This window comes from Streptomyces sp. NRRL S-37 (genome assembly GCF_000721605.1).
GTDB lineage: Bacteria > Actinomycetota > Actinomycetes > Streptomycetales > Streptomycetaceae > Streptomyces.
On record NZ_JOIZ01000039.1, the window covers coordinates 1 to 49,518 of the forward strand.

Consider the following 49,518-nt stretch of genomic DNA (forward strand, 5'->3'; position numbering starts at 1 on the left):
CGCGTTTCCCTTTCCGGCGGTTCCGACTCTATCAGATCCTTTCGGGCCTGATTCCCGGTCAGAGCGGGTTGTCTTCCCGGCCGTTGGGCCGTTCCGACGTCTCAAACCTTAGCGGACTCTCTCCGTGTTCCTCAAATCGAGGGTTGGAATTGAATTCGGGCACGCCGAAATCGTTCCCACTGGGAGGTCGTACTGGGGTTTTGAGTGCCGCTGATGCGGCGGAAGGTGCTGTCGAAGAACCGTTACGGCCCCGTGGCAACCCGAAGAACCTTACGGATCGGGGAGGTGGCTGTCAACAACCCCCGCCCAAGATTTTTCAGTCCAGGTCGCTGAGGCGTCCGCCGGCGTCCGGCTGGGCGTGTTCCACCCGGCGCAGGAGGCGGGTGAGGACCTCGCCCAGCGTCGCCCTCTCGTCCTGGTCGAGGTCCTGGAGGAGGTCCTCCTCGAAGACGGTGGCCAGGCGCATCGCCTCGAGCCACTTCTCGCGGCCGGCGGAGGTCAGCTCCACGATCACGCGGACCCGGTTGGTCTCGTCCCGCTCCCGGTCGACCAGCCCCTCGGTGACCATGCGGTCGATCCGGTGGGTCATGGCGGCCGGGGTCAGACCGAGGCGCTTGGCGAGGTCGCCGGGGCCCATGCGGTACGGGGCGCCGGAGAGGACGAGGGCCTTGAGGACCTCCCAGTCGGCGTTGGTGATGCCGAGCTCGGCGGTCTGGCGGCCGTAGGCGACGTTCATACGGCGGTTCAGGCGGGACAGCGCGTTGACGATCTTCTCGACCTGGGGGTCGAGGTCCTGGAACTCGCGCTGGTAAGCGGCGATCTGCTCTTCGAGTGTCGGCTCGCCGAGGCCGGAGGTATCGCCCATGTCCGCAGTATGGCACGCCCCTGCTTTGCCTTGAAGTCCTTCACTGTGTAGCCTTTAGCATCGAACTTTAGCTTCTAAGTCTTCACTCCTAACTACTTGCTTGAGAGAGGTGAACGTGACCAGGGCGAGGGGCGCGGCGATGCGCCGGATCCACGTGGGCAACGCACTCAGCGCGTTCGGGTTGGGCTTCACGGTCCCGTATCTGTACGTCTACGTGGCGCAGGTGCGCGGGCTGGGAGCCATGACGGCGGGTCTCGTGCTCGCCGTCTTCGCCGTGGCCGCGCTGATCGTGCTGCCGTTCGCCGGACGGGCGATCGTCCGGCGCGGCCCGCTGCCGGTGCTGCTCGTCGCCCTGGTCACGGCCGCGGTCGGGGCGCTGAGCCTGGGCCTGTCGAGTGGTGCGGCGACCGTGCTGCTGTCGGCGGCGGCGCTGGGTGCCGGGCAGGCGGTGATGCAGCCGGCGCTCGCGACGATGATCGTGGACTGCTCGACCACGGAGAACCGGTCGCGGGCGTTCGCCACGCAGTTCTTCCTGCAGAACCTCGGGCTCGGCGTCGGCGGTCTCATCGGTGGTCACCTCGTGGATCCCACGGAAGCGGGTTCCTTCGTCCTCCTTTTCGCGATCGAGGCGGCGATGTTCCTGCTGCTGGTCGTGGTGATGGCGACGGCGCGGATGCCGCACGCGCCGCGCGTCGGGGGCGCTCCGGCGCAGTCGGCCAAGGGCAGCTGGAAGCAGCTGCTGGGCAACCGGGCCATGGTGCAGCTGTGTGTGCTGGGCTTCGTGCTGTTCTTCGCCTGCTACGGACAGTTCGAGTCGGGGCTGAGCGCGTACGGCGTCGAGGCCGCCGGGATCTCCACCTCCGCGCTGGGGACGGCGCTGGCCGCGAACACCCTGATGATCGTGGTCGCGCAGTTCGCGGTGCTGCGGTTCGTCGAGCGGCGCAAGCGCTCGCGTGTGATCGCGTCCGTGGGGCTGATCTGGGCCGTGGCGTGGGCCGTGGCCGGATACGCGGGGCTGGGGAACGGGAGCCAGGCGATGGCGACCACCGCGTTCATCTCGACGTACGCGCTGTTCGGGCTCGGTGAGGCGATGCTGTCACCGACGCTGGCGCCGCTGGTCGCGGATCTCGCGCCGACCGGGATGGCGGGGCAGTACAACTCCGCGTTCGCCCTGGTGAAGCAGCTCGCGCTGGCCGTGGGACCGGCCGTGGGCGGGCCGCTGGGCGCCTCGCTGCACGCGCCGTACGTGGTGATCTTCCTGTTGTTCTCGCTGGGCATCACGGTGCTGGCGGTGCGGCTCGGGCGGCACCTCACGGATGTGCAGGACCAGCCGTCGGTGGCGCGGAGCCGTGTGGTGGCGCAGGGCGGCGCGGCAGCGGGACAGGCTCCGGCGCACGCCTGATCCACGCGCCCCGGCCTCACCTCCGTACGCCCGGCTCTTCTACGAGCCGGGCGTCTTCGGTTTCGGATTCGGTTTCGGCAGGAGGAACTCGCACCAGACCGCCTTGCCGCCGCCCGGAGTGCGCCTGCTGCCCCAGCCGGAGGCGATCGTCGCGACGATGGCGATGCCCCGGCCGGACTCGTCGCCGGGTTCCGCGCGGCGGCGCCTCGGCAGGTGGTCGTCGCCGTCGGTGACCTCGATGGTCAGGCGGCGGTCGGTGCGGCGCAGCCGCAGCCGCATGGGCGGGGTGCCGTGCTGGAGGGAGTTGGCGACCAGTTCACTGGCGGCCAGGACACCCAGGTCGTGCAGCTCGACGGGGAAGCGCCAACTGGTCAGCACGCCGGAGGCGAAGGCACGCGCGCGGGGGGCCGCCTCGACCCCGCCGAGCAGTTCCAGCGCGGCGTTGCGGAAGAGCTCGCTCTCCGCGCCCTTGCGGGCGGGGTGCTGGAGGACCAGGACGGCGACGTCGTCGTCGTGCTCGGGGGTGACGCCGGCCGAGCGGACCAGGCGGTCGCAGACGACCTGGGGACTGCCGGTGGCTCCGGCGAGGGCACGCTCCAGGGCGGCGATGCCCTCGTCCAGGTCCTCGTTCCTCCGCTCGACCAGGCCGTCCGTGTAGAGGACGGCGGTGGAGCCGGGGGTGAGGGGGACGGAGCCGGACGCGTGCATCCAGCCGCCGGTGCCGAGCGGGGGGCCGGTCGGTTCGTCGGCGCGCCGGACGGTGCCGTTCTCGTCGCGGACCAGGATGGGCAGGTGGCCGGCGGAGGCGTACACCAGGCTGCCCTCGTTGGGGTCGTGGACGGCGTAGACGCAGGTGGCGATCTGGTTGGCGTCGATCTCCATGGCGAGGCCGTCGAGGAGCTGGAGCACCTCGTGCGGCGGGAGGTCGAGCCGCGCGTAGGCCCGTACGGCCGTACGGAGCTGGCCCATGACCGCCGCCGCGCGCACCCCTCGTCCCATGACGTCGCCGATGACGAGGGCGGTGCGGCCGCCGCCCAGGGTGATCACGTCGTACCAGTCGCCGCCGACGGCGGCCTCGGTGCCGCCGGGGTGGTAGGTGGCGGCGACGCGCAGGTCGTCGGGTTCCTCCAGTTCCTGGGGGAGGAGGGAGCGCTGGAGGGTGACGGCGGTCTCGCGCTGGCGGCGTTCGCTGGCGCGCAGGCGTTCGGCGGCCTCGGCGTGGTCGGTGACGTCGGTGGCGAAGACCAGCACGCCACGGCCCTCGACCTCGGTGACCGGGGTGCAGGTGAAGGTGTAGGAGCGGCCGTCGGGGGCCTTGCGGGACTTCACCGTGCGGGGCTTTCCGCTGCGCAGGACCTGGTCGAGGAGGGGCAGCAGGCCGAGTGCCTCCAGCTCGGGGAGGGCTCCGCGCGCGGGGGCGCCGATCGGGCGGGCGCCGAAGGCCGCCGTATAGGCGTCGTTGACGTAGGCGATGCGGTGGTCGGGGCCGTGGACCAGGGCGACGAGGGAGGGGACGTGGTCCAGGACCTCGCGTACCTTGAGCTCGTCGACGGCGGGCACGGGCCGTACGTCGTCGGTGAGCTGTTCGGCGCGGGCTCCGGGCACGGAGCCCTCTCCCCGCCGGTCCGGGGAGACCGCCTGCTCGTTCCGCGCTGCGGCGCGGCGCTGCGTTCCGGGGAGCCGGGCGCTCCAGCGCGTGAAGTTCACGAATCCTTGCCTCGTTTAGTTGTCGGCGGCCGGAAACCGGGACCGGCCGGGGGCCCGGGGGCCGCACCGGGGTGGGCGGGGGCCCGCCCGCGGTGGTGGACCAGTCTGGCAGGGTGCCGACCGGGCCGGCATCCGTCAGACGCCGGTCCGGCCGCTGGAGTTCCTGGGTCCGGTCAGGACGACCCCTTCGGGTTGTGCGGGGGGTCCTGAGAAGGTTTTCCACCGGCCGCCAGTTCGAACTCCGCCCGGGGGTGTTCGAGTGAACCGAGTGAGACGACCTCTCGTTTGAAGAGCCCGGCGAGCGTCCACTCGGCGGCGACCCGCGCCTTGCGGTTGAAGGTCGGGACCCGGCTGAGGTGGTAGGTCCGGTGCATGAACCAGGCGGGGTAGCCCTTGAGCTTGCGCCCGTACACCTGGGCGACGCCCTTGTGCAGTCCGAGGGAGGCGACGGAGCCGGCGTACTTGTGGGCGTACGTCTCCAGTGGTTCGCCCCGCAGGGAGTGGACGACGTTGTCCCCGAGGACCCGCGCCTGGCGGAGTGCGTGCTGCGCGTTGGGGGCGCACTCCCGCCCCGGCTCCCGCGCGGTGATGTCGGGGACGGCGGCGGCGTCCCCGGCGGCCCACGCGTGCGCGGTGCCGTCCACGGCCAGCTCCGCGGTGCACTTCAGCCGGCCTCGCCCGTTCAGCGGCAGATCGGTGGCGGCGAGGACGGGGTGCGGTTTGACGCCGGCGGTCCACACGACCGTACGCGTGGGGAAGCGTGACCCGTCGCTGAGCACGGCGACGCGGTCGGCGCAGGACTCCAGCCGCGTCCCGAGACGTACGTCGATGTTGCGCCGGCGCAGTTCGGTGACGGTGTACCGGCCCATCTCCTCCCCGACCTCGGGCAGGATCCGCCCGGACGCCTCGACGAGGATCCACTTCATGTCCTCGGGGCGGATGTTGTGGTAGTACCGCGCGGCGTAGCGGGCCATGTCCTCCAGCTCGCCGAGCGCCTCGACGCCCGCGTAGCCGCCCCCGACGAAGACGAAGGTCAGGGCGGCGTCCCGGAGGGCGGGGTCGCGGGTGGAGGAGGCGATGTCCATCTGTTCGAGGACGTGGTTGCGCAGGCCGATGGCCTCCTCCACGGTCTTGAAGCCGATGGCGTGGTCGGCGAGACCGGGGATGGGCAGGGTGCGCGACACGGAGCCGGGTGCGAGGACCAGTTCGTCGTACGCGATCCGCTGCCCTCCGGTGCCTTCCTCGCCGGTGGCGAGCGTGCTGACGGTGGCGGTGCGCTCGGCGTGGTCGATGCGGGTGGCCTCACCGATGACGACGTGGCACCGGTCGAGGACACGACGCAGCGGTACGACGACGTGGCGAGGGGAAATGGCACCGGCGGCCGCTTCGGGGAGGAAGGGCTGGTACGTCATGTACGGGTCCGGGGAGACGACCGTGATCCCGGCCGCGCCCCGCCCGAGTTCCCGTTTCAGCCTCCGCTGGAGGCGCAGGGCCGTGTACATCCCGACGTAGCCGCCGCCGACAACGAGAATGCGCGCACGTTCCTTCACCATCCCATGACGCACCCGGCGCTTGCGTTTGTCCACAGCCCCGACGAATTGTGTGACCGGAGGACCCGTGCGCACCGGGTTGGCCGATTCACCGACCCTGCCGGAATTCGCCCAGCTCAGCAGCGGTGAGCCGACCCTCGTCCAGGGGTACATTCAGGACGTATGCGCCCCGTACTCCGATCGGGGGGCGCTCCGTGCGGAACCTGCCTCTTCTGAATTGACTCCCTCTCAACTATGTTCGTCTGTCGACGGGGTGTAGGGGGATGTGCTCACCGGGCTCGCGACGGGCGGGGCCGACAAGCCGGGCCTGTTCCGCACGCCCCGGACATCAATGGCGGGGAGAAGTCTCCGGGGGGAGACGTCATTACCGGGGGAATACATATGCATGTTCAGGACTCTCATTGGTCTTCCGCTCTCGCGGCCGGCGCGACGATGAGCGCGCCCAAGGGCGGCGGGCGCCCGGACGGGACGCGTACGACACCGCTGCGCGTGGACGCCCAGCGCAACCTGGAGCACGTGCTGCGTGCCGCGCGGGAGGTCTTCGGCGAGCTGGGTTACGGCGCGCCGATGGAGGACGTGGCACGCCGGGCACGGGTCGGCGTGGGCACGGTGTACCGGCGCTTCCCGAGCAAGGACGTCCTGGTGCGGCGGATCGCCGAGGAGGAGACCTCCCGGCTGACCGACCAGGCGCGGGCGGCGCTCGGCCAGGAGGACGAGCCGTGGTCGGCGCTGTCGCGTTTCCTGCGCACGTCGGTCGCGTCCGGCGCGGGGCGGCTGCTGCCGCCGCAGGTGCTGCGGGTGGGTGTGGCGGAGGAGCACGGTCTGCCGGACCAGGCGCGGTTGCCGCAGCAGCGGACGCAGGCGGTGGGTGAGCTGCGGCTGGTGCCGGAGGCGCCGGTGGCGCCGGTGGCCGTGGGGGCGGAGGACGACGCGGGGGCAGCGCAGCTGCTGGACGTCGTGGGGCAGTTGGTGGACCGGGCGCGGGCCTCGGGGGAGCTCCGGCCGGATGTGTCGGTGTCCGACGTCCTGCTGGTGATCGCGACGGCGGCGCCGTCCCTGCCGGATGCGGCGCAGCAGGCTGCGGCGTCGGCGCGGTTGCTGGACATTCTGCTGGAGGGGTTGCGTTCACGCCCGGCGTAGGGGGTGCGCGGTGGGGCTGCGGCCCCGGCGCTTCGCGGGTGCCCCTGCGTTGGTGTGGGCCGGGGTCACGCCGCCCGGCGCCTCGCGGTGCCCTGCGTTGGTGTGGGCCGGGGGGTGTTTGCGCAGCCCGGCGCTTGCGGGGTGCCGTCGCGCCCACCCGTGCCGCCCTGGGGGTACCTCCCAGGCCCTTAAGGCACTGGGGGAGGCACGACTGCCCGCGGATTGCGCGGCACGACTGCCCGCGGATTGCGCGGCACGGCTGCCCGCGGATTGCGGGGCATGCGGCTGCCCGCGGATTGCGGGGCGGGGGCGGTAGCGATGCAGGCGCGTGCGGCGGGGAGGGGACGGGGCGGGGGCGGCCGCCCGCAGTGGCTGGCGCGTCCGCGCCTTGCGCCCCTTCCGGCGAGGGCAGTCGCGCCGGTCCGAGGACGGACACCCCCGACGCGGCCCCGGCCCACCCACCGGCCGTAGGCGCGCCCCAGCCCCCACCGAAGCCGCACAGGCGCCGCAGGCATCCCACCCACCGGACCGCAAGCCACACCACAGGCACAAGCCCCTCACCCCACCGAGGCGGACAGCCACACCACAGGCACGAGCCCCTCACCCCACCAGGGCGGACAGCCACACCACAGGCACGAGCCCCTCACCCCACCAGGGCGGACAGCCAGGGTCAGCGGGTGCCGGCGCCGAGGGCGCCGCGTTGGGGGGCGATGCCGCCCGGGACCGCACGCTGGCGGGCCGGGGTGCCGGTCCAGCAGGTCCCCCTGCGGGCCAGCAGACGGCGCAGCCACACCTCCAGAGCGACCAGATCCGCCAGACCGTCCAACGGCAGCGGCTCGCCCTCCGCCGCGCCCCGCAGGGCCTTGCGCACCACCCGCGCCTCGACCAGCCCCGCCTCCGCCAGCAGCGGCGTGTCGAACAGCGCCACCAGCGAGTCCTCCGCCACCCGCAGCCCCGTACGCGCCGCGGCCGCCGGGCCGGCCGCCCCCGGCGCCCCCCAGCCCGGCGGCAACTCCCGTACCCCCGCCCCCTCCAGCACCGACCGCAGGATCGACGCCCGCGCCCCCGGCCGCACCCGCAGCGCCTCCGGCAGCGCCCGGCACGCCCGCACGACCTGGTTGTCGAGGAACGGCGCGTGCAGCCGCTGGGAGCGGATCTCGGCCGCCTGTTCCAGCACCCGCAGATCCGCCGCATGCCGGGCCAGTGCCGCCCGCGCCCGGAAATCGCCGGGCCGCTGCCCCGGCCCCACCTCGGACCGCCACGTCGACGCCTGCAGCCGAACCGATACTTCAGCCAGCGCCTCACCCGTCAGCCAGCGCGCCGCCGGCCCGGGTCTCCCCCAGGTCAGCGCGGCCAGCGAGGCATCCGCCGCACCCCCGGGCCCGTCGCCGTCCAGCCTCCGCTGCAACAGCCGCTCCGCGAGCGACTCCAGCCCCGCCCGGTACGGCGTGCGCGCCAGCCGCCGGGCGGCGGCGTACACGCGCGCGGGCACCATCACGGACCCGTCGGCCTTGGCCAGCGCGGCCACCGGCCGCACCAGATGCCGCCGCTTGCGGTCCATCAGCAGATCGGCGAGCCGCGCCGGATGCGCGTCCAGCACCTGCTTCGCCCCGTACCCGGTGAAGTGGTCCGCGCTCCCCGCGGCCAGCCGCGCCCGGTGCCGCGCGGCCGACACCAGCGAGGGTCCGGGCTCGTCCGTCAGCGGCCCGTCCAGATCGACGTACGGAAGCGTCGACTCCGCGCCGGTCACCACCACGTGGTGCAGCCGCGGATTGGCGGCCAGCGCCCCCGCCCGCGCCAGCTCGTCGTCGTCCCGCGCCCCGCCGGACCCACCGGCGAGGTCGTTGAAGGTGACGGCCAGCAGCCGCTCCCCCGCCCCCGTCCCGTGCCCCAGCACGGTCCCCGGCATCCCGGGCAGCCCCGCGGCCAGCAGCGCCAGCGCCCCGGACGCCGGTCCGCCGGACAGATCCGCCCCGATCCCCGGTACGGGCGTGCCGCGGGCCGCCCGCCGCTCGGCGGGCCCCATCCCGGGGACGGGCCCGGGGTCGATACCGGCGCCGGGAACGTGCCGGGGCGCGGCCAGCCGTGTCCGTACGGCCTCGACCAGCGCGTCCCGCACGGCGTCCACCGCGTGGTCGGGGTCGGCGGGCGGCGCGGCGACGGCGAGCGAGGCGACGGGTTCGTACCCGGCGATCTCGCGCGCCCCGGCGCGCAGGATCAGCGCATGCCCCGGCGGAACGCGTTTCACGCCGTCGTACGGGGTGGAGTCGTGGAGCGCGGCCGGCACGTCGGGGGCGGCGAGCAGCGCGGCGAGGTGTCCGAAGTCGAGGTTGGCCTCGATGAGGTCGGCGAGCGGCAGCGCGGCGGTCGCGTACGCGGTGCCGCCCGCCCAGGGGGTGTGGAAGACCGGCCGGGCGCCGGCGAGATCGCCGCAGACGGTGACCCGGCGCCCCACCTGCACGACCGCCGTGTAGCTCCCCGGCCAGGCGGTCAGGTGCCGCAGCGCCCCGCCCCGCGCGGCGAACAGCGCGACGCGCAGTTGTTCGTCGGAGGCCCCGCACGTGCCGAGGACGGCGATCCGGGTCTGCTCGTCGGCCGTGACCACCCGCACCTCGTCGGGGCGCCAGTCGCCGACCGCCCAGAGCGGGTCGGGGTCGCCCCACAGCGGCTGGGATCCCACGGGGCGCACGGTCTCGCCGTCCACCCCGGTGGCGCCGGCGGAGCCGGCGGGGCCGAACCCCGTGGCGCCCGCGGCGGTGCTGCTCCATCCCACCAACCACCGCATCGCCGCCTCCACATGCTGTGGACAACCAGTGCACCGTACGAACCGGTTCCCCATGCTGCCATGAAGGAGGCGCTCAGGAGGGGTGCCGGAGCCGTACGCGCTCCGTCGAATGCGCCCCGGCGGAGACACGCGCCCCGCCCCGGACGGGCGCACGCCACGGAGGGGTCACCGTACCGGCGCCGCGCGGCCGGTCCCCTCATCACGACGTGAATGCGCCCCCACAGCGCGCCCCTTGAACCCTCAACGCGCCGTCAACTACCAGCATAGAAGCGGTGATACACCCGAAAGAGTGGGGGTGATTTTCAGCCAAATCGGAGTGCCGAGGTCATTCTCGAACACGCTCCGTACAGGCTCTGCGCACCGCTGGGCGGTCGCGCAGTCCGGGAGACGGGACACGCCTCCCGGACCGTTCCGCCACCCGCGGGGATGAAGGCGGCGGTGTCCCCCAGCCCACTGGATCCAGTACAGCGGGCCGACCCACGCACCGACCATGGAACCGCTCCCGCGGTGGCCGGAGAAGAGCGCACGCACGGGCGCACGGCCACACACCGGGAGCACGTCGCAACTGCGCGTATCGGACCCGTACTTCAGTACGGACCACAATCCCGCCATCCGGAAGAATGCCCCTTAACGCTTGGGATGCGGCGAACTACGCTGGGTTTACGAATGCCGCATGGTTATGCCAGCGCGGCAGCCGTCTGTGTCGAGGGGTGGCGCATGTCCAGGGAGCAACGCGGGCCGAACGAAAAACTCGGCGCCGTTCTCGCCCTCGCGGGAATCTCCAACGCGGGCCTCGCGCGGCGCGTCAACGACCTCGGCGCCCAGCGAGGACTGACGCTTCGCTACGACAAGACGTCGGTGGCGCGCTGGGTGTCGAAGGGCATGGTGCCGCAGGGCGCCGCTCCGCACCTGATCGCCGCCGCCATCGGCCAGAAGCTGGGCCGTCCGGTGCCGCTCCACGAGATCGGCCTGGCGGACGCGGACCCCGCACCCGAGGTGGGCCTCGCCTTCCCCCGTGACGTCGGACAGGCGGTGCGCTCCGCCACGGAGCTGTACCGGCTGGACCTGGCGGGCCGCAGAGCCGGCTCCGGCGGCATCTGGCAGTCGCTCGCCGGATCGTTCGCGGTGAGCGCGTACGCGACGCCCGCGTCGCGCTGGCTGATAACCCCGGCCGACAGCTCGGTGGCGCGTGAGGCGAACCCGGCCGACGGCTCCGGGGCACCGGCCAGAGTCGGCCACAGCGATGTGCGCAAACTGCGGGAGGCCGCCGAGGACGCCCGCCGCTGGGACTCCAAGTACGGCGGAGGGGACTGGCGTTCGTCGATGGTCCCCGAATGCCTGCGGGTCGAGGCGGCCCCGCTGCTGCTCGGCTCCTACTCCGACGACGTCGGCCGCTCCCTCTTCGGCGCGGCGGCCGAACTGACCCGCCTGGCCGGCTGGATGGCCTTCGACACCGGCCAGCAGGAGGCCGCCCAGCGCTACTACATCCAGGCCCTGCGCCTGGCCCGCGCGGCGGCCGACGTCCCGCTGGGCGGTTACGTGCTCGCCTCGATGTCGCTGCAGGCGACCTACCGGGGCTTCGGCGACGAGGGCGTGGACCTCGCCCAGGCCGCCCTGGAGCGCAACCGGGGACTGGCCACCGCCCGCACCCTGAGCTTCTTCCGCCTCGTCGAGGCACGCGCGCACGCACGCGCGGGAGACGCCCAGGCGGCCGGTGCCGCCCTGAAGGCGGCGGAGAGCTGGCTGGAGCGCTCCCGTCCAGGCGACAGCGACCCGACCTGGCTCGGCTTCTACTCCTACGACCGTTTCGCCGCCGACGCCGCGGAGTGCTACCGCGACCTGAAGGCGCCCCGTGAGGTCCGCCGCTTCACCGAGCAGGCGCTCTCCAGTCCCACGGAGGAGTTCGTGCGCTCGCACGGACTGCGGCTGGTCGTCTCGGCGGTCGCCGAACTGGAGTCGGGCAACCTGGACGCGGCCTGTGCACAGGGGGTGCGCGCGGTGGAGGTCGCGGGCCGTATCTCCTCCGTCCGCACCACCGAGTACGTCAGGGACCTCCTGCACCGTCTGGAGCCCTACGGCGACGAACCCCGCGTGGCCGAACTGCGGGAGCGCGCCCGCCCACTGCTGATGACGACCGCCTGACCCGATCCGCGCCGAGAAACCGCCTTTCGGGTTTGAACGCGCTGTCAGTGGCGCAGTGCACTATCGGACGCGGGAGGTGGTGCGGGTGGTGACGGGGCGGTCCTACGACTGCGACGTACTGGTGATCGGCGGCGGGATCGTCGGCCTGTCGACGGCGTACGCGCTCACGCGCGCCGCGCCGGGCACGCGGGTCACGGTGCTGGAGAAGGAGCCGGGCCCGGCCCGGCACCAGACGGGCCGCAACAGCGGCGTCATCCACAGCGGCGTCTACTACCGCCCCGGCTCGCTGAAGGCGCGGTACGCGGTGTCGGGCGCCGCGGAGATGGTCAAGTTCTGCGCGGAGTACGACATCCCGCACGCCGTGACGGGCAAGCTGATCGTCGCCACGACCCGCGAGGAGCTGCCCCGGCTGCACGCCCTGGTCCAGCGCGGCCGGGAGAACGGCATCGCGGTCCGCGAGCTGGGCGGCGCGCAGATCGCGGAGTACGAGCCGGAGGTCGACGGCCTGGCGGCCATCCACGTCGGCACCACCGGCGTCTGCGACTTCACCGCGGTGGCCCGCCGGCTCGCTCAGGCGTCGCAGGCGGCGGGCGCGGAGATCCGCTACGGGGCGCGGGTGGTACGTGTCGACCGCCGGCCCGACCGGGGAGTCGCCGTCCTGACGGCCGACGGCGACGTCGTACGCGGCCGGGTGCTGGTGAACTGCGCCGGTCTGCACTGCGACGAGATAGCCCGCCGCACCGGTGACGAGCCCGGCGCCCGGATCGTGCCGTTCCGCGGCGAGTACTACGAGCTGGCCCGGCCGGAACTGGTGCGCGGCCTGGTCTACCCGGTGCCCGACCCGGCGTTCCCCTTCCTCGGCGTCCACCTCACCCGGGGCATCGACGGCGGCGTCCACGTCGGCCCCAACGCGGTACCGGCACTGGCCCGCGAGGGCTACGACTGGCGTACGGTGCGTCCGCGCGAGCTGGGGGCGACCCTGGCCTGGCCGGGCTCCTGGCAGCTGGCCCGCCGCCACTGGCGGTACGGCACCGGCGAACTGCACCGCTCGCTGTCCAAGGAGGCCTTCACCCGCGCCGTACGCCGCCTCCTGCCCGCCGTCCGGGAGGACGACCTGGTGCCGGCGGCGGCCGGGGTGCGGGCCCAGGCGGTGCTGCGGGACGGCACCCTGGCCGACGACTTCCTGATCCAGGAGACCGCCCGCACGGTCCACGTACTGAACGCCCCCTCCCCGGCGGCGACGGCATCCCTGCCGATCGGCCGCGAGGTCGCCCGCCGGGCCCGGGCGGCGCTGGAGACCGCGGAGCGCTGAACCCCGCGTCACCGCTCCCGCACACGGGGCCACGGCGGTGACCGGGGGCGGGCCCCCGCCGTCCCGGCCGGGTGGACGGGACACCGACGAGCGCACCACCACGAACCGCGACCTGACGCACACCGCACCACCACGACCGCCCCCGCGGAGGCCTCCCGGACTTCCGTTCCGGGGCTCGGTGCGTGGGCCCCGTAAAATCGGAGGCACTGTGTCTGACACCGTTAACGCTTCCGAAGCCCTTCGTCCCGCCCCCGGCCAGGACGCGCCGCACCCGCCCGGGGTGTCCGTCCCGCACACCCGGCCCAAGGGGGAGCCCCGGTTTCCCGACGGGCCGAAGGCCGATCCCGCCGGATCGCACTTCGAGCGGCGGATCCGGAGCTTCCAGCCGCGGCGCAGCCGGGTGACCACCGGGCAGGCGGACGCCCTGCGGCGGCTGTGGCCCGCCTGGGGCTTCGACATCGACGGCGGCCGGCGGCTCGACCTCGCGGAGTTCTTCGGCAACGACCACCCCGTCGTCCTGGAGATCGGCTTCGGCATGGGCGAGGCGACCGCGCGGATGGCCGCCGCCGACCCGGCCACCAACATCCTCGCCGTGGACGTCCACACCCCCGGCCAGGGCAATCTGCTCAACCTCGCCGACCAGTCGGGGCTGACCAACGTACGGGTCGGCAACGGCGACGCGATCATCCTGCTGCGCGAGATGCTCGCCCCCGGCTCCCTGGGCGGGCTGCGCGTCTACTTCCCCGACCCCTGGCCGAAGAAGCGGCACCACAAGCGGCGGCTGATCCAGCCGGAGTTCCTCGACCTCGCCGCGACCCGTCTGGCGCCGGGCGCGGTGCTGCACTGCGCCACCGACTGGGAGCCGTACGCGGAGCAGATGCTCGAGGTGCTCACCGCGCACCCCTGCTTCGAGAACACACGGCCGGACGGCGGTTTCGCGCCGCGTCCCGCCTTCCGGCCGCTCACCCGTTTCGAGGCGCAGGGACTGGAGAAGGGTCATGTCGTGAACGACGTGCTCTTCCGCCGCGTACCGCAGGACGAGCAGGCGGACCGAGCCTGACACAGCCCCGCCTCGTGAGGGTCGATCCCGTGGCCATCAGTCCCCCGTACCCGACGCCTCCCGGCGCCGCCCCCGGCGGAGCACCGCGGCACGCGCACTGGTGGCAGCGGCCCTGGGTGCGGTACGGCGCGCTGATCACGCTGCTCGCGCTGTCCGGGCTGGTCATCCTGGCGCTGGTACGCGAGCAGACCGGGACGCGGGGGTTCCTGGTCGGGCTCGGCCTCGCCGTGCTGCCCGTGCCGCTGCTCGTCGCCGCCTTCCGGTGGCTGGACCGGGTCGAGCCGGGCCCCTGGCGGAACCTGCTGTTCTCCTTCGCCTGGGGTGCCTGCGCGGCGGCGCTGATCGCGATCGTCGCGAACAGCTTCGCCACCCGGTGGATAGCGACGGCGACCGCCGACCCGACCGGCGCCGACACCCTCGGCTCGACCGTCATAGCGCCGGTGGTGGAGGAGTCCGCGAAGGCCGCGGCCGTCCTGCTGGTGTTCCTGTTCCGCAGACGCGACTTCACCGGGATCCTCGACGGCGTGGTGATAGCCGGGGTCACCGCCACCGGCTTCGCGTTCACCGAGAACATCCTCTATCTCGGCACCGCCTTCGGCACCGACCGGCTCACCGGCGACAGCGGCATCGCCTCGGTCACCGCGGCGACCTTCTTCGTCCGCATCGTGATGTCGCCGTTCGCGCATCCCCTGTTCACCGTGCTCACCGGGATCGGCTTCGGCGTCGCCGCGCTGTCCGCGGAGCGGCAGCGGGTCCGGCGCGTGCTGCCGCCGCTCGGCGGGCTGCTCCTCGCGATGGGCGTGCACGCCCTGTGGAACGGCTCCTCGACGCTCGGCCAGTACGGCTTCCTCGCGGTGTACGCGGCGTTCATGGTGCCGGTGTTCGGGCTGCTGACCTGGCTGGTGGTGTGGACGCGGCAGCGGGAGCTGCGGACCGTACGGGAGGAGTTGCCCGCGTACGTGGCCGCCGGGTGGCTCCATACGGCGGAGCCGTTCGCGCTGGGCTCGATGCGGGCGCGGCGCGTCGCCCGGCAGTACGCGCGCCGTCACGGCGGGAGGGCGGCGGCGCGGTCGGTCGCCGCGTACGAGGCGTACGCGACGTCGCTGGCGTTCCTGCGGCGCCGGGGGCGGCTCGGGCGGGCGGAGACGGACTTCGTCACGCGGGAACGCGAGCTGCTGCTGGAGCTGTGGCACCGGCGGTCGGCGGCCCGGCCGGCCCTGGAGCACGCGGCCCGCGCGACCGCGCCCCGGGTTCCGGTCGTCGCGGCACCGTGGGCGGGGTACGGCGTGTACGGCGCATACGGCGGCTACGGCGGTTACGGGCATCCCCCGCACGGACAGCCGCCGTACGGGCACCCGTACGCCCCGTACGACCCGAACGCCCACCGGCCCTGACGGGCCCGTACCGCCCCCGGAAACACCTGACCGGCAGCCCTGACGTCGGGGGGGCGTCGTCGGGACTGCCGGGGTTCAGGACGTGCGGGTCCGCTCGCTCAGACGGTGAGGCCCTTGCTCTGCAGCCAGGCCAGCGGGTCGATGCCCGAGGCGGAGCCCCCAGGGTGGACCTCCATGTGGAGGTGGGCGCCGGTGACGTTGCCGGTGGCGCCGACGCGGCCGATCACATCGCCGGTGTTGACCTTCTGGCCGACGCTGACGCTGATGGAGGACTGGTGGGCGTACCAGATCTCGGTGCCGTCGTCGAGCGTGAGCACGGTCTTGTAGCCGTAGGAGCCGTCGTAGCCGGCGGAGGTGATCGTGCCGGTGTGGACGGCCTTGAGCAGCGTGCCCGTGGGGGCGGCGAAGTCGAGGCCGGTGTGGTGGCCGGAGGACCAGTAGGCGCCGGCCTGACCGAAGGTCGAGGAGATGGTGTACGAGGAGGTCGGCAGCGTGTACTGCTTGGCCAGCTCGGCGAGGCGCTCGGCCTCGGCCTTCTTCTCGGCCTCCTCCTCCGCCTTCTTCTTGGCGGCCTCGGCCTTGGCCTTGGCCTCCTTCTCCGCCTTGGCGGCGGCCTCGGCGGCCTGCTTCTCGGCGGCGGCGACGGCCTCGGCGGCGGCCTTGGTCTCGGCCTGGCTCTGCTGCTGCTCGACCTGGGCCATGATCCGGGTGCGCAGCGCCTCACCGGCGCCGGCGGTGCCCTGCTCGGTGTCGGCGGCGGTCATGCCGAGGGTGCTGAGGGGGGTGGACGATCCCTTGGGGGTTTCCTCGTCGGAGATGAGGGAACCCACGTTGGGGAGGTCGGGCATGGAGATCGAGACCGGCGGCTTGCCGGTCTGGGCGCTGGCCATGCCGCCGGCGCCGACGGCGGCGATGACGCCGACGCCCAGGACGGTGGAGCTGCGGGCGAGTCCCCCGCCGCGCTGCTTGGAGACGCGATGCCGGCCCCGTACGGGGCGGAGGGAGTCCGCGGTGGGGTTCCACTCCTCGAAGGGGCCCTCGTCGGTGCGGCCAGCACCGTAGGCGACGGTGTCGCTCGGCTTGAACGGGGCCTCGGGGGCAGGCGGGTTGGACGCCACGTGGGCGCGCTCCTTTCCTTCCGTCTTCGCCTACCGGGTTAGCTGACGGGTTCGGAGCGGGAAGGTCTCCTACGCGCGTATACGAGCCGTGTCGCCACGGCGGTATCCACGCGATTCACCCCATGGTGGTGGTTCCCCGGTTCCCTTGCGGGATTCGGCGCGTGCGCACGGAGCCGCCTTCTGTGACGGCTGGGACGACCGCGCTGCGTTATCGAACGTTAATAGACGCGAGGGCCGGATTCCAAGCCGTTCCTCTTGATCGTTAACGATTTTCGGGGGGACTTAAGCACCATGAAGGGCCAAAAACGGGCGAGTTGACCGCGCCTCAGACCGGCTCGAGTGACGGGTGGTTTCTGACTGTGCGTCAGTTGTTATGCACTGCGGGACGGGTCGCTCACACTGAGTGAGAGAGGGTGGAAGGGAACGGAAAACACCGAGGGCCGGAATCCTTTCGGATTCCGGCCCTCGGCCTTCAGTAGCGGGGACAGGATTTGAACCTGCGACCTCTGGGTTATGAGCCCAGCGAGCTACCGAGCTGCTCCACCCCGCGTTACCGGCGGCCCGGCCTCAGCGGCCGAGCAGATGGCTGTTCGGCGCCTTGGCGCGGTCCTCGTGCTCCGGCAGGACGACGACGGTGGCGCCCCCGGCGGCCAGCACACCGCTGCCGTCGGCGCCCGCCACGAACGTGTCCGGCTCGCGCCAGGCCGTGACCACCCGCCGCACCCCCGCGTCCAGGACCAGCCGGGCACAGGGCGCGGGCCGGGACGCGCGGCGGGCGCAGGGCTCCAGGCTGGAGTACACGGTGGCGGTGACGAGCCGGGGGTCCGTGGGGTCGACCTTGGCGAGCGCGGCCTCCTCCGCGTGCACCACCGGGTCGGTGCCCTCGCGGGAGTGGCCGCGCGCCAGCTCCGTACCGTCGGCGGCCACCACGACCGCGCCCACGCTGAACGCCGTCTCCGAGGGCGGGCACGCGGCGGCCAGCTCGCAGGCGAGGGCCAGCCAGTGGTGGTCGGCGGCGGAGGGCAGCGGGCCGGTGCCGGGGGCGGTGGGCTCGTAACGGATCAGGACGACGTCGCCGACCGGGCGGGTCTCGACCGTCCGCAGCCGGCCGCCCTGGTAGGAGCCGGGGCCGAAGAGGCGGGGGGCCTTCGGGTCGCCGACGAACAGCGGCGCGAGGACCAGCTGGAGCTCGTCGGCCAGCCCCTCGGTGAGGAGCTGCGTGTGGACCGTGCCGCCGCCCTCGACCATGAGCCGCCGCACCCCGCGCTCGGCGTGCAGGTGCTCAAGGAGCCGCCGCCAGTCGAGCTCGGGGCCGAGCGGGACGACGTCGGCGGCGAGACCGAGGGCGTGGGCGCGCTCGGCGCCCCGGTCGGTCGTGTAGAGGACCTTCTCGCCGCCGGTGTGCCAGAACCGGGCCGCCGGGTCCAGGTCGCCGGAGCCGCTGACGGTGACCTTGAGCGGGTACTCGGCCCGGCCGGCGGCGAGGCGGGCGGCGCGCCGCTCGGGCGAGTTGACCAGCAGCCGGGGGTTGTCGGCGCGGATCGTGCCGGCGCCGACCAGGATGGCGTCCACGGACGCCCGTACCTCGTCGACCCGGTCGAAGTCGTCCGGGGAGGACAGCAGCAGCCGCTCGGGGCCGGTGTCGTCCAGGTAGCCGTCGAGAGAGACGGCGGCGGACAGCAGGACGTACGGGTGCGGCATCGGCGGACTCCGGGTGGGGCGGGTACGGGGGTCCAGTCTGCCGGTCGGGGCCCGATCGGCCCCACGCGGAGGGCGTACCGGGTGAGTTCCGGGCGGTCCCTCGGGCCGGGTCCGGCCGTCGTGCCCGGCGCCGCGCCGGTCGGGCCGCGCCGGGCACGACGGCGTTCAGCGGGACGGTCCGCCGGAGCAGGGGCACCTCGTACCGCCTCCTCGCCGTGGGCTTCCGGGGCGGGGAGCCGACGGCCCGCGGACCGGGGGCGCGGCGCGGGCCGTCCTGTCCAGCGTGTGCGCCGGGCGGGCTTGTGCGCCATCGGTGACAGTCCCCATTTTCCCCCAGGGCCACGGCCGGCGGGGCGGCCCGCGTACGTGGTGGCCCCCGGGGCGTATGGGGCCCGCGACGGATGGCCGCGGGCGGTGGCGGCGGGGGACGCTGGAGTCTGCCGCACCGGACGGGTGACGACGTCGGTACAAGGGCAAACTCCCTTGTACCGGGCCGAGTTCGCGACAGGACGACGGTTCACCCTCGTACGCCCCGGCGTCACGGAGCGATGGCCGTCGGCGGTGTCACCGGACGGCCGCCCCCTGGGAAGGAGGAGCCGTGCCCCAGTCCGACGACGAGCGCCTGGTCGACCTCGCGGCCCGTCTCGAACACGAGGACCCCCGTTTCGTCCGCTCACTCTCCGAAGGCCGTCCGGCCCGCCCCCGCGAGTACCGGCGCACGGGCGCCTGGTGCGCGCTGGCCATCGGGGTGACCATGCTCGCCGCGGGCATCGTCGTCCCCGACGGCCTCCTCATCGCGGCGGGCCTGGTCCTCACCGGGATCGCCGTGCAGCTCCTCGACCCGAACCGGGACGAGCGCCCCGTGAAATGACGCGGCGCCCGGGCCGGCCGAAGCCGGTCCGAGCGCCGCGCAGCAGGTCAGAGGCGGTGTGCCCCTCCTGCGGGAGGTAGGCCCTGTGGGACTCGAACCCACAACCAATGGATTAAAAGTCCACTGCTCTGCCAATTGAGCTAAGGGCCCCTGGCGATGTTGCCTCCCCGAGCATAGCCGGAGGTGGCCGGGACTCCGATCGGGTATCGCGGGACGTGTCCCGCGCGGAACGCGGGAGGGCCCGCACGACGGGTGTCGTGCGGGCCCTCCCGGCCGGCTCGGTGAGCCTGTGTCAGCCGTTGCGCTTCCAGCGCGGCTTGTCCTCGCGGCGGCCGAAGGAGCCGCTGCCGCGGTGGTCGTCACGACGGCCGTACGGGCGGTCGTGGGAGCCGGAGTGGAAACCGGGGCGGTCGCCCTGGCGGTCACGGTTGAACGGACGGTCGCTGCCGGGGCGGTCGCCCTGACGGTCACGGTTGAACGGACGGTCGCTGCCGCGGTGGCCGCCGCGGTCGTCACGGCGGAAGCCGCCACGGTCGCCGCCACGGTCACGGTTGAAGCCACCGCGGTCGTCACGACGCTCGAAGGAACGCCCGCCACGGTCGTCACGACGGTCGTCACGACGGAAACCGGGACGGTCGCCGCGGTCGTCACGACGGAAACCGCCACGGTCGTCACGACGCTCGAAGGAACGCCCACCGCGGTCGTCACGACGGTCGTCACGACGGAAACCGGGACGGTCGCCGCGGTCGTCACGACGGAAACCGCCACGGTCGCCGCCACGGTCACGGTTGAAGCCACCGCGGTCGTCACGACGCTCGAAGGAACGCCCACCGCGGTCGTCACGACGGAAACCGCCACGGTCGTCCCGGCGGTCGTCCCGGCGCTCGCGCCGCTCGTACGGTGCCGAGGCCTCCGTACGCTCCACGCGCTCGGTCCGCTCGACGTCCCGCACGGCCGGCTGCTCCGGCAGCGAGACCTCGGCCTCGGCCGCCTCGGCCGCCTCGGCGACCACCGTCTCGACGTCCTCGCCCCGCTCCCGCGCGACCCGGGCCAGCAGGCGGTCGGCCTCGTCGCGCAGCTCGGAGGCGCGGCGCTGGGCGCGCTCCAGTTCCTTGGTGAGCTGGGCGACCTCGCGCTCGGCCTGCTGCGCCGCGTTGCCCGCGGACTCGGCCTGCACCTCGGTCATGGACCGGGCGCCGGTGATCTCGGCGACCTCGGGGTCGAAGGCGGCGCCGCCCTGGATGATGTGGCGCGTGGCGTCGACGCCCGCATCCTCCATCAGCCGGAAGATCTGGCGGCGCTGGTGCGGCAGCGACAGGGAGACGACGGTGCCGGTGCGGCCGGCGCGCGCCGTGCGGCCCGCGCGGTGCAGGTAGTCCTTGTGGTCGCCGGCCGGGTCCACGTTGAGGACCAGGTCGATGCCGTCGACGTGGATGCCGCGCGCGGCGACGTCGGTGGCGACCAGGACGTTGACGTAGCCGTCCTTGAAGTCGGCCAGGGTGCGCGTGCGCGCGCCCTGGGTCATGCCGCCGTGCAGCGCGTCCGACTTCACGCCCGCGTCCCGCAGCTGCTCGGCGACGCGGTCGGCGCCCAGCTGGGTGCGGACGAAGATGATGGTGCGGCCCTTGCGGGAGGCGATGGCCGCGGTGACCGGCGCCTTGTCCTTGGGCTTCACGACGAGGATGTGGTGCGACATGGTCGTCACGGCGCCCTGGGCGGCGTCGACCTCGTGGAGGGCCGGGTCCTTCAGGTACCGGTCGACCAGGGTCTTGATCTCGTTCTCCATGGTGGCGGAGAACAGCATCCGCTGGCCGCCGGCCGGGATCTGGTCGAGCAGTTCGGTGACCTCGGGCAGGAAGCCCAGGTCGGACATCTGGTCGGCCTCGTCGAGGACCGCGATCTGCACGTTCTCCAGGGAGCAGGCGCCGCGGTTGATGATGTCGCGCAGGCGGCCGGGGGTGGCGACCAGCATGTCGACGCCGCGCTCGAGGGCGTAGATCTGGTTGCCCATCGAGGTGCCGCCGCAGACGACCTTCATCTTCAGGCCGAGGACGTCGCCGTACGGCTGGAGCGCGTCGGCGACCTGCATGGCCAGCTCACGCGTCGGGGTGAGGATGACGGCGCGGGGCTTGTGCTTCTCGGTGCGGCCGCCGGTCAGCGTGGCCAGGGTCGGCAGACCGAAGGAGAGGGTCTTGCCGGAGCCGGTGCGGCCCCGGCCGAGGATGTCCTTGCCGGCCAGGGCGTCCGGGATGGTCGCGGCCTGGATCGGGAAGGGGGTGGTCACGCCGTTCTGCGCGAGCTTGCGCACGACGCCCTCGGGCAGGCCGAGGTCGGCAAAGGTGATCTCGGGGGCCGCCTCGGGGGCGGGGGTGATGTCGGTGTCCTCGGTGTTCTCGGGCACGACGACGTGATCAGTACTGGCGATGGGCATACGAATGCGAAACCTTCCGGAGTCTCTTCGGCACGCGCCCGTCAACTCCGTGATTCGCAGTTCGCAATTACGACCGCCTCGATGCGGTCCACCACGGCAAGGGAGAGAGTACGCGCCACACGGCGCGCTCTGCAGTGGCGCCGGGCAAATAGGATCAAACGATCTGCCACCATACGCACCCGATACCCCCGAAAGCAAACCGGCAGGTGAGCGGGGGGTCCGGTGGGCGGGGAAGCACGGGGGAGGAGACCTCAGACCGGCGCCCCCGCCTCCGGCGCCGGTTCCCGTCGCGCCCACTGCGTCTCGGGCGGCTGGTGCGCCGACGAGGACGGCTCCGCCTGGGTCGGCTCCGGTGTGACCGGCGGCTCGGGCTGCGTCGGCGTGGGCTCCGGATCGGGCGTGCGCGAGGGCTCCGGGGGAACGGGCCCGCCGTCCGGGGTCGGATCCGCCGGCCCGTCCGGCCCGCCGTCGGCCGGTGCGGACCGGCTCACCCCGGCGGACGGCGTGGCCTTGCCGGACGCCGCCTTCCCGGCCTCGCCCTTCTTCCCCCCGCCCTTCTTCTCCTCGCCCCTGCGCCCCTTGTCCCCGCCGTCCCCGCGCGCCCCGTCGGCCGACGCGGCGCCGTACCCGGCACCGCCACCCGACACCGTGGCGCCCCCGTCCGGCTCCTCGCCGCCGGGCCTCCCCGCGGAGTGCGACGGCCCGTCGCTCCCGCCCGCACCGTCCTCACCCACACTCATGCAGCCGGCGGCGGCGGCGACGGCCACGACCGTGGCGGCCAGGCGGACGGGTACGTAAAAGCGGCGCACGGGGCCACCTCCGGTTGGAGTGCAGGGTCAACAACCCCAACTCCCACCACCCGCAAGAAGACACGCGTACGGCACAGGGGTGTCGTACGGATCCCCCTATCCGTAGCCGAGCGCGTGCAGCCGGGCGTCGTCGATGCCGAAGTGGTGGGCGATCTCGTGCACCACCGTGATCTCCGTCTCCGCGACGACGTCCTCCGGGGACTCGCACATCCGCAGCGTCGGCCCCCGGTAGATGGTGATCCGGTCCGGCAGCACCCCCGCGTACCACTCGCCCCGTTCCGTCAGCGGAGTCCCCTCGTACAGCCCGAGCAGCTCCGGATCGTCCGCCGGCGGCTCGTCCTCCACGAACACCGCGACGTTGTCCATCAGCCGCGTCAGCTCCGGCGGGATCCGGTCCAGCGCCTCGGCGACCAGCTCCTCGAACGTCTCGCGCGTCATCTCCAGCACGAAGCCATTGTCGGGTACGAGCCGTCCGTACGAGTTGCGTACGGCCCCCGCATATCCGGTCACCGACTTGGGCATACGGGACCAATGGCCCGCGTCCCCTCCGCCGTCCCGAACGCCCTCCACCGCCTCCCACGGGTCCTGCGGGCCCCCGGCCGCCGCCGGCGCTCCCCCCGGCCCGCCACCGCGACGCTCACCCTCACCCCGCAGCCGCGGCCCTGGACGCGCGCGGCCGGTCTCGTCGCCGTGGTGGTCCTCGGTGCCTGGCTCGGCCTGCTCGTCGTCGGCAACGTCCGCGTCCCGGTGGGCCCCATGGACACCACCATGACCCTGCGCCCCTCCGTCACCGGCGGCACGAAGATCAACATCTCGCCCCTCGGCGACCTCCAGCTCGCCAGCCACACGGCCCCCGTCCGCCTGGACGTCAACGTCGACCAGCTCGACCCCGAGCGCTCCCAGGCCCTCGTCGACCACCCCGAACGCCTCTCCGGCCTCCAGGACGAGGTGACCGAGGACATCACCCGCGGCACCGCCGACCTCGCCGTGCGCTCCTGCGTCGCCGTGGTCACCGGCGCCACCGCCCTGGGCCTCCTCGTCTACCGCCGCCCCCGCCGCGCCCTCGCCGCCGGCGGCCTCGCCCTCGGCCTGCTGGCCGCGTCCGGCGGCACGGCGTACGCCACCTGGAACCCCGACTCCGTCCTGGAGCCGAAGTTCTCCGGCCTGCTCTCCTCCGCCCCGTCCCTGGTCGGCGACGCGCGCAGCATCGTCACGGAGTTCGACGTCTACCAGAAGGAGCTGGCGCGCCTGGTCACCAACGTGACCAAGCTGTACGACGCCACCTCCACCCTCCCCGCCTACCAGCCGGACCCGACCACCCTCCGCGTGCTGCACGTCTCCGACATCCACCTCAACCCGGCGAGCTGGAAGATCATCGCCTCGCTGGTGGAGCAGTACCGGGTGGACGTGATCGTCGACTCGGGCGACACGATGGACCACGGCACCGCCGCCGAGAACGGTTTCCTGGACTCCGTCGAGGACCTGGGCGCCCCCTACGTCTGGGTCCGCGGCAACCACGACTCGCTCGTCACCCAGCGCTATCTCGAAGGCCTGAGGAACGTCCACGTCCTCGACGACGGCAGGGCGAGGACGGTCGCCGGGCTGCGCTTCGCCGGCATCGGCGATCCGCAGTTCACCCCCGACCGCTCGAACCGGACCGGGGCCGAGCAGTCCCAGGAGCTGGCGGGCGCCCGGCTCGCCTCCGCCCTGCGCGACCAGCGGGCCGCCGGCACTCCGGTGGACGTGGCGGTCGTCCATGAGCCGTCGGCGGCGCGCGAGGTCGACGGCACCGTGCCGCTGGTACTGGCCGGGCACATCCACCACGAGCAGACGGAGGTCATGCGGTACGGCACCCGGCTGCGCGTCGAGGGCTCCACCGGGGGCAGCGGCCTGCGCGCGATCGAGGGGAAGTACCCGGACCCGATCGAGACGTCGATCCTCTACTTCGACCGCGACACGCGCCGCCTCCAGGCCTGGGACTCCATCGAACTGGGCGGCCTCGGCCTGACCACGGCGGAGGTCAGCCGCCACCTCCCGGAGGAGAACCAGCCGGGTGCGAGCACCTCGCCGTCCCCCTCCTCCGGCTCCTCCGGAACCCCCTCGGCCACCGCCTCGACGCCCTCCCCGTAAACCGTTTTGGCGATCGCTCCCGACAGCACGTATGCTTCTCACGTCCCCGACGCGCTGCGAAGCGCCCAGGCGGGCCGATAGCCCTCATCGTCTAGCGGCCTAGGACGCCGCCCTTTCAAGGCGGTAGCACGGGTTCGAATCCCGTTGGGGGCACGCACCACCCTGTGCGACACTGTCGTACGACACGCTTGGTCCTGTGGAGCAGTTTGGAGTGCTCGCCACCCTGTCAAGGTGGAGGCCGCGGGTTCAAATCCCGTCAGGACCGCTGGTGTTTCACGTGAAACACCTCGGCTGGGTAGCTCAGTTGGTACGAGCGATCGCCTGAAAAGCGATAGGTCGCCGGTTCGACCCCGGCCCCAGCCACAGCAAAGGCCCCGATCATCGATCGGGGCCTTGTTGTGTGCCCCGGCAAAATCATTGGCCGCGAATTTTCGCGGGATGAGACCCTGGAGTCCGTATGTCTACGCACTCTGCCCCCGCTCTCGGCTCCCTCGCCTCCCGCCTCACCGAGCTGTCGCTGCGCGACGCGCACCGGCTCGGGCGCAGGCTCGAAGGCGCACGCAAGATCCGTAAGCCGGAGGCCCGCGCCGCCGTGCTCGCCGAGATCGAGGCGGAGGTCGCCGGGTCCGAGGAACGGATGGACGCACGGCGCGCCCGGGTGCCCGCGGTCACGTATCCCGAGCAGCTCCCCGTCAGCCAGAAGAAGGACGCGATCGCCGAGGCGATCCGTGATCACCAGGTGGTGATCGTCGCGGGTGAGACCGGGTCCGGCAAGACCACGCAGATCCCGAAGATCTGCGTGGAGCTGGGCCGGGGCGTCCGGGGCATGATCGGGCACACCCAGCCCCGCCGCATCGCCGCGCGTACGGTCGCGGAGCGGGTGGCGGAGGAGCTGGACACGCCGCTGGGCGAGGCCGTCGGCTGGAAGGTCCGCTTCACCGACCAGGTGAACCCGGACGCCACCTTCATCAAGCTGATGACGGACGGCATCCTGCTCGCGGAGATCCAGACCGACCGCGAGCTGCGCGCCTACGACACGATCATCATCGACGAGGCGCACGAGCGGTCGCTCAACATCGACTTCCTGCTCGGCTACCTCGCGCAGCTGCTGCCGAAGCGGCCGGACCTCAAGGTCGTCATCACGTCGGCGACCATCGACCCGGAGCGTTTCTCCCGGCACTTCGGGGACGCGCCGATCATCGAGGTCAGCGGGCGCACGTATCCGGTGGAGGTGCGGTACCGGCCACTGCTGGAGGAGGACTCCGAGGACGCCGACCGCGATCAGATCACCGCGATCACGGACGCCGTCGAGGAGCTGATGGCCGAGGGGCCCGGCGACATCCTGGTGTTCCTCTCCGGCGAGCGGGAGATCCGGGACACGGCGGACGCGCTGACGAAGAAGCGGTACCGGTCGACCGAGGTGCTGCCGCTGTACGCGCGGCTGTCCCACGCCGAGCAGCACCGGGTGTTCCAGCAGCACGGCGGCCGCCGGATCGTGCTGGCGACGAACGTGGCCGAGACGTCCCTGACCGTGCCGGGCATCAAATACGTCATCGACCCGGGCTTCGCGCGCATCTCCCGCTACAGCCACCGCACCAAGGTGCAGCGGCTGCCGATCGAGCCGGTCTCGCAGGCCAGCGCCAACCAGCGCAAGGGCCGCTGCGGCCGTACGTCGGACGGCATCTGCATCCGGCTGTACAGCGAGGACGACTTCCTGGCCCGTCCGGAGTTCACGGACGCGGAGATCCTGCGCACCAACCTCGCCTCGGTCATCCTGCAGATGACGGCGGCCGGCCTGGGCGAGATCGAGAAGTTCCCCTTCATCGACCCGCCGGACCACCGCAACATCCGCGACGGCGTGCAGCTGCTCCAGGAGCTGGGCGCGCTCGACGCGGCGCAGAAGGACCCGCGCAAGCGGCTGACGCAGACCGGGCGGAAGCTGGCGCAGCTTCCGGTGGACCCGCGGCTGGCCCGCATGGTGCTGGAGGCGGACAAGAACGGCTGTGTCCGCGAGGTGATGGTCATCGCCGCCGCCCTGTCCATCCAGGACCCGCGGGAGCGGCCGGCCGACAAGCAGACTCAGGCCGACCAGCAGCACGCCCGGTTCCGGGACGAGTCCAGCGACTTCCTCGCCTACCTCAACCTGTGGCGGTACGTCCGCGAGCAGCAGAAGGAGCGCGGCTCGTCGTCGTTCCGCCGGATGTGCAAGCAGGAGTACCTGAACTTCCTGCGGATCCGCGAGTGGCAGGACATCTACACGCAGCTGCGCACGGTCGCCAAGCAGATGGGCATCCACCTCAACGAGGAGGACGCCCCCGGCGACCGCGTCCACGTCTCCCTGCTGGCCGGTCTGCTGTCGCACATCGGCATGAAGGACGTGAAGGAGTCCAAGGACTCCGGTCCGGGCGCCGGCCGCAAGGACGGCGGGCGCAACGAGTACCTGGGCGCGCGGAACGCCAAGTTCGCGATCTTCCCGGGCTCGGCGCTCTTCAGGAAGCCGCCGCGGTTCGTGATGTCGGCCGAGCTGGTGGAGACGTCGCGGCTGTGGGCGCGGGTCAACGCGAAGATCGAGCCGGAGTGGGTGGAGCCGCTCGCGGAGCACCTGCTCAAGCGCACGTACAGCGAGCCGCACTGGGAGAAGGACCAGGCGGCCGTGATGGCGTACGAGAAGGTCACGCTGTACGGCGTGCCGATCGTGGCGCAGCGCAAGGTGAACTACGGCCGCATCGACCCGGAGGTCTCCCGGGAGCTGTTCATCCGCAACGCGCTGGTCGAGGGCGACTGGCGCACGCACCACAAGTTCTACGCCGACAACCGGAAGCTGCTGACCGAGGTCGAGGAGCTGGAACACCGGGCGCGGCGCCGGGACATCATGGTCGACGACGAGACGCTGTTCGACTTCTACGACCAGCGGATCCCCGAACACGTGGTGTCGGGGGCGCACTTCGACTCGTGGTGGAAGCACAAGCGGCGCGAGCAGCCGGACTTCCTCGACTTCGAGCGGGAGATGCTGATCCGTGAGTCGGCGGAGGCGGTCACCAAGGCCGACTACCCGGACTCGTGGCGGCAGGGTCCGCTGAAGTTCCGGGTGACGTACCAGTTCGAGCCGGGTGCGGACGCGGACGGTGTGACGGTCCACGTTCCGCTCCAGGTGCTGAACCAGGTGACGGACGAGGGGTTCGACTGGCAGATCCCCGGTCTGCGCGAGGAGGTCGTCACGGAGCTGATCCGTTCGCTTCCCAAGCCGATCCGGCGGAACTACGTGCCGGCGCCGAACTACGCGAAGGCGTTCCTGGAACGGGCGGTGCCCCTGCAGGAGCCGCTGACCGTGACGATGGCCCGTGAGCTGAAGCGGATGGTCGGCGTGCCCTTCGAGGCGGAGGACTTCGACTGGTCCCGGGTCCCCGACCATTTGAAGGTGACGTTCCGGATCGTCGACGAGCGGCGCCGCAAGGTCGCCGAGGACAAGGATCTGGAAGCCCTCAAGCTCCAGCTGCGGCCGAAGGCCCGCAAGGCGCTGTCCCAGGCGGCCGCCGCCACGGCGCAGCGCCAGGGCGGCGAGTCCCTGGAGCGCAAGGGGCTGACGGACTGGACGATCGGCTCGCTGACCCGGGTGTTCGAGACGCGCCGGGCCGGTCAGCCGGTGAAGGCGTACCCGGCGCTGGTCGACGACGGCGACACGGTGTCGGTGCGGCTGTTCGACACGGAGGCCGAGCAGGCGGAGGCGATGTGGAAGGGCACGCGCCGGCTGATCCTGCTGGGGATTCCGGTGAACCCCGCGAAGTTCGCGTCCGAGAAGCTGACGAACGCGCAGAAGCTGGCGCTGTCCGCGAATCCGCACGGTTCGGTGCAGGCGCTGTTCGACGACTGCGCGACGGCGGCGGCGGACCGGCTGATCGCCGACTTCGGCGGGCCGGTGTGGGACGAGGAGTCCTACCGGAAGCTGTACGACAAGGTCCGCGCGGAGATCGTCGACACGACCGTCCGCGCGGTGGGCCAGGTCCAGCAGGTACTGGCGGCGTGGCAGGCCTGTGAGCGCCGCCTGAAGGCCGTACGGAGCCCCGCGCTGCTCCCGAACCTCCAGGACGTACGGGGGCAGCTGGACGCGCTCGTCCGGCCCGGTTTCGTGACGGAGGCGGGGCTGCGGCGGCTGCCGGACCTGATGCGCTACCTGGTGGCCGCGGACCGGCGGCTGCAGCAGATGCCGTCGAACGTGCAGCGGGACACCACGCGCATGGCGAAGGTCCACGAGATGCGGGACGAGTACGCGTGGCTGCTGGAGCAGTTGCCGCAGGGCCGGCCGGTGCCGCAGCAGGTGCGGGACATCCGCTGGATGATCGAGGAGCTGCGGGTCAGCTATTTCGCCCACGCGCTCGGCACGGCGTACCCGGTGTCGGACAAGCGGATCGTGAAGGCGATCGACGCGGCGGTGCCGTGACGGCACCCGCACACAGGGTGAGTTCGACCAGGAGGCTCCACCTCCTGTACAGTCCTTCTCGCAGCGCAACGCGGCGGAATCCCTCAGGAGAATCCGTCGCGTGAACACTGCGAAACCTGGTCCTGTGGAGCAGTTTGGAGTGCTCGCCACCCTGTCAAGGTGGAGGCCGCGGGTTCAAATCCCGTCAGGACCGCAACAACCGGAAGGCCCGCATCCCTCAAGGGAAGCGGGCCTTCCGCATGAGCGCCTCCCACCGGAGCCGCGATCAGGTACGGCGGATCCCGTCAGGGCCGTCCCGTATGCGAGGCCCGCCCCACGCGCGAGACGGGCGCTCCGCATGAGCCCGCCACCCCGCGCTGAGCCGCGCGCCCCCCCATGACAGGAACCCGGGGCTGAAGTCCCGCGCGTGCGGGGCGCTGTGCGCCCCCATGCCGTCTTGACGGGTCCGCCGTCCCTCGGTACTCCGGAAGCAGGGCACGACTCCGTGGTGCCCCTCGGAGGTGACGTATGACGGCATCGGCCAGGCACGAGACACGGGCGTTGCTCCGTGCGCATCTGGCGGCCGCGTCGTCGTACCGGCACCTCACCCGGCACTGCCCGGTCTGCCACCGCCTCCTGCGGCTGGCGATGGACGCCCCGGACGCCTCCCGGTCGGCCGGGGAACAACCCGGCTCTCACGCCCGTTCCCTCTAGCGCATATGCCACAGGCTCAACAAGCCGACTGGTATGTGACGGGTGTCACCGTATGAGTTTTGGGAAGTGCGGTACTTACACCTCTCCTACAACAAGTCAATTTAATATGTGCAATTGCACTGCCCGGAGAGGTCCGCGCCGGCCGGCACACAGGTGATCCCCCGCCCGCCCCCAGAGTCCGACAAGCCCGCGCACAGAACGCCCCTGAGAGCCCGTCGGGGCCACCCCCGCCCCCTCGCGAGCGCACAAAAAAGATCGCGCCGGACCCGGCGGGGTCCAGCGCGATCGACGACGCACCCTTGTTCAGTTGCCTGGAAAGCTCTGATCTGCTGGGGCGAGGGGCCTGTTGGGGCAGTCCCCGCGTCGCTTGGAGCCAGGGTTCCCGGGCGTCTCGGCCGGTGGGGGACCAGCCGGTGCTGCCCGGTTCATGCGGTTGTTCAGGCCTCGCTGCGCTGCTGCGGAATGCCCGCGAGCAGTGCGCGGACCTCGGCTTCGCGGTAGCGGCGGTGCCCGCCGAGCGTGCGGATCGACGTGAGCTTGCCTGCCTTCGCCCAGCGCGTGACCGTCTTCGGGTCGACGCGGAACATGGTGGCGACCTCAGCCGGGGTCAGCAGCGGCTCGGCATCAGGGGTGCGAGCGGTCATGAGCGGCCTCCTCGGGAGAACCGAACCTTCTCGGTTCTTTCCTCTAAATTCTGCACCTTGACCCGCGTTGCCCGAAATGGCGGACGCGAGTCGAGTCGGTTATAGGACGAACGGCTTGTCCTCGGCACTACAACTACACCATCTGTCCAGCCACGTCGGCCAAACCGATGGAATTGCCCTCCCAGGTGTTCATCAGCCGCGGAAGCCGATGGACCATGCCATAGCGGACAGTCACGTCACTGTGACGATCAGTCACAGCAGCGATCAGGAGTCACCGGACCCCCTAAAGCGTGCATTACCGAGAATCCGCCCATAGTTGAGCACAACAGGACGGAAGAGTCCTCCCCGGACTCCTTGTCCTATTTTGGCATGAGGGTGGGCAAGGGGCGCAAGGGCCGCGTAAGTGCGGTCCGTCACGCTTGACGCGCTTGGGACATACGCCCGGATCGGCCTCTACGTCCGTTGTCGGTCCCGCACTGACGGAACCTCAGACACCTCAGAGCGAAGACAAAACCCCAAGAACGGCGTTTGGTCAAACGTCAGTTCGCCGAACGCAGGTCGCGGACCGCCCGCCAGCGCTCCACGAGGCGCCCGTAGGCCTCCTCGGCGCCCTCCCCGTCACCGCGCCGCAGTGCCGCGATCCCCTCGGCCACGTCCGCCGCCGAGTGGTCGCCCTCGAGCGTGCCGGCCGGCAGGGCGTGCACCAGTCCGCCGTAGTCCAGCTCGACCAGCGAGCGCGGATGGAACTCCTCCAGCCAGCGCCCGACGTCCACGAGGCCGTCGATCAGCAGGCTCTCGTCCACGGCGTCCCTGAGCGCCCGCAGCCCCCGCGCCACCCGCCGGCGGGCCTGGACCATCGGGGTCCGGTAGCGCAGGACGGGCTCCTCTCCCCCGTCCCCCTCGACGTACTCCCGCTCGTCGTCCGCGAACAGCACGAACCAGTTGATCGGCACCTGCCAGGTCGCGGTGCGGATCCACGGCCGGGCGTCGGGGTGACCGGCCAGCCAGCGCTCGTAGTCCCGGGTCGCCTGGTGCCGTACGACCGGGGGCAGGAGCGCGTCCAGCACCGGCAGCGGGAAGTCCTCGGCGAGCTCGCCCAGGGCCTGCCAGCCGCGCAGCCGGGTGCGCCAGGGACAGACGCGGACCACGCCGTCGGTCTCCAGCACGAACGCGTCGTCGCTCTCGTGCACCGGCACCGCCACCGGCGGGGTGGGCGCCAGGTCGGCCAGGGACCGGCGGAGCTCGTCCTGGCAGGAGGGGAGGTCGGGGCGGCGGGCGTAACGGGCCCAGTGGCCGCGTTCCGGTTCCGGGAAGGCGGCCAGCGGTTCGTACACGCGCAAGTAGGTCGCGTAGGGGACGATCACCGAGGTCACCTTGGGCACGCCTGCTCCCTCCCCCGGAGGGCGTCGCGAAAACCTGCCGGACCCCGCCCGGACAGGCGGGAAACCCCGGCGAACCGCCGTACGGCGGTACTCCGGACGGAGGTGATCCGGGACACAGTGCCGCCGACCGGCGCGTAAGGATCTAATCTCGTGCCACGGTCTCCGCCACCTCTACGGGGGCCGACCCCACCCGCCGCTACTTACTCAGGAGTCACCACAGTGACCGACGTATCTGACGGCGTCCTGCACACCCTGTTCCGTTCGGACCAGGGGGGCCACGAGCAAGTCGTGCTCTGTCAGGACCGCGCCACCGGTCTCAAGGCCGTCATCGCCATCCACTCCACCGCGCTGGGCCCCGCCCTCGGCGGTACGCGCTTCTACCCGTACGCCTCCGAGGAGGAGGCCGTCGCCGACGCGCTGAACCTCGCGCGGGGGATGTCGTACAAGAACGCCATGGCCGGGCTCGACCACGGCGGCGGCAAGGCCGTGATCATCGGCGATCCGGAGCAGATCAAGAGCGAGGAGCTGCTGCTGGCCTACGGCCGGTTCGTCGCCTCGCTCGGCGGCCGGTACGTCACCGCCTGCGACGTCGGCACGTACGTCGCCGACATGGACGTCGTGGCCCGCGAGTGCCGCTGGACCACCGGCCGCTCCCCCGAGAACGGCGGCGCGGGCGACTCCTCCGTGCTCACCTCCTACGGCGTCTACCAGGGCATGCGGGCCGCCGCCCAGCACCTGTGGGGCGACCCCTCGCTGCGCGACCGCAAGATCGGTGTCGCGGGCGTCGGCAAGGTCGGCCACCACCTGGTGGAGCACCTGCGCGCCGAGGGCGCCGAGGTCGTGATCACCGACGTGCGCGAGGACGCCGTGCGGCGCGTCCTCGACCTGCACCCCCAGGGTGTGACGGCCGTCGCCGACACCGAGGCGCTGATCCGCACCGAGGGCCTGGACATCTACGCCCCGTGCGCCCTGGGCGGGGCGCTCAACGACGACAGCGTGCCGGTGCTCACCGCCAAGGTCGTCTGCGGCGCCGCCAACAACCAGCTCGCCCACCCGGGCGTGGAGAAGGACCTCGCCGACCGCGGGATCCTCTACGCGCCGGACTACGTGGTGAACGCCGGCGGTGTCATCCAGGTCGCCGACGAACTGCACGGCTTCGACTTCGACCGGTGCAAGGCGAAGGCGTCGAGGATCTTCGACACCACGCTCGCCATATTCGCACGTGCGAAGGAGGACGGGATTCCGCCGGCCGCCGCGGCCGACCGGATCGCCGAGCAGCGGATGGCGGAGGCGCGCCCGGTGCGCTGACGCGTACGTGGGCGACTCGGCCCGGGACGTTATTCGTACATGTGAGCGGTACCCGCCGGAGGGCACTTGGAGAGAACTCTCACTTCTCCCGGCGGGTCGACCGTCGATAAGTGGTTAAAATCGCGATTGACCTGCGAGGACGGGGTACCTCGAAGGTCCTGGGCACGGGCACGTCATGCGGGCGACGTACCGTATGGGCGCGGGCTCAGGTACCGTGGAAGCCCTACGGACCGGACTCTCCGCTGAGAGTCCGTTCTGGACCATGAACGCGTGTCAAGACTCTGGGGCCGTCGAGCCCCGTCGTTGAGGGGGTCGAGCCATGGGGCGCGGCCGGGCCAAGGCCAAGCAGACGAAGGTCGCCCGCCAGCTGAAGTACAACAGCGGTGGGACTGATCTCTCCCGCCTGGCCGAGGAGCTGGGCGCATCGCCGTCGAACCAGCCACCGAACGGTGGCCATTTCGAGGACGATGAGCAAGACGACGACCTGTACGCACGGTACGCCGACCTCTATGAGGACGACGACGAGGACGAGGACGGCCCGTCCTCGCAACAACGTCGCGGCGCTTGACCTTGCGTTGAACCCGGTCGGTGACCCCGGTCACCGACCGGGTTCAGTGCTGCCCCGGCAGCACCGGACACCTGATGTGCCGCCCGCACGCTCAGCGCGCGGGCGGCACACCGTCGCTCACTTCGCGTAGTCACCGACGAGGGCCGCGCCCGTGGTGTGCTCGCCGCGGTCGGTGATCTCACCGGCCACCCAGGCGTCCACCCCGCGGTCGGCCAGCGTCGCCAGCGCCACGTCGACGGACTCCTGCGGCACGATCGCGATCATGCCGACGCCCATGTTCAGCGTCTTCTCCAGCTCCAGCCGCTCGACCGAACCGGTCCGGCCGACCAGGTCGAACACCGGTGCGGGGGTCCAGGTGGAGCGGTCCACGGTCGCGTGCAGTCCGTCGGGGATGACGCGGGCCAGGTTGGCCGCGAGTCCGCCGCCGGTGACGTGGCTGAAGGCGTGCACCTCGGTGGTGCGGATCAGCGCCAGGCAGTCCAGCGAGTAGATCTTGGTGGGCTCCAGGAGCTCCTCGCCGAGGGTGCGGCCCAGTTCGTCGATCCGGCCGTCCAGGGCGAGCCCGGCCCGCTCCAGCAGCACGTGGCGGACGAGGGAGTAGCCGTTGGAGTGAAGCCCGGAGGACGCCATGGCGATCACCGCGTCACCCGTACGGATGCGGTCCGCGCCGAGCAGCCGGTCGGCCTCCACGACGCCCGTACCGGCCCCGGCGACGTCGAAGTCGTCCGGACCCAGCAGGCCGGGGTGTTCGGCCGTCTCACCGCCGACCAGGGCGCATCCGGCCAGCACACAGCCTTCCGCGATGCCCTTCACGACGGCGGCGACGCGCTCGGGGTGGACCTTGCCGACACAGATGTAGTCGGTCATGAACAGCGGCTCGGCGCCGCACACCACGATGTCGTCCATGACCATGGCGACCAGGTCGTGGCCGATGGTGTCGTAGACGCCCAGCTGCCGCGCGATGTCGACCTTGGTGCCGACGCCGTCCGTGGCGGAGGCGAGCAGGGGCCGCTCGTAGTTCTTCAGGGCGGAGGCGTCGAAGAGGCCGGCGAATCCGCCGAGGCCACCGAGGACCTCGGGGCGGCGCGTCTTCTTCACCCACTCCTTCATGAGCTCGACGGCGCGGTCGCCCGCCTCGATGTCGACGCCCGCCGCTGCGTAGCTGGCACCAGTGTTCTGGGACATGACTGTGAGAGCTTTCGTGTCGTCCGTCAGGGCTTACGGGCGGCGGATCGCGTCGACCGAGGCCGGGGCGGCGGTGCCGGCGGCCAGCTCCGTCTCCAGGAGCTGCTTGCCGAGGAGCTCGGGGTCGGGCAGGTCCATCGGGTACTCGCCGTCGAAGCAGGCGCGGCACAGGTTCGGCTTGGCGATGGTGGTCGCCTCGATCATGCCGTCGATGGAGATGTACGCCAGCGAGTCGGCGCCCAGCGAGGTGCCGATCTCGTCGATCGTCATGCCGTTGGCGATGAGCTCCGCGCGGGTGGCGAAGTCGATGCCGAAGAAGCAGGGCCACTTCACGGGTGGCGAGGAGATCCGGATGTGGACCTCGGCCGCGCCCGCCTCGCGGAGCATCCGGACCAGGGCCCGCTGGGTGTTGCCGCGCACGATCGAGTCGTCGACGACGACCAGGCGCTTGCCCTTGATGACTTCCTTGAGCGGGTTCAGCTTCAGGCGGATGCCGAGCTGCCGGATGGTCTGCGAGGGCTGGATGAACGTACGTCCGACGTACGCGTTCTTGACCAGGCCGGCGCCGAAGGGGATGCCGGACGCCTCCGCGTAGCCGATCGCGGCCGGAGTCCCGGACTCCGGGGTGGCTATGACCAGGTCGGCCTCGGCCGGGGCCTCCTTGGCCAGCCTGCGGCCCATCTCGACACGCGAGAGGTACACGTTCCGGCCGGCGATGTCGGTGTCCGGGCGGGCCAGGTACACGTACTCGAAGACACAGCCCTTGGGCTTCGCTTCCGCGAATCGCGAGGTGCGCAGCCCGTTCTCGTCGATGGCGACGAACTCGCCCGGCTCGATCTCACGCACATAGCTCGCGCCGCAGATGTCGAGGGCGGCGGACTCGGAGGCGACGACCCAGCCGCGCTCCAGGCGGCCGAGGACCAGCGGGCGGATGCCCTGCGGGTCACGGGCCGCGTACAAGGTGTTCTCGTCCATGAAGACGAGGCTGAAGGCGCCCCTGACCTTGGGCAGGACCGCGTGCGCGGCCTGCTCCACGGTCACCGGCTCGCCGTCGGCGGCGCGCTGGCCGGCCAGCAGGGCGGTGATCAGGTCGGTGTCGTTGGTGGCCGCCACCTTGGGGGCGCGGCCGTTCTCCTTGGGGAGCTCGGCGACCATCTCGGCGAGCTGCGCCGTGTTGACCAGGTTGCCGTTGTGGCCGAGCGCGATGGATCCGTGCGCGGTGGCGCGGAACGTCGGCTGGGCGTTCTCCCACACGGAGGCGCCGGTGGTCGAGTAGCGGGCGTGTCCGACCGCGATATGACCCTGGAGCGAACCGAGCGAGGTCTCGTCGAAGACCTGGGAGACCAGGCCCATGTCCTTGAAGACGAGGATCTGGGAGCCGTTGCTGACCGCGATTCCCGCGGATTCCTGGCCCCGATGCTGGAGGGCGTAGAGCCCGAAGTACGTGAGCTTGGCGACCTCTTCACCCGGGGCCCAGACACCGAAGACGCCGCAAGCGTCCTGGGGGCCCTTCTCACCGGGGAGCAGGTCGTGGTTGAGTCGTCCGTCACCACGTGGCACGCCTCCGAGTGTAGGCGAGGCGGGCCGCTGGTCCGAATGCGGGATACGGGACCGGCGGTGGATCAGCGTTCCGCGACGGCCCGCACACGGGTGCCGTTTTCGCTGGTCAGCGTGAGGGTTCGGCCTTCGATCGCGTACTTCGCGGTGCCGTTGAACAGCTTCGTCAGCGCCTTCTCGCCGTCCATGAGTGAGTCTTCGCACATCATTCGGGTCAGGGACGGCACGCCGAGGGTGATATGGCCGTCGCGCACGGTGGCGTCGGCGTTCACGTGGTTGCAGCCGAGCCGGCCGGAGACGGTGCCCTCCTCCTTGTCGAAGGTGAGGTGGGCGCGGCCGTCGAGGGCGGGGGTGGTGACGGTCCACCGGGTGCCGTACAGCGGGGTGTCCTCGGTGCGGCTCAGGCGGACGGTGTCGCCGGACCCGGTGGTGAGGGTGAGGCGGCCGTCGTGCACGTCGGTCTTCAGGGCGCCGTCGCCGAGGGTGGCGGCGAGGGTGCTTTCGAGGTCCATGACCTGCGCGTCGCAGGCCCGCAGGGTGGTGTCCCGGTCGCCGAGCCGGATGCGGTCGCCCTCGAAGGTGACCCGGCCCTTGAACAGGTTGCATCCGTAGCCGCCCTCGGCCCCGCCGTCCTCGTCGAGGGTGAGGTGCGCGCCGTCGGGGGCGCGGTGGGTGGTGCCGTCGACGGTGACGTCGTCGATGGTCCAGCGGATGCCGGTGACCGGCTTCTGTGCCTGTGCGGTGCCGCTGCCGGCGCCCGCCTGCTCGCTGCCACAGGCCGCCGCGAGCGGGACGACGAGCACGGCGAGGGCCGTCAGGGTCATGCGCTGCTGGTGCTTCTGCCTGTACATGCCGATTCGACGGGGGCGGGGGGCGCGTGGTTCCCCTTGCGCGCCGGGCTCATCCCAGCAGGGGCAGATACGGCGCGAGGTCCGCCCGTTCCCCGCTCGCGCTCACCTTCGCGCCGGCCACCGCGTCCTGCCAGGCCGTCCGGCCGGAGGCCAGCCTCGCCCAGGTCAGCGGGTCGGTCTCGACGACGTTCGGCGGGGTGCCCCGGGTGTGCCTCGGCCCCTCCACGCACTGCACGACCGCGTACGGCGGGATCCGCACCTCCGTGGAGCCGCCGGGGGCCTTCGCGGCGAGCGCGTCGGCCAGCAGCCGGGTGCAGGCGGCGAGGGCCTGACGGTCGTACGGGATGCCGAGACCGGGCACGGCGGCATTCAGGTCGTCGGTGTGGACGACGAGCTCGACGGTGCGGGTGACCAGGTAGTCGGCGAGGGTGATGGCGCCGGTCCGGGTGGCGAGGAGACGGGTGTCCGGCGCGTCGGCGAGGCGCTCGGTGAAGCGCTGCTCGGTGCGGGCGTAGAGGGCGTCGAGGTCGGGATTCGCGCCGGCCAGCGCGCGGGTGGCGTCGGCGATGTCACCCGCCCGGGCGGCGGTGGCGGAGGGCCAGTCGAGGAGGGCCAGCTCGGCCTTCGGCGGTGCCTCGCGGTCGAGGTTGCGGCTGACCGTCTCCACCGCCATGGTCACGTGCGCGGCCAGCTCCCGTACGGTCCAGTCGCCGAGCCGGGTGGGCAGCGCGAGCTGCTCGGGGGTGAGGGTGCGCACGGCCGCCCGTACGTTCCCGAACTGCGCCAGGACGGCGGCGCGGGTCTTGACGGGGTCGTAGGAACGAGCACGCTTCTTGGCCGGTGGCATGGCGGAAGCCTATGCGGGCGCGGCCGACGCCGGACGGGGTACGTCGGACACCTCGCCGTCGCGGTGTCCGGGGCGGGGCCGTCCGGGTCGCCGACGCGCTCCGTCCCCGTCCGTCTCGCACGGAGGCGGTCCGGCGATGACCGCACCACGCCGCAGCCCCCGCCCGGCGGACCGGGCGGGGGCTGCGGACGGAAGGGGCGGGAGGATCAGGCCAGCAGGGCCGGGATCGTGCCCTCGTGGATCTCGCGCAGCTCGGCCAGGGGGAGCGCGAACTCGCCCTGGACCTCCACCGTGTCGCCGTCGACGACGCCGACGCGGGTGGCCGGGAGGCCGCGTGCGCCGCACATGTCGTTGAAGCGGACCTCCTCCGAGCGCGGCACGGCGACGATCGCACGGCCGGCCGACTCGGAGAACAGGAAGGTGAAGGCGTCGAGCCCGTCCGGGACGACCAGACGCGCGCCCTTCCCGCCCAGCAGCGCCGACTCGACGACCGCCTGGATCAGACCGCCGTCGGACAGGTCGTGCGCGGAGTCGATCATGCCGTCGCGGGAGGCGGAGATCAGGATCTCGGCGAGCAGCCGCTCCCGCTCCAGGTCGACCTTCGGGGGCAGGCCGCCGAGGTGGTCGTGGATCACCTGGGACCAGGCCGAGCCGCCGAACTCCTCACGCGTGTCGCCCAGCAGGTACAGCAGCTGGCCGTCCTCCTGGAAGGCGACCGGGGTGCGGCGGGCCACGTCGTCGATGACGCCGAGGACGGCGACCACCGGGGTCGGGTGGATGGCGGCCTCGCCCGTCTGGTTGTACAGCGAGACGTTGCCGCCGGTCACCGGGGTGCCGAGCTGCTGGCAGCCGTCCGCCAGACCGCGCACGGCCTCCGCGAACTGCCACATGACGGCCGGGTCCTCGGGCGAGCCGAAGTTCAGGCAGTCGGAGACCGCGAGGGGCCTGGCGCCGGTCGTGGCGACGTTGCGGTACGCCTCCGCGAGGGCGAGCTGGGCGCCCGTGTACGGGTCGAGCTTGGCGTAGCGGCCGTTGCCGTCGGTGGCGATCGCGACGCCGAGGCCGGACGCCTCGTCGATGCGGATCATGCCGGAGTCCTCGGGCTGGGCCAGGACGGTGTTGCCCTGCACGAAGTGGTCGTACTGCTGGGTGATCCACTGCTTGGAGGCCTGGTTGGGCGAGCCGACCAGCTTCAGGACCTGGTCCTTCAGCTCCTCGCCCGTCTCCGGGCGGGGCAGCTTGTTCGCGTCGTCCGCCTGGAGCTCGTCCTGCCAGGACGGGCGGGCGTACGGGCGCTCGTACGTCGGGCCCTCGTGGGCGACCGTGCGCGGGTCGACGTCGACGATCTTGCCGCCGTGCCAGAAGATCTCCAGCCGGTCACCGTCGGTCACCTCGCCGATGACGGTGGCGATGACGTCCCACTTGTCGCAGATCTCGAGGAAGCGGTCGACCTTGTCGGGCTCGACGACCGCGCACATCCTTTCCTGCGACTCGCTCATGAGGATCTCCTCGGGGGAGAGCGTCGAGTCGCGCAGCGGTACGTCGTCGAGGGTGACGCGCATGCCGCCGGAGCCGTTGGAGGCCAGCTCGGACGTGGCGCAGGACAGGCCGGCCGCGCCGAGGTCCTGGATGCCGACGACGAGCTTCTCCTGGAACGCCTCCAGGGTGCACTCGATGAGGAGCTTCTCCTGGAAGGGGTCGCCGACCTGCACGGCGGGGCGCTTGGAGGGCTTGGCGTCGTCGAAGGTCTCGGAGGCCAGGATGGAGGCGCCGCCGATGCCGTCGCCGCCGGTGCGGGCCCCGTACAGGATGACCTTGTTGCCGGCGCCGGAGGCCTTCGCGAGGTGGATGTCCTCGTGCCGCATGACGCCGATGGCACCGGCGTTGACCAGCGGGTTGCCCTGGTAGCAGGCGTCGAAGACGACCTCGCCGCCGATGTTGGGCAGGCCCAGGCAGTTGCCGTAGCCGCCGATGCCGGCGACGACGCCGGGCAGGACGCGCTTGGTGTCGGGGTGGTCCGCGGCGCCGAAGCGCAGCGGGTCCACGACCGCGACCGGGCGGGCGCCCATGGCGATGATGTCGCGGACGATGCCGCCCACGCCCGTGGCCGCGCCCTGGTAGGGCTCGACGTAGGAGGGGTGGTTGTGCGACTCGACCTTGAAGGTGACCGCGTAGCCCTGGCCGACGTCGACGACGCCGGCGTTCTCGCCGATGCCGACGAGCAGGGCGTCGTTCTGGGGGGCCTTCTCGCCGAACTGGCGGAGGTGGACCTTGGAGGACTTGTACGAGCAGTGCTCGGACCACATGACGGAGTACATGGCGAGTTCGGCGCCGGTCGGGCGGCGGCCGAGGATCTCCACCACCCGCTCGTACTCGTCCTTCTTCAGGCCCAGCTCGGCCCAGGGCAGCTCGACGTCGGGGGTCGCGGCCGCGTGCTCGACCGTGTCCAGAGGCGTCCGGCTCATGCGTTGACCAGCTTCTTGAGGATCGAGGTGAAGAACGGGAGGCCGTCGGTGCGGCCGGTGCCGATCAGCGGCTCGACGGCGTGCTCGGGGTGCGGCATCAGGCCGACGACGTTGCCCGCCGCGTTGGTGATGCCGGCGATGTCGTTGAGCGAGCCGTTGGGGTTGACGTCGAGGTAGCGGAAGGCGACGCGGCCCTCGGCCTCCAGCTCGTCCAGCGTCCGCCGGTCGGCCACGTAGCGGCCGTCCATGTTCTTCAGCGGGATGTGGATCTCCTGACCGGCCGTGTAGTCGGTGGTCCAGGAGGTGTCCGTGTTCTCCACCCGCAGCTTCTGGTCGCGGCAGATGAAGTGCAGGTGGTCGTTGCCCAGCATGCCGCCGGGCAGCAGGTGGGCCTCCGTGAGGATCTGGAAGCCGTTGCAGATGCCCAGCACCGGCAGACCCGCCTTGGCCTGGTCGATGACGGTGTCCATCACCGGCGAGAAGCGCGCGATGGCGCCGGCGCGCAGATAGTCGCCGTAGGAGAAACCGCCGCAGAGCACCACGGCGTCGACCTGCTTGAGGTCCTTGTCCTTGTGCCAGAGGGCGACGGGTTCGGCACCGGCGACGCGGATCGCGCGCTGGGTGTCCCGGTCGTCCAGGCTGCCCGGGAAAGTGACGACGCCGATACGAGCGGTCACTTCGCGGCCTCCGCGACTTCCTCGACCCGTACGGTGAAGTCCTCGATCACGGTGTTGGCGAGGAAGGATTCCGCAAGATCGTGGATACGGGCGAGCGCGGCCTCGTCGACCGGCCCGTCAACTTCCAGTTCGAATCGCTTTCCCTGACGGACGTCCGAGATCCCTTCGAAACCCAGTCGCGGCAGTGCGCGCTGCACCGCCTGGCCCTGGGGGTCGAGGATCTCCGGCTTGAGCATGACGTCGACTACGACGCGTGCCACTGGCACTCCCGGTGTGTGGTGCTGAGCAGGTCCCTTCAGACTACCCGCACAAAATTTCTACGCGAGTAGAGTTGGAGGAATCTACGTGAGCGCCGTCACGATTCGGCATCACGGGCAGACATCCGGGAAAAGTTCCGGGAAAGATCTCCGTTCACCCGCACATCTCTATTGCGCACCGGACACGCGGACAGATTTAGTCGGGCTTCACATTGCAATGCCGGGCACTGTACAAATGAATTGTCATTAGCAGATACTTTGCCCGATTACAGGCGAACAGCCGACATCTCGACGATGTACCGGCACGTCATCACGGGCGTCCGGACGAGAGATGCCGCACGAAGGGACCGATATTCGTGGCGCAGAAGGTCGTGGTCACTCTCTTTGACGACATCGACGGCTCGGAAGCGGCGGAAACGATCGCCTTCGGACTGGACGGCACGTCGTACGAGATCGACCTCAATGAAACCAATGCCAGGAAACTGCGTGCGGCCCTCGAGCCCTACGTGGACGCCGGCCGCAAGCGGTCGCGCTCCGGCAAGGCGTACCGGCAGACGGAGGTCGCCCCGGACCCGGCCGCCGTGCGCGCCTGGGCCCAGGCGAACCGGATGGACGTCCCCGCGCGCGGGCGGATCCCCAAGAAGGTCTACGAGGCGTTCGCCGCGGCGCGGTGAGCGGCTCGGTGAGCCGGCCGGGTGACCCGCCTCGACGGCCGGTCACCCGTCCCCCGCGGCAACCGACTTGCGCAGCACCCCTGCTGATCAGCTAGAGTCTGGAGCACGCCGAGGGGCAAGGCCGAAAGGCCCGGCTCACGGAGTACATGCGGGTGTAGTTCAGTAGCAGAACATCCCCCTTCCAGGGGGAAGGCGCAGTGTGCAATTCCTGTCACCCGCTCTGCATCGCCGTACCGATCACGCTTGTCGATCGGGTAGGCTGGTGCTCGCGCCGATCGGTGAGAGCCGGTCGGAGGCAATGCGGACGTAGCTCAGTTGGTAGAGCGCAACCTTGCCAAGGTTGAGGTCGCGAGTTCGAGCCTCGTCGTCCGCTCCAGATCAAAGGCCCCGGTCATCGACCGGGGCCTTTGTCGTGTGCGCGCTCACGGCCCGTCTGACATTTGTCATGTCCGGTGATGACAGTCCGCACTGCCGGACCGCCTTGGCCGCCGGGATGCTCGAGGCATGGAAGCGAACGAACACGAACACGTGATTGAGGTCACCGGCCTGCGACGTGTCTACGGGGGCGGGTTCGAAGCGGTCCGCGGGATCGACTTCTCGGTACGGCGCGGAGAGGTCTTCGCCCTGCTCGGCACCAACGGCGCCGGCAAGACCTCCACCGTCGAACTGCTGGAGGGGCTCGCCGCCCCGGCCGGCGGGCGGGTCCGGGTGCTCGGCCACGACCCGTACACCGAACGCGCCGCCGTACGGCCCCGCACCGGCGTGATGCTCCAGGAAGGCGGGTTCCCCTCCGAGTTGACCGTCGCCGAGACCGCCCGGATGTGGGCGGGGTGCGTCAGCGGGGCCCGCCCCGAGCGGGAGGTGCTGGCGCTGGTCGGGCTGGAGCCGAAGAGCGGCGTCCGGGTGAAGCAGCTCTCCGGGGGCCAGCGGCGCCGCCTGGACCTGGCGCTCGCGCTGCTCGGCGAGCCCGAGGTGCTCTTCCTCGACGAACCCACCACCGGGCTCGACGCCGAGGGCCGCCGGGACACCTGGGAGCTGGTGGGCGCGCTGCGCGACGGCGGTACGACCGTGCTGCTCACCACGCACTACCTGGAGGAGGCCGAGAACCTCGCCGACCGGCTCGCGATCATGCACGAGGGCCGGATCGCCGCCACCGGCACCCCGGCCGAGGTGACCGCGAGCGAGCCGTCCCGGATCACCTTCGAACTGCCCGAGGGCTACTTCGTGGGCGACCTGCCGCCCCTCGCCGCACTGGGCGTGAGCGACCACACGGTCGACGGCCGGACCGTCCGGCTGCGCACCCGTGAACTGCAGCGGGCGGCCACCGGACTGCTGATGTGGGCGCAGGGCGCCGGGGTGGAACTGCGCCGGCTGGACGTGCGGTCGGCATCGCTGGAGGAGGCGTTCCTCGGGATCGCCAAGGACGCGTCGGCGGGGACGACGACGCCGAAGGAGTACGCGGCATGACCACGACCACGGCCAGGACCACGACCACACCGGTGAGCCGGATGGTCTCCCTCGCCCGCGCCGAACTGACCCTGCTGGGGCGGAGCAAGGGCACGCTCGTCACCGCGCTGTTCGTGCCGCTGGTACTGCCGCTGAGCGTGCGGTCGGCGGCCGAGGAGATGGACCTCGCCGAGGCGGGACTGACCCCCGGCGCCGTGGTGCTGCCCGCCGCCGTCGGCTTCTCCCTGCTGTTCGCCGTCTACTCCGCCCTCGTCGGTGTCCTCGTCGTCCGGCGTGAGGAACTCGTCCTCAAGCGGCTGCGCACGGGCGAGCTGCGGGACGCCGAGATCCTCGGCGGGTCCGCGCTGCCGTCCCTCCTCACCGGGCTGGTGCAGTGCCTGGTGCTGACCGCGGCCTGTGCGGTGCTGCTGGACATGTCCGCGCCGTCCGCGCCGCATCTGGCCGTCGTCGGCCTGCTGTTGGGGCTCGTGATGTGTGCCGCGCTCGCGGCCGGCACCGCGGGCCTCACCCGGACCGCCGAGAGCGCGCAGGTCACACCGATGCCGCTGCTGATGGTCTCGATGATCGGCTCCGGCATGTTCGTCCCGCTGGAACTGCTCCCCGACCAGGTGGCCTCGGTCTGCGAGCTGCTGCCGCTGACCCCGGTCGTCACCCTGGTGCGCGGCGGCTGGACCGGCGACCTGTCGGCCTACGAGGCCCTGGGCGCCCTCGCGACGGCGGTGGCCTGGACCCTGCTGGCGGTGTTTGCTGTACGGCGGTGGTTCCGCTGGGAGCCGCGACGCTGACGTACGTGAGAGCGGGGAGAGGGCGGGACATGGGCAGGCCGGGTGGCTGGTGGGGGCGCAAGAGCACACCGGCGAAGGTCGAGACGTACACGCGGTGGTCGTTCCACTTCGTCTGCCTCTCCGAGATGGCCGCGATCGGCCTGCCGGCCCTCGGGCAGGCGGGGGGACGGCTCGCCCTCGCCCTGTCGCTGCCGGTCATCGCGCACGCCGCGCTGGGCCTGGTGGTCGTCTCCCGGTCCCTGGACTGGACCCGCGGACGGCGTCCCCAGCCCCTGCGGCTGCTGTGGACGCACGGCGCCCTGACCGCGGCGCTCGCGGCCGCCGCGCTCGCCGTCGCGCAGCACGGGCCGCCGGGTGACGACGTCGACACCGTCGCGGGCTCGGTCTTCGGGGGCGTGCTCTGCTTCGGCGCGGGCATCGTCACGCTCGGGGTGCGCGACCGGCGGCGCGTCCTCGCCGTCGTCGGCGGGTTCGTGACCGGAGCGTTCCTCGTGCTCCTGCTGCTGGGCGCGCCCGCTCTCACCGCGCTGGGAACGGCCGCGATCGCACTGGCCGGCGCCGGCTTCCTCGCCTTCACCGCGGTCTTCTCCGTCTGGCTGCTCAACGCCGTCTACGCGCTCGACGAGGCGCGCGAGACCCGGGCCCGGCTCGCGGTCGCCGAGGAGCGGCTGCGGTTCGGGCGGGACCTGCACGACGTGATGGGGAGGAACCTCGCCGTGATCGCGCTCAAGAGCGAGCTGGCCGTCCAGCTCGCGCGGCGCGGGCGGCCCGAGGCGGTGGAGCAGATGATCGAGGTGCAGCGCATCGCCCAGGAGTCCCAGCGGGAGGTGCGCGACGTGGTGCGCGGCTACCGGGAGATCGACCTGGAGGCCGAACTCAGCGGTGCGCGGGGAGTGCTGAGGGCGGCCGGGATCGACTGCGAGGTGAGCGGTGAGACGGGCGGGCTGCCCGGTGAGGTGCAGTCGGCGCTCGGCTGGGTCGTGCGGGAGGCGACCACCAACGTGCTGCGGCACGGGGACGCGAAGAAGTGCACCGTGTCGGTGCGGATGCCTGAGGGGCGTGTGGTGTTGACGGTGCAGAACGACGGGGTCACGGCTCCGTCCGGGCCGGCCGGCCCGGACGGCGTGGGCGGTTCGGGTCTGGCGGGGCTGCGGGAGCGGCTGTCGGCGGTGGGCGGCACGCTGACCGCCGGAGGCGTCGGCAAGGGCGCGTTCCGGCTGGTCGCGGAGGTGCCCCTGAGCGGTGCCGGGGCCGCGCTGGAGGTGGCGTCGTGACGGACGTCGTCCGGGTGCTGCTCGCCGACGACGAGCACCTGATCCGGGGCGCGCTGGCCGCCCTGCTCTCCCTGGAGGACGACCTCCTCGTGGTCGCCGAGGCGGCCTCCGGTCCCGAGGCGCTGGCGATGGCGCGGGCGCACGCCCCCGACGTCGCCGTACTGGATCTGCAGATGCCCGGCGCGGACGGTGTGAAGGTCGCCACATCCCTGCGGGCGGAGCTGCCCGGCTGCCGGGTGCTGATCGTGACCGGTCACGGGCGGCCCGGTCATCTGAAGCGGGCGCTCGCGGCGGGTGTGCGGGGTTTCGTCCCCAAGACCGTCAGCGCCCAGCGGCTCGCGGAGCTCATCCGCACGGTGCACGCGGGAAACCGTTACGTCGACCCGGAGTTGGCCGCCGACGCGATCGCCGCCGGCGACTCCCCGCTGACCGCGCGCGAGGCCGAGGTGCTGGAACTCGCGGCGGACGGGGCACCCGTGGCGGAGATCGCGGAGCGGGCCGCGCTGTCCCAGGGGACCGTGCGGAACTACCTCTCCTCGGCCGTCTCGAAGCTCGGCGCGGAGAATCGTCATGCGGCGGTCCGTCTCGCACGGGAGCGGGGTTGGGTATAGTGGGTGTCGCGCCACGGCGCATGCGAACGTAGCTCAGTTGGTAGAGCGCAACCTTGCCAAGGTTGAGGTCGCGAGTTCGAACCTCGTCGTTCGCTCCCTATGAAGGCCCCGGTCGAATCGACCGGGGCCTTCGTCGTGCGCTCAGCTCCAGGTGGTGCCGGTCAGGCGCTCGTACGCCTCCACGTACTTGGCGCGGGTCGCGTCCACGACGCGCTCCGGCAGCGGCGGCGGGGGCTGCTCGCTCTTCCGGTCCCAGCCCGACTCGGCGGAGGTCAGCCAGTCCCGCACGAACTGCTTGTCATACGACGGCTGGGGGCGGCCCGGTTCCCACTGCTCGGCCGGCCAGAAGCGGGAGGAGTCCGGGGTGAGCACCTCGTCTGCGATGACCAGGGTCTCGCCGTCGAAGCCGAACTCGAACTTGGTGTCCGCGAGGATGATGCCCCGGTCGCGGGCGATGTCCCGGGCGCGGGAGTAGGCGGCGAGGGTCGCCTGGCGGAGCTGGGCGGCGGTCTCCGCGCCGACCTGGCGGGCGACCTCCTCGTAGGAGACGTTCTCGTCGTGCTCGCCGACGGCGGCCTTGGTGGCCGGGGTGAAGATCGGGGCGGGCAGCTCGGAGCCGTCCACCAGGCCCTCGGGGAGGGCGAGGCCGCAGACCGTGCGGGACGCGTCGTACTCGGCCAGGCCCGAGCCGGTGAGGTAGCCGCGGGCCACGCACTCGACCGGGACCATGTTCAGGGACTTGCAGACCAGGGTGCGGCCGGCCCAGTCGGCGGGGGCGCCGTCCGGGAGCTCGGTGCTCAGGACGTGGTGGGGGAGCAGGTCGGCGAGCTGGTCGAACCACCACAGGGAGAGCTGGGTGAGGACCCGGCCCTTGTCGGGGATCTCGGTCGGCAGCACCCAGTCGTAGGCGGAGATGCGGTCACTGGCGACCATCACGAGGTCGCCCGCCTCGCTCCGGTACAGCTCGCGCACCTTGCCGGTGTGCAGATGCACCAGACCCGGAACCTGGATCGGCTCGGGCTTTTCGACGAATCCGGACACGGTTTCTCCTTGTGGTTCTTTCCAAGTGACTCGATTCTCCCGTATGGGGCGGACGATCGCGGCCGCGGGTCAGTCGCGTTTGCAGATGCGGTCCAGGAGGTTGGCGGTGGCGCGCTGGACGCGGGCGTCGGTGTGGCCGGGGCGGTCCAGGGCCGGTGACCAGGCGAAGGTGCCGGAGGCGAAGACCCAGGCGCCGGAGGGGGCCCGGTAGAGGGACGTCTCCTGGTGGCGGCGGACGCCCTGGCGGTCGGTGTACGGGGAGTGGGCGAGCAGGACGCGCTCCTCGTGATCGGGCAGCGGGGTGCGCGGGTAGTAGCGGTCGGCCTCGGCGGCGACCATGCCCTCGATGCCGTCGCCCTCCTGCGCGCCGGTCGACTCCCACATCCAGTGGCCGGCGTTGCGGACGATCAGCGGGTGCGGCTCCGGGACGGGGCCGGCGTACTGGATGCCCAGCAGCTGCTGTTCGGCGCGGTCCTGCTCCCGCCACAGCGTGGGTTTCCCCGGGCCCTGGCGTTTGCGGCAGGTCAGCAGGCGGGCGGGGCCGGACGGGGAGGGGGCGAGCTCCACCTGCCAGTACATGGTGTTGGCGGAGAGGAAGACGAGGGACGTGCCGTGCTCACGGGCGTGCTCCACGGCGGTGCGCATGGGGACCGACCAGTACTCGTCGTGGCCGGGGAAGATCAGGCCCCGGTAGCGGGCGGGGTCGATCCGGCCGGCGTGCAGGTCGCGGGCGTCGGCGTAGGCGAGGTCGTAGCCGTAGCGCTCGGCCCAGCGGATGACGTCGTAGGCGTGGCCGACGTGCAGCGGGAGGCCGGCGCCCGCGTACGGGCGGTCGAAGGAGACGGTGGTGGCGGCGTCGGCCTCGCCGAGCAGCCGGCCCTGCTCGTCCCAGGCGTGGTAGAGGCTCGCGCCGGTGCGGCCGTCCTCCGGGTAGAGGTTGTACGCCTGCCAGGTGACGTCGGGCAGCACCAGGAGGAGGTCGGCGTGGCGGTTGTCGCGGACGGTGAACGGGATGTGCGAGCGGTGGCCGTCGGCGGTGGTGAGAACGGCGACGTACGCGCCGACACTCCAGTACGACGGGATTGGTAACCGCCAGGAGAGCCACCAGTGGTGGCAGGAGACGGTGCGGTCGGCGGTGAGCGGCGCCGGCTGCACGATGCCGGAGAGGCGGGGACTGGAGGTGATCTTGGTGGCGCCGTGGCCGCCGTAGTGGCCGATGCGGTAGACGTCGACGTCGAACGGCTGGGGCGGGTCGACGGTGATGTGGAAGTCGATGGAGTCGCCGGGGGCGACCGCGCCGGTGGAGGCGAAGCCCTTGATCTGGCGGTGCACGTCGTCGGCGGCGCGGAGCCCGACGGAGTCGGAGGAGGCACGGGGGGCGGGGATCCTCGGGCCGCCCTGTTTCGGGAGGCGGGCGGCGGCCCGCTCGGCGTCCGTGTACGGCTCCGGTTCCACGTACCAGGGGACGACCTGGCCGCTGTCGCCGAAGTACGTCTCGCTGCCGCGCAGCCACGGGAGGGGGCCCTGGCCGAAGGGGTCGTTCACGGCGTGCGCCAGTGCTCCCGATTCCCAGCGGCGGATCTGCTCCGAACCCATGATCGCTCCCCTCCCCGGTGTTATGTGGTTGTCGTATGTCGCGCGCTCTTGCCAGGGAGCGCGAACGGTCCAAGCACATCACATTGCGCACGTCTTCCGTCACCGTTCGTCTTGAATTGACCGAAAACGGAAGGGTGGGCTCCGGAGGTCCGGAGGAGGCGGGCGGCGTCGGCTCAGACGAGCCGTACGGGCTTCTCGGGGCGTATGCCCTGCCGGGTCAGCCACAGCCGGAGGGCGGAGGGGTCGCCCTCCTCGATGAGGACCAGGACCCGGGAGGAGAGGTCGGTGGTCCGTGTCCCGCCGAGGAGAAGCGTGGGGCCGTCGAGCCAGTCGAGGCCGGGGGTGGCACCCGCGGTGTCCATCGCGGCGCAGCAGACCATCGCCGCGATGTGGTCGGCGAGCAGCTCACGCGCGGTGCGCGGGGGCTGGAGCGGGAAGAGGGGGAGCGCCTGGCCGTCCCGGAGGGCGACGGCGTCCGCGCCGGCGGCGGAGGCTCCCGCCGCCTCCTCCCTGGCCAGCTCGGCACTCAGCCGGACGGCGAGAGCGGCACTGCGGGGGGTGGCACCGGCCAGGTCCTCGTCGTCGGGGTCGGGAGTCATGGACGGGCCGAGGCCCATGACCGGCCCGGCGGGCAGGACGGAGGCCGGGGCCGGGTCGGGCTCGGCGGGTGAGCCGGGTGCCGTGGGCGGGGTGGACGTCGTGAGGGGGCCGGGGTCCGTGGGTGGGACGGGCTGTGGGAGGGGGGTGGTCAGGTGGGTCAGGACCCGGGCGAGGGTGGGGC

General features: G+C 72.0%; 37 protein-coding genes, 9 tRNA genes, 1 pseudogene and 1 riboswitch. Of the genes and pseudogenes, 24 read left to right on the forward strand and 23 right to left on the reverse strand.

Translation table 11 applies throughout. The features are described 5' to 3' along the window. Window positions 1-316: 316 nt before the first annotated feature. A complete protein-coding gene (locus IH50_RS0135295; RefSeq protein ID WP_030872067.1) occupies window positions 317-865 on the reverse strand; it encodes a MarR family winged helix-turn-helix transcriptional regulator in 549 nt (182 codons plus the stop codon). Between the two features lie 139 nt (window positions 866-1,004). On the opposite strand from IH50_RS0135295, the gene IH50_RS0135300 reads away from it, so the two are divergent. After that, the gene (locus IH50_RS0135300) at window positions 1,005-2,267 is read left to right on the forward strand and encodes an MFS transporter (RefSeq protein WP_030872070.1); all 1,263 of its coding nucleotides are present in this window, start codon (window positions 1,005-1,007) and stop codon (window positions 2,265-2,267) included. Between the two features lie 39 nt (window positions 2,268-2,306). On the opposite strand, the gene IH50_RS0135305 is transcribed toward IH50_RS0135300, so the two are convergent. Both IH50_RS0135305 and IH50_RS0135310 read right to left on the reverse strand, forming a co-directional pair. After that, complete coding sequence (locus IH50_RS0135305; protein WP_030872073.1) at window positions 2,307-3,974, reverse strand: ATP-binding SpoIIE family protein phosphatase; 1,668 nt, start codon at window positions 3,972-3,974, stop codon at window positions 2,307-2,309. Window positions 3,975-4,147: 173 nt separating this feature from the next. After that, window positions 4,148-5,527 carry an NAD(P)/FAD-dependent oxidoreductase gene (locus IH50_RS0135310; protein ID WP_030872076.1) on the reverse strand — a complete coding sequence of 460 codons (1,380 nt, stop codon included), beginning with the start codon at window positions 5,525-5,527 and terminating at the stop codon, window positions 4,148-4,150. A gap of 378 nt (window positions 5,528-5,905) precedes the next feature. Between IH50_RS0135310 and IH50_RS0135315 the strand changes: the two genes are divergently transcribed. Next, window positions 5,906-6,664: a TetR/AcrR family transcriptional regulator gene (locus IH50_RS0135315; protein WP_078914211.1), complete on the forward strand. Its 759-nt coding sequence runs from the start codon at window positions 5,906-5,908 to the stop codon at window positions 6,662-6,664. Between the two features lie 670 nt (window positions 6,665-7,334). On the opposite strand, the gene IH50_RS0135320 is transcribed toward IH50_RS0135315, so the two are convergent. Continuing rightward, window positions 7,335-9,449 carry an asparagine synthase-related protein gene (locus IH50_RS0135320; RefSeq protein WP_030872081.1) on the reverse strand — a complete coding sequence of 705 codons (2,115 nt, stop codon included), beginning with the start codon at window positions 9,447-9,449 and terminating at the stop codon, window positions 7,335-7,337. A 717-nt stretch (window positions 9,450-10,166) separates the two neighbouring features. On the opposite strand from IH50_RS0135320, the gene IH50_RS0135325 reads away from it, so the two are divergent. The 4 genes from IH50_RS0135325 (at window position 10,167) to IH50_RS0135340 (ending at window position 15,357) form a co-directional block, all read left to right on the forward strand. Then, window positions 10,167-11,591: a hypothetical protein gene (locus IH50_RS0135325; protein ID WP_030872084.1), complete on the forward strand. Its 1,425-nt coding sequence runs from the start codon at window positions 10,167-10,169 to the stop codon at window positions 11,589-11,591. Window positions 11,592-11,646: 55 nt separating this feature from the next. Continuing rightward, entirely contained in the window at window positions 11,647-12,903 is a 1,257-nt protein-coding gene (lhgO, locus tag IH50_RS0135330) for an L-2-hydroxyglutarate oxidase (RefSeq protein ID WP_030872086.1), read from the forward strand. Between the two features lie 208 nt (window positions 12,904-13,111). Beyond that, window positions 13,112-13,963, forward strand: coding sequence for a tRNA (guanosine(46)-N7)-methyltransferase TrmB (gene trmB, locus IH50_RS0135335; RefSeq protein ID WP_030872090.1), 852 nt, complete (start codon window positions 13,112-13,114; stop codon window positions 13,961-13,963). 29 nt (window positions 13,964-13,992) lie between these two features. Then, complete coding sequence (locus IH50_RS0135340; protein ID WP_030872092.1) at window positions 13,993-15,357, forward strand: PrsW family intramembrane metalloprotease; 1,365 nt, start codon at window positions 13,993-13,995, stop codon at window positions 15,355-15,357. A gap of 98 nt (window positions 15,358-15,455) precedes the next feature. Here IH50_RS0135340 and IH50_RS0135345 read toward each other — a convergent pair whose 3' ends face one another. The 3 genes from IH50_RS0135345 to IH50_RS0135355 all read right to left on the reverse strand — a co-directional run bounded on the left by IH50_RS0135345 (window position 15,456) and on the right by IH50_RS0135355 (window position 18,176). After that, window positions 15,456-16,475, reverse strand: a complete 1,020-nt coding sequence (locus tag IH50_RS0135345; RefSeq protein WP_030872095.1) for a M23 family metallopeptidase — start codon at window positions 16,473-16,475, stop codon at window positions 15,456-15,458. 12 nt (window positions 16,476-16,487) lie between these two features. Continuing rightward, window positions 16,488-16,645: riboswitch (cyclic di-AMP (ydaO/yuaA leader) on the reverse strand. Between the two features lie 306 nt (window positions 16,646-16,951). Beyond that, window positions 16,952-17,025: transfer RNA gene (locus IH50_RS0135350), tRNA-Met, on the reverse strand. Window positions 17,026-17,042: 17 nt separating this feature from the next. Further along, complete coding sequence (locus IH50_RS0135355; protein WP_030872098.1) at window positions 17,043-18,176, reverse strand: dihydrofolate reductase family protein; 1,134 nt, start codon at window positions 18,174-18,176, stop codon at window positions 17,043-17,045. 598 nt (window positions 18,177-18,774) lie between these two features. Here IH50_RS0135355 and IH50_RS0135360 point away from each other — a divergent pair. Beyond that, window positions 18,775-19,047 carry a DUF3040 domain-containing protein gene (locus IH50_RS0135360; RefSeq protein ID WP_030872108.1) on the forward strand — a complete coding sequence of 91 codons (273 nt, stop codon included), beginning with the start codon at window positions 18,775-18,777 and terminating at the stop codon, window positions 19,045-19,047. Between the two features lie 77 nt (window positions 19,048-19,124). Here the strand turns inward: IH50_RS0135360 and IH50_RS0135365 are convergent. The 4 genes from IH50_RS0135365 to IH50_RS0135380 all read right to left on the reverse strand — a co-directional run bounded on the left by IH50_RS0135365 (window position 19,125) and on the right by IH50_RS0135380 (window position 22,734). Then, window positions 19,125-19,197 (reverse strand) — tRNA-Lys (locus IH50_RS0135365). A 142-nt stretch (window positions 19,198-19,339) separates the two neighbouring features. Further along, window positions 19,340-21,478 (reverse strand): DEAD/DEAH box helicase, encoded by a 2,139-nt coding sequence (locus IH50_RS0135370; RefSeq protein WP_030872110.1) that lies wholly within the window; start codon window positions 21,476-21,478, stop codon window positions 19,340-19,342. A 251-nt stretch (window positions 21,479-21,729) separates the two neighbouring features. Continuing rightward, window positions 21,730-22,287, reverse strand: coding sequence for a hypothetical protein (locus IH50_RS0135375; protein WP_030872111.1), 558 nt, complete (start codon window positions 22,285-22,287; stop codon window positions 21,730-21,732). A gap of 96 nt (window positions 22,288-22,383) precedes the next feature. Next, a complete protein-coding gene (locus IH50_RS0135380) occupies window positions 22,384-22,734 on the reverse strand; it encodes a metallopeptidase family protein (RefSeq protein ID WP_030872113.1) in 351 nt (116 codons plus the stop codon). An 84-nt stretch (window positions 22,735-22,818) separates the two neighbouring features. Between IH50_RS0135380 and IH50_RS0135385 the strand changes: the two genes are divergently transcribed. The 7 genes from IH50_RS0135385 to IH50_RS38230 all read left to right on the forward strand — a co-directional run bounded on the left by IH50_RS0135385 (window position 22,819) and on the right by IH50_RS38230 (window position 29,548). Then, complete coding sequence (locus IH50_RS0135385; RefSeq protein WP_030872115.1) at window positions 22,819-24,417, forward strand: metallophosphoesterase family protein; 1,599 nt, start codon at window positions 22,819-22,821, stop codon at window positions 24,415-24,417. Between the two features lie 80 nt (window positions 24,418-24,497). After that, a tRNA-Glu gene (locus tag IH50_RS0135390) sits at window positions 24,498-24,570 on the forward strand. A 37-nt stretch (window positions 24,571-24,607) separates the two neighbouring features. After that, a tRNA-Asp gene (locus IH50_RS0135395) sits at window positions 24,608-24,682 on the forward strand. Window positions 24,683-24,706: 24 nt separating this feature from the next. Further along, a tRNA-Phe gene (locus IH50_RS0135400) sits at window positions 24,707-24,780 on the forward strand. 94 nt (window positions 24,781-24,874) lie between these two features. Then, the gene (hrpA, locus tag IH50_RS0135405) at window positions 24,875-28,855 is read left to right on the forward strand and encodes an ATP-dependent RNA helicase HrpA (protein ID WP_030872117.1); all 3,981 of its coding nucleotides are present in this window, start codon (window positions 24,875-24,877) and stop codon (window positions 28,853-28,855) included. 118 nt (window positions 28,856-28,973) lie between these two features. Beyond that, window positions 28,974-29,048: transfer RNA gene (locus IH50_RS0135410), tRNA-Asp, on the forward strand. Between the two features lie 314 nt (window positions 29,049-29,362). Then, window positions 29,363-29,548, forward strand: a complete 186-nt coding sequence (locus IH50_RS38230) for a DUF6274 family protein (RefSeq protein WP_037873489.1) — start codon at window positions 29,363-29,365, stop codon at window positions 29,546-29,548. A 437-nt stretch (window positions 29,549-29,985) separates the two neighbouring features. On the opposite strand, the gene bldC is transcribed toward IH50_RS38230, so the two are convergent. Beyond that, on the reverse strand, window positions 29,986-30,192 hold the full coding sequence (bldC, locus tag IH50_RS0135420) for a developmental transcriptional regulator BldC (RefSeq protein WP_003949541.1): 207 nt from the start codon (window positions 30,190-30,192) through the stop codon (window positions 29,986-29,988). 539 nt (window positions 30,193-30,731) lie between these two features. After that, window positions 30,732-31,574, reverse strand: coding sequence for a hypothetical protein (locus tag IH50_RS0135425; protein WP_030872120.1), 843 nt, complete (start codon window positions 31,572-31,574; stop codon window positions 30,732-30,734). Window positions 31,575-31,793: 219 nt separating this feature from the next. Between IH50_RS0135425 and IH50_RS0135430 the strand changes: the two genes are divergently transcribed. Next, window positions 31,794-32,882 carry a Leu/Phe/Val dehydrogenase gene (locus IH50_RS0135430; RefSeq protein ID WP_030872122.1) on the forward strand — a complete coding sequence of 363 codons (1,089 nt, stop codon included), beginning with the start codon at window positions 31,794-31,796 and terminating at the stop codon, window positions 32,880-32,882. A gap of 319 nt (window positions 32,883-33,201) precedes the next feature. Next, complete coding sequence (locus IH50_RS0135435; protein ID WP_030872124.1) at window positions 33,202-33,450, forward strand: DUF3073 domain-containing protein; 249 nt, start codon at window positions 33,202-33,204, stop codon at window positions 33,448-33,450. Between the two features lie 117 nt (window positions 33,451-33,567). Here the strand turns inward: IH50_RS0135435 and purM are convergent, their stop codons facing one another. The 7 genes from purM to purS form a co-directional block, all read right to left on the reverse strand. Then, window positions 33,568-34,635, reverse strand: a complete 1,068-nt coding sequence (purM, locus tag IH50_RS0135440; protein ID WP_030872125.1) for a phosphoribosylformylglycinamidine cyclo-ligase — start codon at window positions 34,633-34,635, stop codon at window positions 33,568-33,570. 33 nt (window positions 34,636-34,668) lie between these two features. After that, on the reverse strand, window positions 34,669-36,195 hold the full coding sequence (gene purF, locus IH50_RS0135445) for an amidophosphoribosyltransferase (RefSeq protein WP_030872128.1): 1,527 nt from the start codon (window positions 36,193-36,195) through the stop codon (window positions 34,669-34,671). Window positions 36,196-36,257: 62 nt separating this feature from the next. Continuing rightward, window positions 36,258-37,043 (reverse strand): META domain-containing protein, encoded by a 786-nt coding sequence (locus IH50_RS0135450; RefSeq protein WP_030872131.1) that lies wholly within the window; start codon window positions 37,041-37,043, stop codon window positions 36,258-36,260. Between the two features lie 49 nt (window positions 37,044-37,092). Beyond that, window positions 37,093-37,890, reverse strand: a complete 798-nt coding sequence (locus IH50_RS0135455) for a maleylpyruvate isomerase family mycothiol-dependent enzyme (RefSeq protein WP_030872133.1) — start codon at window positions 37,888-37,890, stop codon at window positions 37,093-37,095. Between the two features lie 206 nt (window positions 37,891-38,096). Further along, window positions 38,097-40,355 carry a phosphoribosylformylglycinamidine synthase subunit PurL gene (gene purL / locus IH50_RS38235; protein WP_037873490.1) on the reverse strand — a complete coding sequence of 753 codons (2,259 nt, stop codon included), beginning with the start codon at window positions 40,353-40,355 and terminating at the stop codon, window positions 38,097-38,099. After that, on the reverse strand, window positions 40,352-41,032 hold the full coding sequence (gene purQ, locus IH50_RS0135465; RefSeq protein ID WP_030872136.1) for a phosphoribosylformylglycinamidine synthase subunit PurQ: 681 nt from the start codon (window positions 41,030-41,032) through the stop codon (window positions 40,352-40,354). Before purQ ends, purL begins: the two co-directional genes overlap by 4 nt. After that, window positions 41,029-41,292 carry a phosphoribosylformylglycinamidine synthase subunit PurS gene (gene purS, locus IH50_RS0135470; RefSeq protein WP_006133353.1) on the reverse strand — a complete coding sequence of 88 codons (264 nt, stop codon included), beginning with the start codon at window positions 41,290-41,292 and terminating at the stop codon, window positions 41,029-41,031. Before purS ends, purQ begins: the two co-directional genes overlap by 4 nt. 353 nt (window positions 41,293-41,645) lie before the next feature. Between purS and IH50_RS0135475 the strand changes: the two genes are divergently transcribed. The 8 genes from IH50_RS0135475 to IH50_RS0135510 all read left to right on the forward strand — a co-directional run bounded on the left by IH50_RS0135475 (window position 41,646) and on the right by IH50_RS0135510 (window position 46,195). Beyond that, complete coding sequence (locus IH50_RS0135475) at window positions 41,646-41,963, forward strand: histone-like nucleoid-structuring protein Lsr2 (RefSeq protein WP_030872140.1); 318 nt, start codon at window positions 41,646-41,648, stop codon at window positions 41,961-41,963. Between the two features lie 148 nt (window positions 41,964-42,111). Beyond that, a tRNA-Gly gene (locus tag IH50_RS0135480) sits at window positions 42,112-42,183 on the forward strand. Window positions 42,184-42,263: 80 nt separating this feature from the next. After that, a tRNA-Gly gene (locus IH50_RS0135485) sits at window positions 42,264-42,339 on the forward strand. A 128-nt stretch (window positions 42,340-42,467) separates the two neighbouring features. After that, window positions 42,468-43,430, forward strand: a complete 963-nt coding sequence (locus tag IH50_RS0135490) for an ABC transporter ATP-binding protein (protein WP_030872143.1) — start codon at window positions 42,468-42,470, stop codon at window positions 43,428-43,430. Next, window positions 43,427-44,215: an ABC transporter permease gene (locus tag IH50_RS0135495; protein WP_030872145.1), complete on the forward strand. Its 789-nt coding sequence runs from the start codon at window positions 43,427-43,429 to the stop codon at window positions 44,213-44,215. Before IH50_RS0135490 ends, IH50_RS0135495 begins: the two co-directional genes overlap by 4 nt. A 29-nt stretch (window positions 44,216-44,244) precedes the next feature. Further along, the gene (locus IH50_RS0135500) at window positions 44,245-45,489 is read left to right on the forward strand and encodes a sensor histidine kinase (protein WP_030872148.1); all 1,245 of its coding nucleotides are present in this window, start codon (window positions 44,245-44,247) and stop codon (window positions 45,487-45,489) included. Beyond that, on the forward strand, window positions 45,486-46,100 hold the full coding sequence (locus tag IH50_RS0135505; RefSeq protein ID WP_030872152.1) for a response regulator transcription factor: 615 nt from the start codon (window positions 45,486-45,488) through the stop codon (window positions 46,098-46,100). Before IH50_RS0135500 ends, IH50_RS0135505 begins: the two co-directional genes overlap by 4 nt. Before the next feature lie 22 nt (window positions 46,101-46,122). Beyond that, window positions 46,123-46,195: transfer RNA gene (locus IH50_RS0135510), tRNA-Gly, on the forward strand. Window positions 46,196-46,241: 46 nt separating this feature from the next. On the opposite strand, the gene IH50_RS0135515 is transcribed toward IH50_RS0135510, so the two are convergent. The 3 genes and pseudogenes from IH50_RS0135515 to IH50_RS0135525 all read right to left on the reverse strand — a co-directional run. Then, a complete protein-coding gene (locus tag IH50_RS0135515; protein WP_030872155.1) occupies window positions 46,242-47,141 on the reverse strand; it encodes a phosphoribosylaminoimidazolesuccinocarboxamide synthase in 900 nt (299 codons plus the stop codon). A 69-nt stretch (window positions 47,142-47,210) separates the two neighbouring features. Continuing rightward, window positions 47,211-48,737: a N,N-dimethylformamidase beta subunit family domain-containing protein gene (locus IH50_RS0135520; protein ID WP_030872157.1), complete on the reverse strand. Its 1,527-nt coding sequence runs from the start codon at window positions 48,735-48,737 to the stop codon at window positions 47,211-47,213. 173 nt (window positions 48,738-48,910) lie between these two features. After that, window positions 48,911-49,518, reverse strand: a pseudogene (locus tag IH50_RS0135525) (hypothetical protein); the annotation flags it as partial.

Bases quoted from the DNA above. Each gene is read 5' to 3' on its own strand.
- bldC (WP_003949541.1), bottom strand. From the start codon at position 30,192: ATGACCGCTCGCACCCCTGATGCCGAGCCGCTGCTGACCCCGGCTGAG.
- IH50_RS0135310 (WP_030872076.1), bottom strand. From the start codon at position 5,527: ATGGTGAAGGAACGTGCGCGCATTCTCGTTGTCGGCGGCGGCTACGTC.
- IH50_RS0135300 (WP_030872070.1), top strand. From the start codon at position 1,005: ATGCGCCGGATCCACGTGGGCAACGCACTCAGCGCGTTCGGGTTGGGC.
- purM (WP_030872125.1), bottom strand. From the start codon at position 34,635: ATGTCCCAGAACACTGGTGCCAGCTACGCAGCGGCGGGCGTCGACATC.
- hrpA (WP_030872117.1), top strand. From the start codon at position 24,875: ATGTCTACGCACTCTGCCCCCGCTCTCGGCTCCCTCGCCTCCCGCCTC.
- IH50_RS0135500 (WP_030872148.1), top strand. From the start codon at position 44,245: ATGGGCAGGCCGGGTGGCTGGTGGGGGCGCAAGAGCACACCGGCGAAG.
- IH50_RS0135355 (WP_030872098.1), bottom strand. From the start codon at position 18,176: ATGCCGCACCCGTACGTCCTGCTGTCCGCCGCCGTCTCTCTCGACGGC.
- IH50_RS0135325 (WP_030872084.1), top strand. From the start codon at position 10,167: ATGTCCAGGGAGCAACGCGGGCCGAACGAAAAACTCGGCGCCGTTCTC.
- IH50_RS0135315 (WP_078914211.1), top strand. From the start codon at position 5,906: ATGCATGTTCAGGACTCTCATTGGTCTTCCGCTCTCGCGGCCGGCGCG.
- IH50_RS0135490 (WP_030872143.1), top strand. From the start codon at position 42,468: ATGGAAGCGAACGAACACGAACACGTGATTGAGGTCACCGGCCTGCGA.
- IH50_RS0135520 (WP_030872157.1), bottom strand. From the start codon at position 48,737: ATGGGTTCGGAGCAGATCCGCCGCTGGGAATCGGGAGCACTGGCGCAC.
- IH50_RS0135495 (WP_030872145.1), top strand. From the start codon at position 43,427: ATGACCACGACCACGGCCAGGACCACGACCACACCGGTGAGCCGGATG.
- IH50_RS0135450 (WP_030872131.1), bottom strand. From the start codon at position 37,043: ATGTACAGGCAGAAGCACCAGCAGCGCATGACCCTGACGGCCCTCGCC.
- IH50_RS0135385 (WP_030872115.1), top strand. From the start codon at position 22,819: ATGGCCCGCGTCCCCTCCGCCGTCCCGAACGCCCTCCACCGCCTCCCA.
- IH50_RS0135295 (WP_030872067.1), bottom strand. From the start codon at position 865: ATGGGCGATACCTCCGGCCTCGGCGAGCCGACACTCGAAGAGCAGATC.
- IH50_RS0135320 (WP_030872081.1), bottom strand. From the start codon at position 9,449: ATGCGGTGGTTGGTGGGATGGAGCAGCACCGCCGCGGGCGCCACGGGG.
- purL (WP_037873490.1), bottom strand. From the start codon at position 40,355: ATGAGCCGGACGCCTCTGGACACGGTCGAGCACGCGGCCGCGACCCCC.
- IH50_RS38230 (WP_037873489.1), top strand. From the start codon at position 29,363: ATGACGGCATCGGCCAGGCACGAGACACGGGCGTTGCTCCGTGCGCAT.
- IH50_RS0135455 (WP_030872133.1), bottom strand. From the start codon at position 37,890: ATGCCACCGGCCAAGAAGCGTGCTCGTTCCTACGACCCCGTCAAGACC.
- IH50_RS0135435 (WP_030872124.1), top strand. From the start codon at position 33,202: ATGGGGCGCGGCCGGGCCAAGGCCAAGCAGACGAAGGTCGCCCGCCAG.
- IH50_RS0135370 (WP_030872110.1), bottom strand. From the start codon at position 21,478: ATGCCCATCGCCAGTACTGATCACGTCGTCGTGCCCGAGAACACCGAG.